The organism is Pseudomonas sp. PLB05 (assembly GCF_021106615.1).
GTDB lineage: Bacteria > Pseudomonadota > Gammaproteobacteria > Pseudomonadales > Pseudomonadaceae > Chryseomonas > Chryseomonas benzopyrenica.
In genome coordinates this window covers 340,236-396,067 of the sequence record NZ_JAJOHO010000004.1, presented here as the reverse complement: position 1 = coordinate 396,067, position 55,832 = coordinate 340,236, and the positions used below count along the sequence as shown (strand labels likewise).

General features: G+C 60.1%; 54 protein-coding genes, 1 tRNA gene and 1 pseudogene (2 of these 56 cut by a window edge). 24 read left to right on the top strand and 32 right to left on the bottom strand.

Translation table 11 applies throughout. The features are described from left to right. A protein-coding gene (locus LRS53_RS19700) for an AmpG family muropeptide MFS transporter (protein WP_231357040.1) crosses the window boundary here: on the top strand, positions 1–1,034 show its 3' portion. It extends 688 nt beyond the left edge of the window; only the last 1,034 of its 1,722 coding nucleotides appear in the window; its start codon lies beyond the left edge, outside the window; it ends in the stop codon at positions 1,032–1,034. A gap of 27 nt (positions 1,035–1,061) precedes the next feature. Here LRS53_RS19700 and LRS53_RS19695 read toward each other — a convergent pair whose 3' ends face one another. Together LRS53_RS19695 and LRS53_RS19690 are read right to left on the bottom strand one after the other, a co-directional pair. Continuing rightward, positions 1,062–1,934: a mechanosensitive ion channel family protein gene (locus LRS53_RS19695; RefSeq protein ID WP_017640081.1), complete on the bottom strand. Its 873-nt coding sequence runs from the start codon at positions 1,932–1,934 to the stop codon at positions 1,062–1,064. A gap of 97 nt (positions 1,935–2,031) precedes the next feature. Next, a complete protein-coding gene (locus LRS53_RS19690) occupies positions 2,032–2,511 on the bottom strand; it encodes a YajQ family cyclic di-GMP-binding protein (RefSeq protein WP_017640080.1) in 480 nt (159 codons plus the stop codon). A gap of 123 nt (positions 2,512–2,634) precedes the next feature. Between LRS53_RS19690 and LRS53_RS19685 the strand changes: the two genes are divergently transcribed. The 4 genes from LRS53_RS19685 to LRS53_RS19670 are packed head-to-tail and all read left to right on the top strand — an operon-like array spanning position 2,635 to position 7,257. Continuing rightward, on the top strand, positions 2,635–3,549 hold the full coding sequence (locus LRS53_RS19685; RefSeq protein WP_231357039.1) for a putative 2-dehydropantoate 2-reductase: 915 nt from the start codon (positions 2,635–2,637) through the stop codon (positions 3,547–3,549). A 43-nt stretch (positions 3,550–3,592) separates the two neighbouring features. Further along, complete coding sequence (locus tag LRS53_RS19680) at positions 3,593–5,614, top strand: sensor histidine kinase (protein WP_064307382.1); 2,022 nt, start codon at positions 3,593–3,595, stop codon at positions 5,612–5,614. A gap of 21 nt (positions 5,615–5,635) precedes the next feature. Next, a complete protein-coding gene (locus tag LRS53_RS19675) occupies positions 5,636–6,196 on the top strand; it encodes a cob(I)yrinic acid a,c-diamide adenosyltransferase (RefSeq protein WP_231357038.1) in 561 nt (186 codons plus the stop codon). Beyond that, a complete protein-coding gene (locus LRS53_RS19670; RefSeq protein ID WP_231357037.1) occupies positions 6,193–7,257 on the top strand; it encodes an ion transporter in 1,065 nt (354 codons plus the stop codon). The genes LRS53_RS19675 and LRS53_RS19670 overlap by 4 nt, the downstream gene beginning before the upstream one ends. Here the strand turns inward: LRS53_RS19670 and LRS53_RS19665 are convergent. Next, positions 7,238–8,092 (bottom strand): ATPase, encoded by an 855-nt coding sequence (locus LRS53_RS19665; protein WP_231357036.1) that lies wholly within the window; start codon positions 8,090–8,092, stop codon positions 7,238–7,240. The two genes, LRS53_RS19670 and LRS53_RS19665, sit on opposite strands and share 20 nt — an antisense overlap. Before the next feature lie 252 nt (positions 8,093–8,344). Between LRS53_RS19665 and LRS53_RS19660 the strand changes: the two genes are divergently transcribed. Continuing rightward, positions 8,345–8,641, top strand: coding sequence for a hypothetical protein (locus LRS53_RS19660; RefSeq protein WP_231357035.1), 297 nt, complete (start codon positions 8,345–8,347; stop codon positions 8,639–8,641). Here LRS53_RS19660 and LRS53_RS19655 read toward each other — a convergent pair. Together LRS53_RS19655 and LRS53_RS19650 are read right to left on the bottom strand one after the other, a co-directional pair. Beyond that, complete coding sequence (locus tag LRS53_RS19655; protein WP_231357034.1) at positions 8,617–9,561, bottom strand: NAD-dependent epimerase/dehydratase family protein; 945 nt, start codon at positions 9,559–9,561, stop codon at positions 8,617–8,619. The two genes, LRS53_RS19660 and LRS53_RS19655, sit on opposite strands and share 25 nt — an antisense overlap. An 81-nt stretch (positions 9,562–9,642) precedes the next feature. Then, a complete protein-coding gene (locus tag LRS53_RS19650; RefSeq protein ID WP_231357033.1) occupies positions 9,643–10,530 on the bottom strand; it encodes a LysR family transcriptional regulator ArgP in 888 nt (295 codons plus the stop codon). A 97-nt stretch (positions 10,531–10,627) separates the two neighbouring features. On the opposite strand from LRS53_RS19650, the gene LRS53_RS19645 reads away from it, so the two are divergent. Continuing rightward, positions 10,628–11,227 (top strand): LysE/ArgO family amino acid transporter, encoded by a 600-nt coding sequence (locus tag LRS53_RS19645; RefSeq protein WP_231357032.1) that lies wholly within the window; start codon positions 10,628–10,630, stop codon positions 11,225–11,227. Positions 11,228–11,289: 62 nt separating this feature from the next. Further along, positions 11,290–12,255, top strand: a complete 966-nt coding sequence (locus tag LRS53_RS19640; RefSeq protein ID WP_231357031.1) for a hypothetical protein — start codon at positions 11,290–11,292, stop codon at positions 12,253–12,255. A 9-nt stretch (positions 12,256–12,264) separates the two neighbouring features. Here LRS53_RS19640 and LRS53_RS19635 read toward each other — a convergent pair whose 3' ends face one another. Continuing rightward, a complete protein-coding gene (locus LRS53_RS19635) occupies positions 12,265–12,879 on the bottom strand; it encodes a pseudouridine synthase (protein WP_231357030.1) in 615 nt (204 codons plus the stop codon). Positions 12,880–13,100: 221 nt separating this feature from the next. On the opposite strand from LRS53_RS19635, the gene LRS53_RS19630 reads away from it, so the two are divergent. Then, positions 13,101–14,132, top strand: coding sequence for an MBL fold metallo-hydrolase (locus LRS53_RS19630; protein WP_231357029.1), 1,032 nt, complete (start codon positions 13,101–13,103; stop codon positions 14,130–14,132). A gap of 2 nt (positions 14,133–14,134) precedes the next feature. Here LRS53_RS19630 and LRS53_RS19625 read toward each other — a convergent pair whose 3' ends face one another. The 4 genes from LRS53_RS19625 to LRS53_RS19610 all read right to left on the bottom strand — a co-directional run bounded on the left by LRS53_RS19625 (position 14,135) and on the right by LRS53_RS19610 (position 16,841). Then, a complete protein-coding gene (locus LRS53_RS19625; protein WP_231357028.1) occupies positions 14,135–14,596 on the bottom strand; it encodes a hypothetical protein in 462 nt (153 codons plus the stop codon). Then, a complete protein-coding gene (locus LRS53_RS19620) occupies positions 14,593–15,222 on the bottom strand; it encodes a SatD family protein (RefSeq protein WP_231357027.1) in 630 nt (209 codons plus the stop codon). The genes LRS53_RS19625 and LRS53_RS19620 overlap by 4 nt, the downstream gene beginning before the upstream one ends. Positions 15,223–15,431: 209 nt before the next feature. Then, positions 15,432–15,767 carry a protealysin inhibitor emfourin gene (locus LRS53_RS19615; protein WP_017640065.1) on the bottom strand — a complete coding sequence of 112 codons (336 nt, stop codon included), beginning with the start codon at positions 15,765–15,767 and terminating at the stop codon, positions 15,432–15,434. 12 nt (positions 15,768–15,779) lie between these two features. Next, positions 15,780–16,841 (bottom strand): M4 family metallopeptidase, encoded by a 1,062-nt coding sequence (locus LRS53_RS19610; RefSeq protein WP_231357026.1) that lies wholly within the window; start codon positions 16,839–16,841, stop codon positions 15,780–15,782. A 134-nt stretch (positions 16,842–16,975) separates the two neighbouring features. On the opposite strand from LRS53_RS19610, the gene LRS53_RS19605 reads away from it, so the two are divergent. Beyond that, positions 16,976–17,049, top strand: a tRNA-Gly gene (locus LRS53_RS19605). 101 nt (positions 17,050–17,150) lie between these two features. On the opposite strand, the gene LRS53_RS19600 is transcribed toward LRS53_RS19605, so the two are convergent. Further along, positions 17,151–19,220, bottom strand: a complete 2,070-nt coding sequence (locus tag LRS53_RS19600) for an ATP-binding protein (RefSeq protein ID WP_442968539.1) — start codon at positions 19,218–19,220, stop codon at positions 17,151–17,153. Between the two features lie 358 nt (positions 19,221–19,578). Here LRS53_RS19600 and cycA point away from each other — a divergent pair, with 358 nt between their 5' ends. Beyond that, entirely contained in the window at positions 19,579–20,958 is a 1,380-nt protein-coding gene (cycA, locus tag LRS53_RS19590) for a D-serine/D-alanine/glycine transporter (RefSeq protein WP_064307395.1), read from the top strand. A gap of 15 nt (positions 20,959–20,973) precedes the next feature. Here cycA and LRS53_RS24050 read toward each other — a convergent pair whose 3' ends face one another. From LRS53_RS24050 to LRS53_RS19580, 3 genes and pseudogenes are all read right to left on the bottom strand, one after another. Beyond that, positions 20,974–21,717 (bottom strand): DUF4113 domain-containing protein, encoded by a 744-nt coding sequence (locus LRS53_RS24050; protein ID WP_442968538.1) that lies wholly within the window; start codon positions 21,715–21,717, stop codon positions 20,974–20,976. 84 nt (positions 21,718–21,801) lie between these two features. Continuing rightward, positions 21,802–21,921: pseudogene (locus LRS53_RS24045) on the bottom strand (Y-family DNA polymerase); the annotation flags it as partial. 155 nt (positions 21,922–22,076) lie between these two features. Further along, on the bottom strand, positions 22,077–22,313 hold the full coding sequence (locus LRS53_RS19580) for a helix-turn-helix domain-containing protein (RefSeq protein ID WP_231357025.1): 237 nt from the start codon (positions 22,311–22,313) through the stop codon (positions 22,077–22,079). A 187-nt stretch (positions 22,314–22,500) separates the two neighbouring features. Between LRS53_RS19580 and LRS53_RS19575 the strand changes: the two genes are divergently transcribed. The 4 genes from LRS53_RS19575 (at position 22,501) to LRS53_RS19565 (ending at position 25,117) form a co-directional block, all read left to right on the top strand. Then, complete coding sequence (locus LRS53_RS19575) at positions 22,501–22,986, top strand: hypothetical protein (RefSeq protein WP_231357024.1); 486 nt, start codon at positions 22,501–22,503, stop codon at positions 22,984–22,986. Beyond that, positions 22,983–24,362, top strand: a complete 1,380-nt coding sequence (locus LRS53_RS19570; RefSeq protein ID WP_231357023.1) for a DEAD/DEAH box helicase — start codon at positions 22,983–22,985, stop codon at positions 24,360–24,362. The genes LRS53_RS19575 and LRS53_RS19570 overlap by 4 nt, the downstream gene beginning before the upstream one ends. A 227-nt stretch (positions 24,363–24,589) precedes the next feature. Beyond that, entirely contained in the window at positions 24,590–24,829 is a 240-nt protein-coding gene (locus LRS53_RS24040) for an antitoxin Xre/MbcA/ParS toxin-binding domain-containing protein (protein WP_442968537.1), read from the top strand. 87 nt (positions 24,830–24,916) lie between these two features. Next, positions 24,917–25,117: a hypothetical protein gene (locus LRS53_RS19565; RefSeq protein WP_231357022.1), complete on the top strand. Its 201-nt coding sequence runs from the start codon at positions 24,917–24,919 to the stop codon at positions 25,115–25,117. 84 nt (positions 25,118–25,201) lie between these two features. Here the strand turns inward: LRS53_RS19565 and LRS53_RS19560 are convergent, their stop codons facing one another. After that, a complete protein-coding gene (locus LRS53_RS19560) occupies positions 25,202–27,640 on the bottom strand; it encodes an AAA family ATPase (RefSeq protein WP_231357021.1) in 2,439 nt (812 codons plus the stop codon). Positions 27,641–28,380: 740 nt separating this feature from the next. Between LRS53_RS19560 and LRS53_RS19555 the strand changes: the two genes are divergently transcribed. Beyond that, positions 28,381–29,496 carry an SH3 domain-containing protein gene (locus LRS53_RS19555; RefSeq protein WP_231357020.1) on the top strand — a complete coding sequence of 372 codons (1,116 nt, stop codon included), beginning with the start codon at positions 28,381–28,383 and terminating at the stop codon, positions 29,494–29,496. A gap of 99 nt (positions 29,497–29,595) precedes the next feature. On the opposite strand, the gene LRS53_RS19550 is transcribed toward LRS53_RS19555, so the two are convergent. Next, positions 29,596–30,864 (bottom strand): Y-family DNA polymerase, encoded by a 1,269-nt coding sequence (locus LRS53_RS19550; RefSeq protein ID WP_231357019.1) that lies wholly within the window; start codon positions 30,862–30,864, stop codon positions 29,596–29,598. Further along, positions 30,857–31,291 (bottom strand): LexA family protein, encoded by a 435-nt coding sequence (locus LRS53_RS19545; protein ID WP_058772456.1) that lies wholly within the window; start codon positions 31,289–31,291, stop codon positions 30,857–30,859. Before LRS53_RS19545 ends, LRS53_RS19550 begins: the two co-directional genes overlap by 8 nt. A 430-nt stretch (positions 31,292–31,721) precedes the next feature. On the opposite strand from LRS53_RS19545, the gene LRS53_RS19540 reads away from it, so the two are divergent. From LRS53_RS19540 to arsH, 5 genes are all read left to right on the top strand, one after another. Further along, complete coding sequence (locus LRS53_RS19540) at positions 31,722–31,934, top strand: DUF7740 domain-containing protein (protein WP_231357018.1); 213 nt, start codon at positions 31,722–31,724, stop codon at positions 31,932–31,934. Positions 31,935–32,019: 85 nt separating this feature from the next. Then, on the top strand, positions 32,020–32,412 hold the full coding sequence (locus tag LRS53_RS19535; RefSeq protein ID WP_442968536.1) for a metalloregulator ArsR/SmtB family transcription factor: 393 nt from the start codon (positions 32,020–32,022) through the stop codon (positions 32,410–32,412). After that, positions 32,406–33,695, top strand: coding sequence for an arsenic transporter (locus LRS53_RS19530; protein WP_231357017.1), 1,290 nt, complete (start codon positions 32,406–32,408; stop codon positions 33,693–33,695). The genes LRS53_RS19535 and LRS53_RS19530 overlap by 7 nt, the downstream gene beginning before the upstream one ends. 8 nt (positions 33,696–33,703) lie before the next feature. After that, the gene (locus LRS53_RS19525; RefSeq protein ID WP_231357016.1) at positions 33,704–34,177 is read left to right on the top strand and encodes an arsenate reductase ArsC; all 474 of its coding nucleotides are present in this window, start codon (positions 33,704–33,706) and stop codon (positions 34,175–34,177) included. Beyond that, the gene (arsH, locus tag LRS53_RS19520) at positions 34,174–34,896 is read left to right on the top strand and encodes an arsenical resistance protein ArsH (RefSeq protein ID WP_231357015.1); all 723 of its coding nucleotides are present in this window, start codon (positions 34,174–34,176) and stop codon (positions 34,894–34,896) included. Before LRS53_RS19525 ends, arsH begins: the two co-directional genes overlap by 4 nt. Before the next feature lie 265 nt (positions 34,897–35,161). Here arsH and LRS53_RS19515 read toward each other — a convergent pair whose 3' ends face one another. After that, positions 35,162–35,626, bottom strand: coding sequence for a DUF411 domain-containing protein (locus tag LRS53_RS19515; protein WP_231357014.1), 465 nt, complete (start codon positions 35,624–35,626; stop codon positions 35,162–35,164). A 235-nt stretch (positions 35,627–35,861) separates the two neighbouring features. Further along, positions 35,862–36,641, bottom strand: coding sequence for a cation diffusion facilitator family transporter (locus tag LRS53_RS19510; RefSeq protein ID WP_231357013.1), 780 nt, complete (start codon positions 36,639–36,641; stop codon positions 35,862–35,864). A 68-nt stretch (positions 36,642–36,709) separates the two neighbouring features. On the opposite strand from LRS53_RS19510, the gene LRS53_RS19505 reads away from it, so the two are divergent. Next, entirely contained in the window at positions 36,710–37,144 is a 435-nt protein-coding gene (locus tag LRS53_RS19505; protein ID WP_231357012.1) for a MerR family transcriptional regulator, read from the top strand. A gap of 168 nt (positions 37,145–37,312) precedes the next feature. Here LRS53_RS19505 and LRS53_RS19500 read toward each other — a convergent pair whose 3' ends face one another. The 4 genes from LRS53_RS19500 to LRS53_RS19485 form a co-directional block, all read right to left on the bottom strand. Then, positions 37,313–37,522, bottom strand: coding sequence for a hypothetical protein (locus LRS53_RS19500; protein WP_231357011.1), 210 nt, complete (start codon positions 37,520–37,522; stop codon positions 37,313–37,315). 91 nt (positions 37,523–37,613) lie between these two features. Then, positions 37,614–40,751, bottom strand: coding sequence for an efflux RND transporter permease subunit (locus LRS53_RS19495; RefSeq protein WP_231357010.1), 3,138 nt, complete (start codon positions 40,749–40,751; stop codon positions 37,614–37,616). 9 nt (positions 40,752–40,760) lie between these two features. Beyond that, positions 40,761–42,032, bottom strand: coding sequence for an efflux RND transporter periplasmic adaptor subunit (locus LRS53_RS19490; RefSeq protein ID WP_231357009.1), 1,272 nt, complete (start codon positions 42,030–42,032; stop codon positions 40,761–40,763). Between the two features lie 41 nt (positions 42,033–42,073). Then, the gene (locus LRS53_RS19485) at positions 42,074–43,297 is read right to left on the bottom strand and encodes a TolC family protein (protein WP_231357008.1); all 1,224 of its coding nucleotides are present in this window, start codon (positions 43,295–43,297) and stop codon (positions 42,074–42,076) included. Between the two features lie 252 nt (positions 43,298–43,549). On the opposite strand from LRS53_RS19485, the gene LRS53_RS19480 reads away from it, so the two are divergent. Together LRS53_RS19480 and LRS53_RS19475 are read left to right on the top strand one after the other, a co-directional pair. Next, the gene (locus LRS53_RS19480; protein ID WP_027597896.1) at positions 43,550–44,224 is read left to right on the top strand and encodes a heavy metal response regulator transcription factor; all 675 of its coding nucleotides are present in this window, start codon (positions 43,550–43,552) and stop codon (positions 44,222–44,224) included. Between the two features lie 5 nt (positions 44,225–44,229). Further along, entirely contained in the window at positions 44,230–45,594 is a 1,365-nt protein-coding gene (locus tag LRS53_RS19475) for a heavy metal sensor histidine kinase (RefSeq protein WP_231357007.1), read from the top strand. A 278-nt stretch (positions 45,595–45,872) separates the two neighbouring features. Here LRS53_RS19475 and LRS53_RS19470 read toward each other — a convergent pair whose 3' ends face one another. The 9 genes from LRS53_RS19470 to LRS53_RS19430 form a co-directional block, all read right to left on the bottom strand. Beyond that, positions 45,873–47,279: a heavy metal sensor histidine kinase gene (locus LRS53_RS19470; protein ID WP_231357006.1), complete on the bottom strand. Its 1,407-nt coding sequence runs from the start codon at positions 47,277–47,279 to the stop codon at positions 45,873–45,875. Continuing rightward, positions 47,276–47,962 carry a heavy metal response regulator transcription factor gene (locus tag LRS53_RS19465; RefSeq protein WP_231357005.1) on the bottom strand — a complete coding sequence of 229 codons (687 nt, stop codon included), beginning with the start codon at positions 47,960–47,962 and terminating at the stop codon, positions 47,276–47,278. The genes LRS53_RS19470 and LRS53_RS19465 overlap by 4 nt, the downstream gene beginning before the upstream one ends. Positions 47,963–48,017: 55 nt before the next feature. Next, positions 48,018–48,950 carry a copper homeostasis membrane protein CopD gene (gene copD / locus LRS53_RS19460; protein ID WP_231357004.1) on the bottom strand — a complete coding sequence of 311 codons (933 nt, stop codon included), beginning with the start codon at positions 48,948–48,950 and terminating at the stop codon, positions 48,018–48,020. 2 nt (positions 48,951–48,952) lie between these two features. Further along, the gene (gene copC, locus LRS53_RS19455) at positions 48,953–49,330 is read right to left on the bottom strand and encodes a copper resistance system chaperone CopC (RefSeq protein WP_231357003.1); all 378 of its coding nucleotides are present in this window, start codon (positions 49,328–49,330) and stop codon (positions 48,953–48,955) included. Between the two features lie 53 nt (positions 49,331–49,383). Further along, positions 49,384–50,253 (bottom strand): copper resistance protein B, encoded by an 870-nt coding sequence (locus tag LRS53_RS19450; protein WP_312730790.1) that lies wholly within the window; start codon positions 50,251–50,253, stop codon positions 49,384–49,386. Positions 50,254–50,543: 290 nt separating this feature from the next. Then, positions 50,544–52,388 carry a copper resistance system multicopper oxidase gene (locus LRS53_RS19445; protein WP_231357002.1) on the bottom strand — a complete coding sequence of 615 codons (1,845 nt, stop codon included), beginning with the start codon at positions 52,386–52,388 and terminating at the stop codon, positions 50,544–50,546. A gap of 486 nt (positions 52,389–52,874) precedes the next feature. Further along, a complete protein-coding gene (locus tag LRS53_RS19440) occupies positions 52,875–53,339 on the bottom strand; it encodes a hypothetical protein (RefSeq protein WP_231357001.1) in 465 nt (154 codons plus the stop codon). Further along, positions 53,311–55,332, bottom strand: coding sequence for a hypothetical protein (locus LRS53_RS19435; RefSeq protein WP_231357000.1), 2,022 nt, complete (start codon positions 55,330–55,332; stop codon positions 53,311–53,313). Before LRS53_RS19435 ends, LRS53_RS19440 begins: the two co-directional genes overlap by 29 nt. Next, positions 55,322–55,832, bottom strand: partial view of a hypothetical protein gene (locus LRS53_RS19430; RefSeq protein ID WP_231356999.1) — the 3' portion only. The gene runs 458 nt beyond the window's last position; the window shows 511 of its 969 coding nt (coding positions 459–969); its start codon lies beyond the right edge, outside the window — the gene reads right to left on this strand; the stop codon is at positions 55,322–55,324. Before LRS53_RS19430 ends, LRS53_RS19435 begins: the two co-directional genes overlap by 11 nt.

Below are 55,832 nucleotides of genomic sequence, written 5' to 3'. Positions count from 1 at the left end.
ACCAGCTGGTGGCGGTCGCCCTGCTGCTGGTGATGCTGATCTCCATCCCCGCCGCCATCAATGCCGCCATCGCCCAGGCCTGGCCGCGCGCCTTGCTCTACAGCCTGTTCATCGTCGGTTGCCTGTCGCCCTGGGGCCGCTATTGCTCCAAGCCGCTGAGCGACCTCATGCGGCGCATGCGCGAACCTCTGCGACTGCGCGACGCGGCCAATGCCGAGGAGCTGCCGCGCTTCGACTTCGTCCACCAGATGGTCTCGGTGATCCTGCTGATCGTGCTGATCGTGGCCGCCACCGGCGGCCTGTCGGCCCTGGCCGGCGGCTACTGGCCGCGCGGTCTGATGTACGGCCTGATCGTCTGGCTGTGCCTCACCGCGCCGGGCCGCCGGCTGATGGCACCGGTGCTCACGCCCATCACCGAATTCATCCAGCGCTACCAGTGGCAGGCGCTGCTGCTGCTCGGCCTGATCTCCACCTATCGGCTGTCCGATACGGTGATGGGGGTGATGGCCAGCGTCTTCTATATCGACGTGGGCTACAGCAAGGAAACCATCGCCGGGGTCAGCAAGATCTTCGGGGTGTTCATGACCCTGTTCGGTGCCGGTCTGGGTGGCGTGCTGATCACCCGGGTGGGGATCCTGCCGATCCTCTTCCTCGGCGGCGCCGCCTCGGCGCTGACCAACCTGCTGTTCGTGGTGATCGCCTCCACCGGCGCCAACGTGCCGCTGCTGATCGCCACCATCTGCGCCGACAACGTCAGTGGCGGCATGGCCACCTCGGCCTTTGTCGCCTATCTGTCGAGCCTGACCAACCTCAGATTCTCGGCCACCCAGTACGCCATGCTCAGCTCGCTGATGCTGCTGTTGCCACGCCTGCTGGGTGGCTATTCGGGCGCCATGGTGGAGCACGTCGGCTACAGCTCGTTCTTCTCGCTGACCGCGCTGATGGGGGTGCCGACGCTGCTGCTGATCGCGGTGCTCTGGCTGCGCCAGCGGCGGACCGCGGTGCCGAGCGGTTCCTCCAGCGGCGGTCACTGAGGCGGCCGGCGGCCGCCTCATCCCGCTTCAGGCTTCGCCGCGCGCTGCGGCCGCGGCGCGTTCGTCACCTTTGTCGTCGAGCACCTTGACCACCCGGCTGGGCAGCGCGATGTCGATGCCCTCGGCACGCAGCCGATCGCGGATCTGCTCGTTGAAGGTGAACTGGGTGCCCCAGAAGTCACTGTTGGCGGTCCAGCAGCGCAGCGACACGGTGATGAAGGTGTCGCCCAGCCCGGCCACCACGATGGCGGGCGGTGGCGTTTCCAGCACCCGCGGATCCTTGGCCATATCGGCCAGCACCTGCTTGGCCTTCTGCAGATCGGCGTCGTAGCCGACCTTGACGTCGAAGACGATCTGCCGGGTCGGCTGGCGCGACTGGTTGGTGATGATGCCGTTGGACAGGTTGCCGTTGGGCACGGTGATGGTGCGGTTGTCGCCGGTACGCAGCACGGTGTGAAAGATCTGGATCGAATCCACGGTGCCCTGCACGCCCTGGGCCTCGATGTAGTCGCCGATCTTGAACGGCCGGAACAGCAGGATCAGCACCCCGCCGGCGAAGTTGGCCAGGCTGCCCTGCAGCGACAGGCCGATGGCCAGGCTGGCCGCGCCGAGGGCGGCGACGAAGGAGGTGGTGGCGATGCCGATCATGGAGGCGACGCTGATCACCAGCATGACCTTCAGACCGATGTTGACCAGGGTCACCACGAAGGTTTCCAGGGCCTGGTCCATGTGCCGCGCGGTGAACAGCGCGGCCAGGCGCCCGGTCAGGCGATTGATGACCCACCAGCCGATCCACAGGGTGATCAGGGCCAGCACCACGTTGCCGCAATACTGCAGAATGACCGGTAGCCAGGCCATGAAGGCCGTCAGCAGGTGATCGGTCTGGGCACTCAAATCCATCGTCTACCTCTCCACGCACAAGAAAAAGTCGGGCGCGACCTGAATGGCGGCGCCCTATGTGCGACGGACGGTAGACCGAGAGGTTCCGAAGACGGGCTCAGTCGCGGAAGTTGTCGAACTGCAGCGGCATGCCCAGGGATTGGCCGCGCAGCAGGGCGATGACCTCCTGCAATTCGTCGCGCTTCTTGCCGGTGACGCGCACCTGCTCGCCCTGGATGGCGGCCTGGACCTTGATCTTGCTGTCCTTGATCAGGGCGACGATCTTCTTCGCCAGCTCCTTGTCGATGCCCTCGCGCAGGGTGGTTTCCTGTTTCACGGTCTTGCCGGAGGCGTAGGCATCCTTGACCTCCAGGCACTGGACGTCGATCTTGCGCTTGGCCAGGTTGACCTTGAGGATCTCCAGCATCTGTTCGAGCTGGAAATCGGCATCGGCGGTCAGGGTGACGGTAAGGTCCTTGGCCTCGAAGCTGCCCTTGCCGCGCAGGTCGTACCGGCGCTCGAGCTCCTTCATGGCGTTGTCCACGGCGTTGGTGACTTCGTGCTTGTCCAGCTCCGATACGACGTCGAAGGAAGGCATGGATTTTCTCCTCGGTTGCGATGGGGCAGCCTTGACGCTGCAGCCTGACCGACCATTATAACGACTGGCCCTCTTCCTCAGGAATCCGACCATGCGCAAGGAATCGACACCGGAGTCACAGCTGTGAGCTGGCACGTACTGGGCGCCGGCAGTCTCGGCGGACTCTGGGCGGCGCGGTTGTTTCGCGGGGGCGAGCCGGTCCGGCTGATCCTGCGCGATCGCACGCGCCTGGCGCAGTACCGCGCGGGCGGCGGACTGCGCCTCAGCGAAGGCGACACCACCAGTCTCTATCCGCTGCCCGCCGAGACACCCGAAGCCGGCAATCCGATCCGCCGGCTGATCCTGGCCTGCAAGAGCTACGACGCCGAAGAGGCCATCGCCAGCGTCGCCGCGCGCCTGGAGCCGGAAGCCGAGATCCTGCTGCTGCAGAACGGCCTGGGCAGCCAGGACGCGGTGGCCGCCCGGGTACCGCGAGCGCGCTGCCTGAGAGCCAGCACCACCGAAGGTGCCTATCGCGAGACCGACTTCCATGTGGTGGCGGCCGGCGCTGGGCAGATCTGGATCGGCGACCAGCTCGGCAGCCATAACCCGCCGGCCTGGCTGAATACCCTCACCGAGCTGGGCTTTCCGGTGCGCTGGACCGACGACATCGACGCGCGGCTATGGCGCAAGCTGGCGATCAACTGCGCCATCAATCCGTTGACCGTGCTGCATGGCTGCCGCAACGGCGAACTGCGCCAGCATCTGTCGGAGGTGGCGGCGCTCTGCGACGAACTCACCGCCCTGCTGGAAGCCATGGGGCTCGCCCCGGTGGCCCAGGGACTGCAGCAGGAGGTCGAGGCGGTAATCACCGCCACCGCCCACAACCGCTCCTCGATGCTGCAGGACGTGGAGCGCGGCCAGCGTACCGAGGTGAGTTACCTGCTCGGCCATGCCCTGCCGATCGCCGGACGGCTGCGCTTGCCGGTGCCGCACCTGACCGAGCTGCAGCAGCGCCTGCAGACCCGGCTCGCGGAGCGCGGATTGCCCGAGGACTAGCTGCGGGCTACCCTGCCCGCTTCCCTGTTGCCACGGCTGCGCCATGATCCTCGCCAAACGCCTGAAGAATCTCCCGGTCGGCCGCAAGTTGCTGGCCGCCCTGCTGGTGATGATGGTCGCGGTGCTGGTGGTGGCCAATGTGACCTTTATCAGCGCCGCCTACTGGATCTCCCAGGAAAGCGTGGCGCCCCAGGCGCTGCAGACCCTGGGCCGGCTGTTCGCCAGTCCGGTGCTCAGCCGTGAGGTGCTGGCCTCGCCAGCGGCGGCCGAGGTGCAGTTGCGGCAACTGGACGGCTATGCGCCGCTGCGCCTGGCTGCGGTCTACGACAGCCAGGGTCAGCGCCTGGCCGAGTTGCACAACGGCGATCGGCTGCAGGTGCCGGCGCGCTTCGAAGAGCTGCAGACCTGGCGCCTGCGGGAATTCCGCACCAACCTGCTGGTGGAGCTGCCGCGCCCCGAGGGCGCGCCCGGACACCTGCTGCTGGTGGCCAGCAGCGAACTGCCAGGGGCCTTCTATCGCGGTACCCTGACCGCCAGCCTGGCGATCCTGACCTTCAGCATCCTGCTCTGGCTGGTGGTGGCCCGGCAGATCAAGCGACTCATCACCCTGCCGATCCGCGAATTGGAAGAACTCTCGCGCCAGGTAACCCGCGAGGAAAACTATTCGCTACGCGCCAGCAAGGGTAGCGAGGACGAGCTGGGCCGTCTGGCGGAGTCCCTCAACACCATGCTCGGCCGCATCCAGGGTCGCGAGCAACAGCTCAAGCGCGCTCGCGACGATGCCCAGTACGCGGTGCTGCAGGCCCAGAGTCTGGCCGAGGAAACCCGCCGCTCCAACCGCAAGCTGGAACTGGAGGTGCAGGTCCGCGGCAAGATCGAGAAGAAGCTCACCGGCTTCCAGAACTACCTCAACAGCATCATCGACTCCATGCCCTCGGCGCTGATCGCGGTGGACGAGCAGTTCTACGTCACCCAGTGGAACCAGGAAGCCACCCACCTCTCCGGCACCCAGCTGGACGAAGCCCTGAACCAGCCGGTGTTTCTCGCCTTTCCCTCGCTCAAGCCCTTCCTGCCGCAACTGAGTCGTACCGCCGAATTGCTGCGGGTGGAAAAGGTGGAGCGAGTGACCTGGGCGCTGACCGACACCCCACGTCACTACACCCTGACCTTCTACCCGCTGATGGGTGGCGCCGGGCGCGGCGTGGTGATCCGTATCGACGACATCACCCAGCGCCTGAACATGGAAGAGATGATGGTGCAGTCGGAAAAGATGCTCTCGGTGGGTGGCCTGGCGGCCGGCATGGCCCACGAGATCAACAATCCCTTGGGCGCCATCCTGCACAATGTGCAGAACATCCGCCGGCGCCTGTCGCCGGAGTTGCCGAAGAATCTCGAGCAGGCGGCCGAATCCGGCGTCGAGCTCAATGCGGTGAATTGCTACCTGGAGAGTCGGCAGATCCCGCGCCTGCTGGACGGCATCCACCAGGCCGGCAGTCGCGCGGCCAAGATCGTCAGCCACATGCTCGCCTTCAGCCGCCGCAGCAATCGCAAGATGGAAGCCAGCGAGCTGCCGCCGCTGATCGACCAGGCCATCGAGATCGCCGGCAACGACTTCGACCTGGCCGAGGGCTTCGACTTCCGCACCCTGTCGATCCTCCGCGAATTCGACCCGGCCCTGGGACCGGTGCCGGTGATCGCCAACGAGCTGGAACAGGTGCTGCTCAATCTGCTGAAGAACGCCGCCCAGGCCATCCATCTGCGCGACGACGAGGAAGAAGGCGAATACGGTCGCATCACCTTGCGCACCAAGCTACGCGGCGGCTGGGCGGAGATCCAGGTGGAAGACAATGGCATCGGCATCCCCGAAGACATCTGCAAACGCATCTTCGAGCCCTTCTTCACCACCAAGGAGGTGGGCCAGGGCACCGGCCTGGGCCTGTCGGTGTCGTACTTCATCATCACCAATAACCACAAGGGGCAGATGGAGGTGCACTCCACGCCTGGCGTAGGGACCTGCTTCACCCTACGCCTGCCCCTCGTCCAGGCCGATTTCGAATCCGTCTAGGACCCAGCCAGGAGCCACGCCATGGGTTTTCGCCTCACCGAGATCTACACCCGCCAGGGCGACGCCGGCGATACCGGGCTCGCCGACGGCAGCCGGGTGCCCAAGGACCATCCGCGCATCGAGGCCATCGGTGCGGTGGACGAACTCAACAGCGCCCTGGGCCTGTTGCTCGCCGAGCTGGCGGAGGACGCTCGCCTGGTCGAGGTGAGCGAGGCTCTGGCGCCCTGCCAGCACCGGTTGTTCGACCTTGGCGGCGAACTGGCCATGCCCAGCTATCGCGCCCTGCAGCCGGTGGAGATCCAACGCCTGGAAGGCGCCATCGATCGCTGGAACGCCGAGCTGGGGCCGCTGGAGAATTTCATCCTGCCCGGCGGTTCCCGCGCCGTGGCCCAGGCCCATGTCTGCCGCACCCTGGCCCGTAGCGCCGAGCGGCGCTGCCGTAGCCTGCATGCGGTGGAACCCCTGGAAGGCCAGGGCCTGCCCTATCTCAATCGCCTGTCCGACCTGCTGTTCGTCGCCGCGCGCATCGTCGCCCGGCGCCAGGGGGTGAGCGAGGTGCTCTGGCAGGCCGCGCGGCCATGAGCGCGCCGGCCACGCCCGCCGCGCCACCCGCGCGTCGCCACGAGGGGCTGCTGGCCCTCTGGGACGGCCTCATCCTGATCCTGGTCTGCGTGAACCTGGCGCTGATCCTGTTCGACAGCCTCTATGCCCTGGGGCCGCTCAACCAGGCCCTGGCCGCCGTGCTGCCCGGTTTCCACGCCTTCTATGGCGAACGCATCCACGCCCACTTCACCCGCATCGACCTGGTGTTCGTCGCCTTCTTCATCGCCGACGTACTGCTGGGCTGGCTGGTGGCGGTGGTCGAGCGCCGCCATGCGCGCTGGTACCACTATCCCTTCATCCACTGGTACGACGTGCTCGGCTGCATTCCCCTGGGTGGCTTCCGGCTGCTGCGGGCGCTACGCATCGTCTCGCTGCTCCTGCGCCTGCAACGCCTGGGACTGATCGACATGCGCGGCTGGCGGCCCTATCGGCTGTTCAACCACTACTACCAGCTGCTTATGGAGGACCTGTCGGATCGGGTGATGATCAAGATCTGCGGTGAACTGCAGGACGAGCTGAATACCCGCGACGACTTCTCCCAGAGCGTCATCGACCGCGTCATCCGCCCGCGCAAGCAGCGGCTGATCGACGGCATGGCGCTGCGCATCCAGGCGATGGTGGAACAGGGCTACAGCCAGAATCGCGCCACCCTGGAACGGCTGGTAGGCGACGTGGTGCAACGTGCCCTGGACGAGAACCCCGACCTGGCCCGCCTCAAGCGGCTGCCCATGGGCGAGCGCCTGGCCGACACCCTGGACGGGGTGCTCACCGATATCGTCAACGGCCTGGTACGGGAGGCGGCGGCCAGTCTGCGCACCCGCGACTTCCGCGCCCTGGCCAGTCGCCTGGCCGATCACGGCTTCGATCAGAGTCTGCCCAGCGGCGCCCAGGACAATGCCCTGGACGAGGTGCTGGTGGAGATCCTCGAAGTGTTCAAGCAGAAGGTCCTGCAGCGCCGGCTCGCCCAACTCGATGGCGAGCTCTGGCCGCAGGAATGGCAGCGTAGCGAGATCGATCCGATCAACGCGCCCCGGCGCTGATCTGCTGCTGCAGATTCTGCACCTGGGTCTGCAGGGTGGTGATGTTGCGGGTGGTCTGCAGGCGGAAGGCGTCGAATTCCTTGCTGTCCGGTCCGACCGGGCGGGCGTCCAGCTCGCTGCGCAGCACCAGCAGGTCCTGCTGCATCACGCCCAGGGCCTGACTCTGGGCACTGGGTTTCTTCAAGGCGGCGATGTCCGCCTGCAGCGCCTTGTTCTGCGCGGTCAGGCTGGCGACCTGCTCGGCCAGGCTGCCGGTCTGCGCCAGGCCATTCTTCAGCGCCGCCTGTTCCTCGGCCAGGGCCTTCAGCCGGGTGTCCACCTCGCCACTGCCGGTCTGTACCGTCTGCACGGCGGTGGACAGATTCTGCAGGCGATTGTCCTGGGCCTGCTGGTTGTCGCTCACCCCCTGCTGCTGACGCGTGAGTTCGGCGACCTTGGTCTGCAGCGTCTTGACCTGCAGCAGCAAGGCTTCGCGGCTGGTGGTGCCGGAGGATTCGCTTTCCACCAGCTTGCCGGAGATGTCACGCAGCCGGCCTTGGGCATCCTCGCTGATGCGCGCGAAGTTCTCCTGGGTGGCCACCACCTGCTCCTGCATCAGCACCAGTTGCTGGTGACTCCACCAGGCGACGCCGGCCAGGGCCAGGGTCAGGGCGGCGACCAGTACCCACAGCGGCGCCGTGGAGGGGCCGCGCCGGACCGGGCGGGCATGAACGGCGGCAGGCTCGTGATAGACCTCGTCGGCCTCGACCGGCCGGCGACCAACGGGGCGACGGTCGTCGCGCTCCGGTGTCAGGCTCGGGACGTTGTCCATTTCATCGAGAAGATCGTTGCGCATGGCAGACCTGTGAGCAGAGGCGAAAAGACGGAATGGCGGCCAGTATAACGGTCGTCACGGCCGACGCGGGGCAGTCGGCCGAGGCTTTCGTTGCGGGATCGTGCACCGAAACGCAGTCTGCGTCGACATCACTGCGCCATCACGACGCAGAAGCAGCCGCGGTAGCCCTACCAAGCCCCGCTGTTCCTGGCGCCAGCGCTCCTGGTACGTGATTTGCGTCACGACCAACCTCAAGCCAAACGGGAGGTGAGCATGGAATACAACAAGGCGTTCTTCGATTGCCTCGGCGCACTGCGTCGTCGACTGCGGCAGGAGCAAGGCATGGTGATTCGCTTCGACGAAGCCGAGGCGGTTCCGCGAATGCTGGCGGCCAGCCAGGCCTCGGACGATCCTGAAACCCGTGAACTCGGCGAGCGCCTGGCGAGGCTGAGCGGCTTGATGCCGGTGGTGACCCCTCTGCCGTCCATGGCGGAGATGGCAGGCTCGACCTATGTCAGCCAGGAATTTCTCGCGGCCACTCGCCGCTACACCGGCCCGCTGCGCGGCTGACGCCGAGCTGGACGATATTCCTCCAATGCTGTCCAGGAGGCGGCCTCCGGACGAAAGCCGAAGGCCTCCTGGGCGGCGCGGATGTCGAGGGTGAAGGGACTGTCGAGCAAGTCGGGCCAGCGAGCTTCCTGGCGCAGGGTACGCAGCCGCGCATAGAGCGCGCGTGGACTCAGGGTCTTCGCCTCGGTCACCGCAGGCAGCTCGAAGCGCCGCAGCAGGAAGTTGACCGCATCCCAGCACACCAGCGGCTGGCCGTCGCTGAGGTTGAACACCTTGCCGCTAGCCGCCGCCGGCTGCTCCAGCAGCAGCGTCACCAGCGCCTGGCGCAGATTGCCGGCACTGGTGAAGTCCCAGCGATTGAGGCCGTTGCCGCGGCGCCCCAGTTGTTTGGCCTTGGCCTGCTCCAGCAGCCCGCGCGCCCAGTCGCGATCGGCCAGGCCGAGCACCTGGGCCGGCCGCAACACCGTGACCTGAGGGCCGAATTCACCGGCGGCCAGGGCCAGGCGCTCCAGTTGCAGACGGCGCTGGGCCTCACGGCCCTTGGGCTTGGCCGGCACCTGGTCTTCCTTGAGCGCCTCGCCACCCCGTTCATAGACACGGGCGGACGACACATAGACGAATTGCGCGACCTGCTGCTGCAGGGCGGCTTCGATCAGCACCTGGCCGTGGTCCAGATCGGCCGCGCTCGGCACGCCGGCCACGTCGGTGCAGTGGGCGATGGCGTCGATGTCGTCGCACAGCGCCAGCACCTGCGCGGACTGGTCGAGCAAGGCGGGATGATAATCGGCGCCACGCTCGACCAGGGCATCCAGGGTCGCACCGGGACGGCCGTGCACCCGCACCAGTTGGCCGCGGTCGAGCAGATCGCAGGCCAGGCCCGCACCGAGCGCCTCGCTGGCGCCCGTGATCAAGATACGCATCTCGCTAGGATTCCCGAAGCTATCCGCGGTCGCCCGCGGCGACCCATCGGCCAGTGTAACCAAAGCTTTCGACAGCCGCCGCTAGTCGCGCACCAGCCACTGACCGGCAACCTGTTCAAGGTGCCGGGTCAGGGCCTGCAAGGCGGCGCCACCGTTGCGCCAGCGGTGCCAGAACAGGGGGACGTCCACCCATTGGCCGGGCGCCAGATCCACCAGCTCGCCGCGCGCCTGGGCGGCCGCGCTCTGGATATCTGGCAGGAGCCCCCAGCCGATACCGCCCAGGGTCATCTGCAGGAAGCCCTCGGCGGAAGGACAGAGATGGTAGTCGAAGGGCTGGGTGACGCCGAGCTGCTCCAGATAGCGATGCTGTAAGCGGTCATCCGGGCCGAAGACGATGGCGGGCGCCCGCGCCAGGGCCTGAGGATCAGGCAACCCGGCCAATTGCCGCGTGCGGAATTCCGGGCTGGCCAGGGCCCGGTAGCGCATGGCACCCAGGGCGCTGACCCGCGCCCCGGCCAATGGCTGGCCGTTGGCGCAGAGACAGGCGGCCACTTCGCCAGCGCGCATGCGCCTGAGCACTACATCCTGATCCTCCACCACCAGATCCAGCAGTACGCCCTGCGCCCTGACCCAGGGACCGACCGCCAGCGGCCACCAGTTGGCCAGGCTGTCGGCATTGAGGGCGATGCGCAGTCGCTGTGGCGCCTCCTCGGCCAACCCCGGCACCTCGCTGCCCAGATCGGCCTCCAGCAGCCGCACCTGCTGGATATGGCGCAGCAGGCGCAGACCCGGCGCCGTCGGCTGGGGCGGCGTTTCCCGGACCAGCACCGCCTGGCCGACCCGGGCTTCGAGCAGCTTGATGCGTTGGGACACCGCCGATTGCGACAGGCCCAAACGCCGCGCCGCCCGCTCGAAGCCGCCCTCTTCCACCACCACCGCCAGGGCTTCCAGCAATTTGTAGTCGATCATCGATCTGGCTAATGCTGCATAAGGAATATTGGTTTTTCTTATACACCCAGTCCCGGCAAGGTGGCAGCCATTCCAGGATGACAAGGCAAGCTCCGCAATGAACAGCTACTTCACCGGCCTCTTGACCATGGCCAGTCTCATCATGGCGCTGGGCGCCCAGAACACCTATCTGCTGGCCCAGGGATTGCGCCGCGAGCACCATCTGGCCATTGCCGCCTTCTGCCTGACCTGCGATGTCATCCTGGTGGCCGCTGGCGTGCTGGGGCTGGCCGCGCTGATCCAGCACAGCCCGCTGCTGGTGGTCATCCTGCGCTGGGGCGGCGCGGCCTTTCTCATCTGGTATGGCGCCCAGGCGCTACGGCGGGCCTGGAAGCCGGCGGCAATGGGCAGTCTGGAGACCACGAGTCCGCGCAGCCGGCGCCAGGCGCTGCTCGCCGCCGCCGCCGTCTCCCTGCTCAACCCCCATGTCTATCTGGACACGGTGCTGCTGGTAGGCTCCCTGGGCAGCCAGCAGGCCGCGCCCCTGGCCTATGTCTTCGGCGCGGCCACGGCCTCCATGCTGTGGTTCTTCGGTCTCGCCCTGGGCGCTGCCTGGGCCGCGCCCTATCTGGCCCGCCCGGGGGTGTGGCGGCTGATCGATCTGCTGGTGGCGCTGGTGATGTTCGCCGTCGCGGTGCAGTTGCTGGTCTCGACCTGAGGCTGGTCTTCGCCGGGCGAGCGCCCTAAGCTGCGGCTCTGCGTTTTCTGTCGAGAGTCCACATGCCCTTCGCCCGCTCGCTCCGTAGTCAGAGCCTGCTCCTGTTTGGCGGCAGTCTGCTGCTGATGCTGCTGATCGCCCTGGCCGGCTTCGGCCTGCTCTCCCGCGAGCTGCACCGCTACCAGCACCTGATCGAAGGGCCGCTGGAGCGGCTGGTGGAGATCGACGACACCCACCTGACCTTCAAGATCCAGGTGCAGGAGTGGAAGAACTTTCTCTTGCGCGGTGGCGATGCCGCGACCGCCGAACGCTACTGGCAGGCCTTTCTGACCCGCGAAGCGGAGGTCGACCAGCGCCTGCAACAGCTGGCCACCCACGTCGACCCCGAACTGCAACCACGACTCCAGGCCTTGCGTGCCCAGCACGTACGCCTGGGCGAGCGCTATCGCGCCGGCCATGCCGCCTATCTGGCCCATGACCGCGATCCGCGCCGCGGCGATGCCGAGGTCCGTGGTATCGACCGGGAGACCGCCGAGGGCTTCGCCGCCCTAGTCGACGACCTACATGGACGCACCGCCGCGCAGATCGCCGCCATCCGCGCCGAGGCCCAGCGCGACATCCTGCTCGCTGGCCTGGCCCTGCTGCTCTGTGGCGGCGGCCTGCTGTTCCTCGGGGTACGGCTGGTGGAGCGTCGACTGGTGGATCCGCTAGTGGCCTGCGCCCGGCAACTGGGGCTGCTGGCCCGCGGACGCTTCGGCGAGCGCCTACCCGGCGGGCGCGATGACGAACTGGGCCGCCTGACCCTCAGCACCAATCTCCTGCGCGAGGCCGCCGTGCAGCACACCCACGACCTGCGCCACCAGGCCAACGAAATCGGCGCCCTCAGCGCCCTGCTGGCCAGTCAGTTGCTGACCGAACCAGGTCAGCCAGCGCGCGACATCGATCCGCAGGTACTCAAGGACGTCAGCCGCCGCCTCGCCGACATCGCCGGCGATCTGCAGGAGGCCGCCAGCCAGCGGCAGGACTGAGGTGCGGCGCTAGAGCTGCGCCGGTACCTCGCGCCATTGCCCCGGTGCCAGGTCGTCCAGCGCCCAGGGACCGATGCGTACCCGCACCAGGCGCAGGGTCGGCAGGCCGACAGCAGCGGTCATGCGGCGCACCTGGCGATTGCGGCCTTCGCGGATGGTCAGCTCGATCCAGGCGGTTGGCACGCTCTTGCGAAAGCGCACCGGCGGATCGCGCTCCCAGAGCACCGGCGGCTCGCCCAGCAGGCGGGCTTCGGCCGGCAGCGTGGGGCCGTCATTGAGTTCGACGCCCTGGCGCAGGCGCTGCAACTGCTCGTCACTGGGAGTGCCCTCCACCTGGGCCAGGTAGGTCTTGGGCAGCTTGTGCCGGGGATCGGCGATGCGCGCCTGCAACTGGCCATCGTTGGTCAGCAGGAGCAGGCCTTCGCTGTCGCGATCCAGACGGCCGGCGGGATAGACCCCTGGCACCGCAACGAAGGCCTTCAGGGTCGCGCGGCCGTCAGCGTCGGCGAATTGGGTGAGCACATCGAAGGGCTTGTTGAGCAGCAGCAGCCGCGGCGTGACCGGCGGTGCCTTGGCCTGGCGACGGGGCCGCTGACCGGGGGTGGAACGGGTATTTCGCGACATGGGGATCGATGGCGGTTAGTAAGAGCCTGTACAAAGGCTCGCGAGCTAGAGCCAAACAAGGCGAAAATGTCTGAGGAAGCGGAGTTTACAAAGAGTAAATGAGCATTCCGACCGGGCTGGCGATCCAGGACATTTTCAACGCCGTTTGGCCGACGCGCAGCAGACTTTGAATAGGCTCTTAAAGGTAATCTGGATCGCCCAGTCTATTCCTCCGAGGTCCCATGCGCATCTTTCGTCCGCTGTGGCTGATCCACCTGCTCACCCTGGCCGGTTGCGCTTCGTCCGCCTACGAGGGTCCGCGCTCCGATCATTTCGACGGCGCGCGCTTCCACAACCTGGCGCCACGCGAGGACAAGAGTCTCTGGACGCTGCTGAAATGGCAGTTCACCCGCACCCGTCCCGAGTGGACCTGGCAGGACGGCCCAGCCGTGCCGACACGACCGGCGACGCGGGTCGAGGGCGGTGAGTTGCGGGTGACCTTCGTCAACCACGCCACCCTGCTGATCCAGCACCAGGGCCTCAACATCCTCGCCGATCCGGTGTGGTCGGCGCGGGTCAGTCCCTTCAGCTTCATCGGGCCCCGGCGCTATCACGCCCCCGGCGTGGCCCTGGATGACCTGCCGCCGCTGGACCTGATCTTCGTCAGCCACAGCCACTACGACCATATGGATCTGGCGACCCTGCGGCGCCTGGCCGAGCGCGCGCCCCTGACACCGGTGGTGACGCCCCTGGGCAATGCCGAGCTGATCCGCCGCGAGACCGGCTTCGTCACGGTCAGCGAACTGGACTGGTGGCAGAGTCTGCCGCTCAAGGACGGCATACGCCTGCACCTGGTGCCTGGCCAGCACTGGTCGGCGCGCAGTCGCTTCGACACCAATCGGCGGCTGTGGGGTGGCTTCGTGCTGGAAGCGCCGACCGGGCCGGTCTATTTCGCCGGCGATACCGGCTGGGGTCCGCACTTCGCGCAGATCCGCGAACGCCTCGGCGCACCGCGCTTCGCCGCGTTGCCCATTGGCGCCTATGAACCCCGCTGGTTCATGCAGGACAGCCACCTGAACCCGGACGATGCCGTACGCGCCCATCAGGCGCTGGGCGCTGCCAGCAGTCTGGGCATCCACTTCGGCACCTTTCCCCTGAGCGACGAAGGGCAGTTCGCACCGCCCCGCGATCTGGCCCATGCCCGGACACTGCATGGGCTGGCGGACGAGGCATTCAGGACGCTGGCACCGGGTGAGGTCTGGTCGGTGCCCTGAGGTCAGCCGCCGACCTTTGCTGTTTCGATCAAAGGCGGTAGAGAGGAAGCGCTGAGCCAATCCATGAGGGTGGCTCTCATACCGATTCCCCAATGCTGGTCATAGAGCATCCAGGCCCCGGTGACCACGATGGCCCAGAGAATGCTGAACAGCGAACCGACCAGAAAGTATTCGGCAAAGTCCCGCTGATCCAGCTCCTTGAAGCAAGCGACGGTCTTGAGCGCTATCACCGCCGCGAGGATTTCCCAGCTGTTGCTCAGCAGTCCCGCAGCCAACACCAGGCGCTCGAGCCAACCGATGAGGCGTCCCGCGGAAAAGGCGCCATCGACGGCTGAGTCTGGCACCCCTGGCCGCTGCATGCGGATGAGCATCCTGCGACACAAGGCATTGCCGAGCTCGGTCAACAGGACCAAGGCAAAGAGCGTATAGGCCAGTGCATGCAATCCCTGCAGCAACCCGTTCACTGTTCAGCCTCCCTGCGATCCAGATCTGCCAGTACCTCCAGCACGGCGTTCCACTGTTGGCTATAGGCGTCGAAGTGACCGGAGGTACGTACCTTGTAGATGCTATGGACCGATACCTGACGCTGCTCTGCCAGCTCCGCTGGCGACTGTCCGTTCAAGAGTGCCGCGATATCGCTCAACTGACGTTGCGTCCAACCCTTCTCGATAACCGTCAAGCCAACCCCTAGCGCATCGAGGGCGATCTCCAGCAGTGGCTCCTGTGGCAGCGAGAAACCATAGCGGCAGAGCGCACGCTTTTCATTGAGCTTGTGCCGACTGCGGCTAAGGCCCGGCCCCATCATGTTCCAGGCCTGTTGCGGATTCACCGCCGTTTCTATCCGGGCCAGCCCCAGGACGAAGCGGCAGTCGATATCGCGCTGCAGGAGATCCAGCCTGATGTCACGCAACAGCCGAGCGCCGGCATTCAAGGAGGTCACCAGACCCTGAAATTCGTCTCCAAGGGTGATGGTCAGCGGTGATGCCAAGACGTCGGCATAACGCCTGTTGTGCTGCACTACCGCTTCATTGAAGGCCTTGTGTAACTGCGCAATATCGGCGGCGTGCTCGCTGTGCACCAAGTCGCCCATTACCACTGCGAGCGTTCTGGCGGTTTTTACCTGCTTTGGGGTCATTTTCGTGATGTAACTAAAAAAGGGTCAACAAGCACTTTTTACCCAAAAATGGTATGACTCGCCTAGTGTTAGCTATCACCAGTAACCAGCAGGCAAGAGACAAAGGCCGCCAGAGCTTTTGAGGACACCCTCAACGCCTCGCCGCTTCCGCCCGTTGATTCTGGTTACTCTACCAGCCCCTTATCCCAAAGCCGCACCAGTTCGCTGGGCGCCCGGTCCTCGGGGATCAGCAGGGTCAGTTCGTCTTCCTGCTCGGCGGGTTGCGGGCGAAAGCGCAGCTCCACCTTGAAATAGCGCTGATCGCCACGCCCGACCTGGGTCGGTTCGCCGGATTCCGGCAGACAGCGTTCCAACACCGAGCAGATGCGCCCGCGCTGGGCGCTGTCGTATTGGCCGAATTCGATCTCCCGCGGTTTGCTCAGCGCATGCAGGGGCGCGAAGCCGCCCTGGCGCGAGAGCCGTACCACGGTGTCCTTGCCCAGCGGGGGAAGTTCGCGCATTGCCCTGTTCCTCTAGCTAAGGGTGACGCCTACACCGGCCCAGGCTTCCTCGACGGCCTGGACCTCGGCCGACTCGGCACCGAAGCGGCGACCGGCGTTGGAGACGGTCAAGCGGGCGAAGGCGGCGAAATCCGCATCGTTGGCCAGGCGGCTGTCGCAGAGGGTGTCGTACCAGATCGGTCCGGCCTTTTCCCAGGCATGACCACCCAGGGCCAGCGCCGCCAGGTAGAAGGCCCGATTGGGAATGCCCGAGTTAAGGTGGACGCCGCCGTTGTCTTCGCGGGTCTCGATGTAGTCGCGCATATGCCCGGGCTGGGGGTCCTTGCCCAGGGTCGGATCGTCGTAGGCGGTGCCCGGTTCGGCCATGGACCTCAGGCCCTTGCCGTTGATCTTTTGGGTGAGCAGCCCGGCGCCGATGATCCAGTCCGCCTCGGCAGCGGTCTGCTTGAGTTCATACTGCTTGACCAGGATGCCGAAGACATCGGACACCGACTCGTTGAGCGCACCGGACTGGTTGAAGTACACCAGCCCCGCCTCGCTCTCGGTGACGCCATGCACCAGTTCGTGAGCGATGACATCCAGGGCGATGGTGAAACGGTTGAAGATCTCGCCATCACCGTCGCCGAATACCATCTGTTCGCCGTTCCAGAAGGCGTTCTGGTACTCCTGGCCATAGTGGACGGTGCCGGCGAGCGGCAGGCCCTGGCCATCGATGGAATTGCGGCCGAAGACTTCGTTGAAGAATTTGAAGGTGGCGCCCAGGTAGTCATAGGCCTCGTCCACCGCTACGTCGCTCAGCGGCGGCTGCCCCTCCTGGCGCACCAGCCGCCCGGGCAGCTGCATGGCATTGCCGGCATCGAAGATGCTGCGCTGCGGACTGGCGTCATCGGTGCGCGGCAGAGCCCCGACCGGGGCCTGGCGCACCCCGGGACGACCGGGATTGTGCAGCAGACTCTGGACGTGACTCAGGGTGGTCAGGGCGCAGGAACGCTGGTGTTCGTCGCCATGATCGATGATGCGACCAAGAATGTAGGGGGGAATCACCCCCTGGTAGGTGCCCGGGTTACGAGACATGCGCGCCCTCCTCCTCTGGGGGACAAAGGTCCCCGATCACCGCAGCGTGCGGTCCTGCTGATTGGACCACGAAACGACCAGACGACTCCCGCCTCTTCACCCGGAGGCAGGCTTCTGGTACAAAGGCACCCCACGCGGGCGTCGTATAATGGCATTACCTGAGCTTCCCAAGCTCATGACGAGGGTTCGATTCCCTTCGCCCGCTCCAGATCCAGACGGCCTCCAATCAGTCCTTGCGGACCAGCTGATTGGGGGCCGTTGCGTTTCCGGCCCTCATTTCCGTGCGGTTCAGCCTGGACGACATGGGGCTTACCCTACGTCCACCAACCCCTTCACCCGCTGCGCCAGAGCCTCCACCGCGAAGGGCTTGGTCAGGATCGCCATGCCGGGTTCCAGATGGCCGTCGCTGAGCAGCGAGGTTTCGGCGAAGCCGGTGATGAACAGGACCTTGAGCGCCGGGCGGTGGACGCGGGCGGCGTCGGCCAGTTGGCGGCCGTTCATGCCGCCGGGCAGGCCGACGTCGGTCACCAGCAGGTCGATACGGGCATCGGAGTGCAGCACTTCCAGGCCGCCGGCGCCGTCGGCGGCCTCGATGATGACGTAGCCCAGCTCGCGCAGCAGATCGGTCACCAGCATGCGCACCGTGGGTTCGTCGTCGACCACCAGCACCGTGGCATTGGCGCCTTCCAGCGGACAGGGTCGCCCGTCCGCCAGAGGCGTCTCGCCTGGCTGCTCTACCGGCCGCAGTGGCAAGTAAAGGCAGACGGTGGTGCCCTCCTCCGGCGTCGAGCGCAGCCGCAGCTGACCGCCGGACTGGCGGGCGAAGCCATAGATCATCGACAACCCCAGGCCCGTGCCCTGGCCCATGGGCTTGGTGGTGAAGAAGGGCTCGAAGGCCTTGGCGGCGACCTCCGCTGTCATGCCGCTGCCGGTATCGGTCACGCTCAGGTGTAGATAGCGTCCAGGTGGCAGCTCGAAATCGCGGGTATCTCCGTCACCGAGGGTGCGATAGCTGGCGGCGATGAGGATGCGCCCACCGTTGGGCATGGCATCGCGGGCGTTGATGCACAGATTGAGCAGGGCATTCTCCAGCTGGGACTGATCCACCAACAGCGGCTGGTCGTCCGGCAGACTGGTGAACTGCACCTGGATGGCGGGCCCCACGGTGCGCTGCACCAGATCGAGCATGCCGCCCACCAGCTGGTTGACCACCGTGGCCTCCGGGGCCAGGGTCTGGCGGCGAGCGAAGGCCAGCAGGCGATGGGTCAGGGCGGCGGCGCGCTTGGCGCTGCCCTGGGCGGCCAGCAGGTATTTTTCCAGCTCAGTGAAGCGCCCCTGGCCGATGCGCAGGCCCATGAGGTCGAGGCTGCCGGAGATTCCGGCGAGCAGGTTGTTGAAGTCGTGGGCCAGGCCACCGGTGAGCTGGCCGACCGCTTCCATTTTTTGCGACTGGCGCAGGGCTTCTTCCGAGCGGCGGAGGTCTGCGGTGCGCTCTTCGACGCGCTGCTCCAGGGTGGCGGTCAGGTCGCGCAGCTCCGCCAGGGCACGGTCACGCTCGTCGGCCAGGGCCCGGCGGGCGTCCACGTCCAGCAGCACGCCGGGAAAGCGCAGCGGGGTGCCGTCCGCTGCCAGCTCGACATGGCCGTTGGCCTCCAGCCAGTAGTAGCGACCGTCCCTGCGGCGCACCCGGTACTGGTGGGCATAGCGCCCGCCGCGTCCGAGCACGTCGGCGATGGCCGCGGCCAGGCCCGCCTGGTCGTCCGGATGCACGTTGGCGACCACCTGCGCCAGGCTCAGCCCATCACGGCCCAGCGCCGGGTCCAGGCCGAAGTGGCTGGCGAAGGCTTCGTCGACGGTGAATCTGTCGGTGGGTAGATCCCAGTACCAGGTGCCGATGATGGCGCCGGCGGCCAGGGCCAGCTGCACCCGTTCGGCCGCCGCCAGCACGCTGCTCTTCGCGGCACGGGCGCTGTCGCGTTCGTCGATGCGCGCCGAGAGCTCCTGTTCGAGGGTCAGGTTGTGTCGGCGCAGCGCGGCTTCGGCGATGTCGCGCTGGCGATGGGCCTGGACGCTGGCGGTGGTCTCGGTGGTGATGTTGAGCATGCCGACGATGCGCCCGCCGTCACGCAGCGGACTATAGGAAAAGCTCCAGTAGGTGTCCTCGGGATAGCCGTTGCGGGTCATCACGAAGTGCTTGTCGACGAAGTGCAGCGCCTCGCCGGCGCGTGCCCGGTCGATCAGCGGGGCGATCTCGTCCCACAGCTCCACCCAGACCTCGTGGATCGGCTGCCCCAGTGCCGCGGGATGCCGCGCACCGAGAAAGGGGGCGTAGGCGTGGTTGTAGATCAGCGTCTGCTCGGCGCCCCAGGTGGCGCACATGGCGAAGGGCGAGGCCATCAGCAGATCGTAGGTGGTCCGTAGCGCGACGGGCCAGCCAGCACGGCCAACCAGCGGCGTGGATTCCCAGGCGAAGGTTTCTAGGTAGGACAAGGAACGACTCACTGGCAGAGGCACTGAGGGATCTCGTGGCCGTCCGGACCCTCTGCAAGGCGTCCGGATGCCCATGATAGGCAGGTACGGGAGTCCCTGCCAGAGTTCCAGGTGACCGACGGCGCAGCCCTGCCCATCGATGGTCGGGCCGGCCCTGCGGCATGCTGTCCCGGTGAAACGACTGGCACCGGCGACGTGCATCTCTTACCGTGTGGCCCCCGCTGTCGCTGTCAGGTATCCGCTCGTCATGTCCGCGTCTTCCACCCCGCCCGAGGGGCTGCAACGCAGCCTGTCCAATCGCCATCTGCAACTGATCGCCATCGGCGGCGCCATCGGCACCGGCCTGTTCATGGGCTCGGGCAAGACCATCGCCCTGGCCGGTCCCTCGATCCTGCTGGTCTATCTGATCATCGGCAGCGCGCTGTTCTTTGTCATGCGCGCCCTGGGCGAACTGCTGCTGTCGGATCTGGAGTACAAGTCCTTCATCGACTTCTGCACCGACCTGCTCGGGCCCTGGGCCGGCTTCTTCTGCGGTTGGACCTACTGGTTCTGCTGGATAGTCACCGCCATCGCCGATGTCATCGCCATCGCCGCCTATGCCCAGTTCTGGTTTCCCAGCCTCGCGCCCTGGATCCCAGCGCTGCTCTGCGTGCTGCTCCTGCTGGGCCTCAACCTGGTCACGGTGCGACTCTTCGGCGAACTGGAATTCTGGTTCGCGCTGATCAAGATCGTCGCCATCTGCGCCCTGATCGTCACCGGCTTCGGCCTGGTGCTCTGGGGTTTCCAGTCGCCCTCGGGCAACGTGGCGAGCCTGAGCAATCTGTGGAACGACGGCGGCTTCTTCCCCATGGGGCTGGGCGGCTTCTTCGCCGGTTTCCAGATCGCCGTGTTCGCCTTTGTCGGCATCGAGCTGGTGGGCACCACCGCCGCCGAGACCGCCGATCCCCGGCGCAACCTGCCCCGCGCCATCAACTCCATTCCGGTGCGCATCCTGGTGTTCTATGTGTTGGCGCTGGTGGTGATCATGGCGGTGACGCCCTGGCGCCAGGTGGTGCCGGACAAGAGTCCCTTCGTCGAACTCTTCGTGCTGGCCGGCGTGCCCATGGCCGCCAGCCTGATCAACTTCGTGGTGCTGACCTCGGCCACCTCCTCGGCCAACAGCGGCATCTTCTCCACCAGCCGCATGCTCTATGGCCTGGCCCGCGAAGGCCACGCGCCCCGCGGCCTCACCCAGCTTTCGCGAGCGGCGGTACCGGCGCGCGGACTGGTACTGTCCTGCCTGTGCCTGCTGCTGGGCACGGTGCTGATCTACCTGATCCCCAACCTGGTTACCGCCTTCACCCTGGTCACCACCCTGGCGGCGGTGCTGTTCATGTTCGTCTGGTCGCTGATCCTGCTGGCCTGGCTGGCGTACCGCCGCAACCGCCCAGAACGCCATGCCGCCTCGGCCTTTCGCCTGCCCGGCGGGCGCTGGGTGTGCTACGGGGTGCTGGCCTTCTTCGCCGCGGTGCTGGTCTTGCTGACCCTGCAGGACGACACCCGCCAGGCGCTGCTGGCCAGTCCGCTGTGGTTCCTGCTGCTGGGGGTGGGCTACTGGTGGCGCGGGCGGACGCTACGCGGCGGCTAGACCGGCGCTGCCCGCTCAACCCACCGACCAGAGTTCATCGAGGCGGGTGGTGTAGCGCGGGCTGAGCAGGTCGCGACGCATCTGCCAGGCGGGATCCCGGGGAATCCGGGCTGGACGCAGGGTTTCGCGACCGAACTTGCCGTTGATGGCGTCCAGCGTCGCCATCAGCCGGGTAGCGGCCGGATCCGGTGCGGAAGCGAAGAGATCCGCGGCCACCTCGCTACGGCCGTAGAGATCGAGCAGCAACACCTCGGCCTTGGCATAGCCGAAGCCGTCGCGAAAGATCTCGCGCAGGCCGGACTGGGCATAATCGTTGAGTACCCGGGTGTCGTCGCTGGGCACCGGCAGATTGAGCAGGGCGGCATTGGCATAGCGAGCCTCGTCGGCGCCGTGCATGCCGGTCTGGATGCTGACCCTCAGGGTGCGACAGAGCGAACCCTGGGCGCGCAGCTTTTCCGCGGCGCGGGCAGTGTAGCTGGCCACCGCCTCGGCCAGGGCGCCGAACTGGTACTGGCGACGACCGAACATGCGGCTGCTGCAGATGGTCTGCCGCGGCGCTTCCAGTTCTTCCAAGCTCAGGCAGGCCAGCCCGCGCAATTCCCGCGCGGTCTTTTCCAGCACCACGCTGTAGCGCTGGCGCAAGGACCAGGCATCCTGCGCCGCCAATTCCCAGGCAGTGGTGATGCCCTGCCCCCGCAGCCGCTCGGCCAGGCGCCGGCCGACACCCCAGACATCTTCGATCGGCGAATGCTTCAGCACCCAGTCATGCACCACCGGATCGCGCAGATCCAGCACGCCACCGGTGCGCTCCGGCCAGCGCTTGGCGGCGGCATTGGCCAGCTTGGCCAGGGTCTTGGTGCCGGCGATGCCGACGCTGACCGGGATGCCCGTCCATTTCTGCACCCGCGCCTGCAGGCGGTGGCCGAGGGCGTCCAGGGGCTCGGGCAGGCCGGCCAGATCGGCGAATACCTCGTCGCGCTAAAGGTAAGTTAGTGCACTATGGACACACTCAATCACGCGTCACAGCTGTGCTCGCGAGACGCGCAAAGCGTCCACAGGTAACAGCGAACCTGATTGCAGCTCGCGGTGCAATGTCCATACCTGCGCACGTGGCACCACTACTCAACTGATGTAGGCTGACGCTGCAGGCGAGGCAGTAGGGTATGCGGCTGACATCTGAGCTGAATGGCTATGCGATACAGTTTCTCGATCGTGATATTGACCTCGCCCCTTTCCACTCGGCCCATATAGCTGCGATCTATCCCGCAAGCGAAGGCGAGCGCGTCTTGAGACATCCCTACAGATAACCTCTTCTCTCGAATTCTTTCCCCGAGATCCTTCGCCAGCGCCTGCATATCCGCCTCTTGTGACCAAGGCGGGACTATCAGTCGTTTCCAAGAACGCACGCGACGGATTATAATCCGCATTTCGCTAGCTTCAGCGATACTGGGCGCTCGTATGAAATCCGCAATATTCAGGCTGGACAGGCAGCTTTATGAGCTGCTCACGGATGAGCGGTGCCGACAATTTACGATTCGGTCATTGAGCGATTCGTACGCCATTCGCTCACGCGGACTGGCCGAAGGTTTGGATCTTTGGCGCTACATCTATGATCAGGTCCGGCGTCTCGTGCGTATGGGGTGGGTGGGCCAAGACTCAATCAAGCGCAGGCGTAATCAAATCTTTCATGTGATGACCATGCCGCCAGACATCACTTTGGTCCTTATTGATGCTAAAGCCACTACTACAGATACAGACGCAGTTTCCGATCAATCAATAGTTAGAGCAAGTAACCATCAGTGTCATTGGAGTCCAACAGAGCACTTAGAGTCGCTGGCTAAGGAAATTCGTTTAGACATGCTTACTGCGATGGGCGAAGCAGAGAGATACAAGCAATTGTTTACTGAGATACCAGTACTTAGAACCCAAATTGAAGGCGACTACTTGGAAGCCAGAGATCGCAGCTCAAAGCTCTTGGGTCACCTCCGCGCTATTGAAAACACACTTAAGATATTAGTTGTGCAATGAAAGAACTGCGTGAATGGCAACAAGCTTGTATTACAGCCGCCATGGAGCATTACCGCTCTTCTGCTCATTTTTTCTGCCAAGCCACCCCCGGATCAGGGAAAAGCAGGATGGCAGCAGAACTAGCGAAAGAAATGTTGAAGGCCGGCTTAATTGATCTTGTTCTCTGCTTCGCCCCTTCTTGTCAGGTGGTGGATGGATTAGAAAAGACCTTTTCCAAAGTACTCGGTCTACCCTTTAATGGGCAGCTGGGATCCGCAGGTGTTGCGTCGACATATCAAGCCATGGACTACCGATCGGCTGCATTTTGGAAATTGGTGGAAGATTACCGTGTGTTAGCAATCTTTGATGAAATCCATCATTGCGCAGGTCATGACCCCCTTCTCAGTAACGCGTGGGGCCAGACAATTCTACAAAGATTGCAGGACAAAGCCACGTTTACGCTTGCTCTATCCGGAACTCCTTGGCGCTCCGACGAGCGGGCCATTGTTTTGGCTAGGTACTCGAATCCTGAAGGCCGTCTAGTCTGCGACTTCACTTATGGACTTAGGGAAGCCGTATCCGACAGAGTTTGCCGCACACCCCGCATCGTGGTCTTGGATAATAACTCCATACGCCTCACTGAGCAGTCAGATAGCGCTCCAATTGTCACTACTCATCGCAGTATCGCCCAGCTTCTAAATGAGAGCCCGATTTCATTCGAAAAACTCCTCAGTCACCCAGAACTGATAGAAAAGATTCTCTCCCTTGGGCAAAGCCGGCTTGAAGAGGTACGCAAGACCGTTCCTAATGCGGGAGGATTGATAGTGGCGACAAACATTCGCCATGCCAACCAGATCGCTGCAGCTTTGAGGCAGAGTGGTGAAGATTGCGTTGTTGTGACAAACCGGACGCCAAACGCGCACCAAGTCATTGAAGGCTTTAGAAACGGGACAGGTAGATGGATTATTGCAGTAGGGATGATCAGCGAGGGAACTGACATACCTCGCTTACAGGTTTGTTGCTACCTAAGTCGAATACGCACTGAACTACACTATCGCCAGGTATTAGGGCGGATTCTTCGACGCATTGGAGATGAGGATAACCGCGCTTGGCTGTACATCTTAGCCGAACCCTCTTTGCTTGAATTTTCACAACGTATTTCTCAAGACCTTCCTGACGACGTCACCGTCTTGGAAAATGTGCAGATTTCAAAACGTAGCGATGAAAATCTTCGCGCACCATGCAATGATGAATGGGAATTAAGCTCTGATCACCTCGACGTAAAAATAGGACGACTCAGCGCCGTAGAGGATTTCGACGTCACGGTCAGTGAGGATATTTTATTTCACGTAGAGCTTTCAAAGGACTTCAGAACCGAGATACTTTCTTTGTACTGAACCGGTCAACTCGCAATGAATGAATTTCAAAAGAGTCTTGGCAAGAGGGAAAACCGGAGGGGGAGGCAACAAGATGAGCCATTGCCAACGAAGTCCTCCGGCACCCAATTCATCATATCACCTTAAAAGCTCTGCGTTACAGAAACGAAGTGCAAACGAATAAACCAGTAACTGAGCAGCGATTTTCTGTGCACTCCATAGAAAATAATAGCGTGATTTTTATAAAGATGCCGCCAATTTCACACGCTTGCTGGAGCCTAAAGCAAAGAAACTATTTGATTCAGCAGACCCACATTTTATATAAGGCAATCGAAATTCTAGGTAGTTATAAATCCGCGCTGCGATGGTTTGAGTCGCCAGCACGGGGCCTCAATGGCGCCTCTCCCTGCCAGGCGCTTAATCAAAAATCCGGATACCTTGAAATTCAGCTTTTATTAACAAGAATAGATTACGGAGTATACATATAAAAACGACCATCATCATGTTAAAGCCGAACATTTGAAATATTTCTGATGTCAGGTGGAATTTTTTGAAGAAGATAGCAGGGGCTATGCATGACCAAACACCGTTCAAAATACCGAACCACTGAGAGTACCGTTACCATTGAAGCTGCCCTGCAAAAAATTGCGGCCAGCGGGCTTAAGGAGCGCTTCATGCAACAGGATCGCACTGGCGCTTACGAAGCCGAACTAGACATGGAACATAGTAACTTTGCCCGCAGCAAAAAAACCGCCGGTGAAGATGATACAGAATAAGATCATCTATCAAACTACTGGCCGTAATGCAACGCTACTGTTTAAGACGGCGCACCGTTAAGCACACCGCAGCATGATCAAACTCTAAAACACATTATCAGAATCTAAACCTGACGCCTCTTCGGCAATTGGCATAGTAGCCTGCGCAGCAGGAGACTCCATCGAATCAAAAAAGGACCTCAATGGAGCAAAAGCTTTTTGATTACCAACCTCATCTATATTAATCACAACCTCAGCGGCGCCAGCAGTAGTGCCGACTGCCTCGCCTATCGAATCATCTTCATCCGCAACCTCTTCCACAGGATCTAAATCTACAAAGTCCTGCCACATCATCATCTTATAATGCGGCATATGATCCAGTACCTTAAAGACCTTATAGAAAATCCTCATATAGCTTTGCGCCATTGCATCGCTGATCGCTACATACAATTCATCAGGCGAATAGTGGGAGCCATCGTTGACCCAGCTGATCAAAGACTGACATTGAATCTTTTCGTGCCCTTCAAACTTATCAATAATCGCGTGAATATTAATATTACCTAGAATTTTAAAATAATTCTCCAAGATTCTGCGCATAGTGTTTTGTATAGTCAGTGTTGGCAAAGGATTTTTCGTCAACTCCGCCCATAGCAACTGATACGATGTTTTAATAGGATTGCATTCAAAGCCCTCGACTTTAGAAAAATGACCAGGCTTACGTACCACCCAGAACGTCTCATCGTTGATAGAGTTGTCTGCAGCCCGCTGAGGATTGAAGCTAATCTCTTTGTGGAAGTGCACATTATGGGTCAATACAAAAATCTGTTTTAGATTATTTCCCTTTTGACGGACCTCCTGAAAAAGCTTCTTGATTAAGCTACTAACAATGAACAGAACATCGCTATCCAAACTTGAAACGGGGTCATCAATGACAACTATGCGATCAGTACTGATCCCCGATGCCGTCACACTTCCCTTAAGCAAATGGTAAAAATATAAGAAAGTGACAAAAGTCTTTTCGCCTTCGCTAAGGGTGGCCTTGGCCTCTGCCCCATCTTTTCTTATAAGTCGATAAGCGTTATCGGTACATGCAGCGTCCAAGGAGAAGCTGCTGAATCCGAAGTCTCTCAAAATCTTATTGATGGCATTTACAGTTGGTTTCACACTGGTCAGAGCGTTCTCAATGCTCGCAATTTCCGCTTCAGCCATAGCTATATCAATGTTTGCCCTCTCTATACTTGCACTGATCCCATCGATTGCCTTACTAATACGCGTAGCATCTCTGGAATAATCAGCGAGCGTATCCTTAAGTTCAACATCAAGAAGATAGCGCCATACCGCATCAGTTAAATTTTCTTGCTCAACCGAGAAACCTGACACAAGGCGATTATGCTCAAAAACCTCACGGTTCGCGGCATTTATCAATTCCGAAATTCTATTTGGAACTTCACCAATACGTTCCAAAGTCACTTCAGCGCTTGGGCTTCTTACCTTCAATTCAATACGCTGATTATTCACTAGCATAATTGCGTTCAGCGCCTGCAACTCAAGATCAAGCGTTGACTTATCCAAATGGGCACATTCTGAGGCCAGAACCATTTGAGCACGAACTATTACGTTTTCCACTACTGAGCGATATAAACTCTGAAACTGGGACAGCGCTTTGGTTTCAGCCTCGAACGTCGCATCAAAGTAGTCCGAAAGGCTCTTTTCAAATTCATGGGGAAGCTTCTGCTGGCAGAAAGGGCACCCATCGTCTGTCTGGTCCAAAAATGTCATACCTTGCCTAACCCAGTCGCTGTTTCCCAAAAACTGGATCATTGCAGAGACATTTACGTCTTTTTTTCCCACTATTTTCTTGATCAGAATAGGATTCTGTTCAAGTGATACCAATTGAGACAGGTCCAAGTCGGCGACACTAGCCATCCGTGGCGGAGTGTCTTTATAAAGCACTTCTGCTCGCTTCCTGAGATTCTCTATGTCGCACAGTTCGGAGGAATTACTTTTGCTTTCCTTTAACACCCTGCCTTTAAAGGCCTCGCGATTGTTCCTCAGCCCTTTAAATGCCCCATGAAATTCATTATCGTATTTCTGTTTCTGCTCCCAGCATCGAGCGACTAGCTTCGCATCCAGCGCCTGCTTCTCTGCGATTTTCCCGCTCTTACCGTCTAGACCGTTCAAATTCTCTTGCGCCCTAGCTTTGAGCAGCGCATAACGATCCCTTTCTTTTTTCAGTTCGTCTAGACGGTCGAGCTGTGCTTGCTCAGCCTGCCCGAGCGTAAATACCCCTCTAAAATGTTTCGAATCGGTGAAATTTGTAGATATGAAGTCGCTATTGTAGACCATCGGTGAAACTGGACTACCCTTTGCCCAAACAATCTTGGAAGCAGCTGATAGATGGGGATTGCTTATCAGCCTACTGATCGTCGTCTTGCCTGCTCCATTTGCACCGTAGAAATAGTTTACGGCTTTCAATCCATCAATGGTTTCGGAGGAGGTATCGCAGTAGGTCGCTATGCCTGAAAGGGAGATTGACTCAATCATTTCTCGCATCCATGGAGATATAAGAGCAGGACAAGCTGACGGCAGCTTTGAATAGTAAGCAGCACATTTGCAAAGCGGAGGCTTGCTTCCTGCTGCTACGCGTTGGTCACTACACCATTTTGTGCAAGCAACGGCAACACTGGGGCCAACGCGAATTAGCTGCCTTCGTCGATCTGACGTTGCTATAGAAGCTGTAAAAGAGAGCTCTAGCACGCCGTATAGGTCTCATTACGTGAGGTAAACAGCATCACCTGTGCAAAAATGCGCGCTATTCGCTTTGTTACGAGCGGACTGCTACGTCCGACGAATAGCACAGTGATGATCACCCTGTATCGACGTATCGCAGCGACGTTGGCTAGTCGAAATGGGCCTACGACCTAGCGTCGTGGCTTTGAGATACAGACCGGTGGATACCTCGATGCGCTTGGTCTCATGAGTGAAATAGCGAAGAGAGGCTAGTTCCTCCACTCGGATCTGATGCGTGTTACTACTAACTGGCGCACCGATGGAGAAGGGCTTAGGTTAAAAAACGCATTTGGAGCACGGATAGTTTATGGTCAAAGCAAGGATCGGTTGGGCGGATGGGTGGACGGGGCATTGAGCTAGGATCCGACGGCAACCGGTCCTAGGTGTGCAAGCGTTCAGGTCCTATAGGTGAGGATGATGACGCCGCATTACACTAGCAGTTGCATCCAAAACTCTACGCGCCCTTAGGCGCCTAAATGCAGTGCCGGTGACGTATGGAAAAAAGACTGGATAGCTCTGGGAATGCAACGAAAGCCTCGGAGGAGCTACAGCGTGCGTTCGCGTCGACGCCTCAAATGGAGCTGGCAAAAGCGGCTGCGCTGAATGCGATGCCCAACCTGGAGCACGTCAAAGCGGCAGCCCTACATTCGACGCCCCATATGGAATGGGCAAGGGCCGCAGCACTGAATCACATGCCTTACCTTGAGCAGCTTCAGGCAATACTCAAGCCAACTCCCCAAATGGAGATACTCCAGGCCACATTGCAGAAGCAAAGTCACCACTATGAAGCACTCCGAGCATCACTGACGTCGGTGCCTAATCTGGACGCACTTCAAGCCATGGGGATCAATCTCAGCCCGCAGTTTGAAGCAGCCAAGGCGCTATTGAAGCCAGTGCCAGGACTTGAAGTGCTTATGGCCAAGCTGAAACCGCTTGTGCTCGACACGTCGAAATTGCTGCCAGCGTTGTCCGCGCTGAACCTCACGAAACTGGATGGGGACCTTTTAAAAGCAGCGGAGCCCTCTAAGGCGCTTCTCGACGCCGTCTCTTATGCAGGACATCTATTTCAGGACGACAGTGGGAGGCATAGGCAGCTCTCTCGTTTAATCACCCAATACCTTCCAGCCGACGGTCCGCAGAGAGGTGACATAAGCGACACCAGTCGCGTTGGCCAAGAGTTGTCTGCGGCCGCAGAGGCAGGGGACCTGTCACGGCTAAGTCCAAAGGCTTTACTGTCCTTTTTGATGCTCTTAGCCTGCCTTGTATCTTTAGTCGCCAACTTTGGCGGCGCACGGCAAGAGCTATGCTTCTGGCAGCCTACACTGCTTCCCGAGATGACTTCAGGTCAGAAGGGAAAAGCCATTCGCCGCTTAGCTTGTGACGCCCCTTCTGACGTGTTGAAGAACATGCGGTTTGTTAGGGGCACTGGCGTGCAGCTTCGAGAGTCCCCAAGCATGAAAGGCCGAGTGCTTTCTGTTTCGCTTTCGGATGGTGATCTGCTGGACATTATCAGCTCAGAGAACCGCGACTGGCTGCTTGTCTCAGTGGTGGGACAAGACGGTGTTGAAGGCTGGATATCCCGAAGGTACGCAATACAAATAAAGCGCTAGTCTAGTGCATATCATTGACATGCCTGTTGGTGCATTCACAGGGCGTGGTTGGTCCCTTTAGCCAGCGGGCATACACGTATACAACAACGGCCGGGATATCTAGATCTTCCATACTTGGTCAACTCTAGTGGTGTACTCCTGGCTGAGCAGCTCTCGCCTCATCGACCAGCCAGGGGTTTCCCGAATCCGCGCTGCGCGTAAGGTGCCACGGCCATACTTGCGATTCACCGCATCTAAGGTGGCCATCAGCTGGTCAGCGATGGCAGACTGTGCCGGCATGAACAGGTCGCCAGTGATCTCGCCGCGCTGGCAGATCTCGGCCAGTAGGATTTCAGCCTTGGAATAGGCGTATCCCTCTCGGTAAATCCGGGCCAAGCCGAATTGGGCGTACTGAATCAGCACCCGAGTATCGTCAGTCGGATAAGGCAGCTGCAGGGTCACGCTATTGGCATAGCGTGGCTGTTCGGGATTGAACATGCCGGTCTGAATTCCAACACGGAGAACCTGGCACAGGGATTTCTGGGCTCTGAGCTTTTCTGCAGCCCGAGACGTGTAGCTAGCCACCGCCTCAGCCAGCGCCGAGAGCTGGTACTGCCGGGTACCGAACATGCGGCTGCTGCAAATAATCTGCTTCGGCGGTTCGACCTCCTCAAGGTCGAGGCAGCATACGCCCCGGAGTTCCCGGGCGGTCTTTTCCAGGACGACGCTGAATTGCTTGCGCAGTGACCAGGCATCGTACTGGGCGAGGTCCCAAGCCGTTTGGATGCCCATGGCCTTGAGCTTCACCTTGAGCCGATGGCCCACACCCCACACCTCATCGACGGGCAGCTTGCGCAGCACCTTGTCTCGCAGGTTCTGGTCGCGGAGATCCACCACTCCGCCGGTGCGATCAATCCAGCGCTTGGCAACGTGATTGGCGAGCTTGGCCAGCGTCTTGGTGTTGGCTATTCCGACCCCTACTGGGATTCGTGTCCATTGAAAGACTTTCTTCTGGACCGTCCGCCCGAGCTCAGTGAGAGGCTCTGGCATCCCTGTAAGGTCAGCAAAAACTTCATCAATACTGTAGATCTCATAAGCCGGCACTAGGCTGCCGATTGTACGCATCACCCGGTCGCTCATGTCGCCATACAGCGCGTAGTTGGAGCTGAAGGCCACTACTCCCTGCTGTCGCGCAAACTCACGCAACTGGAACCATGGTGCCCCCATCTTGATCCCCAACTGCTTCGCTTCGGCGCTGCGCGCGATGACACAGCCATCGTTGTTGCTGAGGACCACCACTGGCACGCCGTTGAGGTCGGGCCTGAACACTCGCTCGCAGCTGCAGTAGAAGCTGTTGCAATCGATCAGCGCATAAACTTGGTCAGGCATGACCGAGGCGCCGCAGGCAATCGGTAGCGATGCCCCAGACCTCGAATTCGTCCTCTTCCCGCACCGGGATCGGTTTGTAGTGGCGATTGGCCGAATGCAGTTCGTACTGGCCATTGGCATTGCGCTGCAGCGTCTTGATTAGCGGCTCGCGATTTAGCGCAGCGACCACCACGTCACCCGGTACCGCCTCACGCGCCCGGGTGATGATCAACAAGTCGTTCGGGAAGATGCCCAAGCCCATCATGCTGTCCCCGGTGGCCCTGACGATGTAGGTGTGTGGAGCTTTGATGTTCAGGAGGTCATCGAGCGAGATGACCGATTCGAGGTGATCCTGCGCCGGTGACGGAAATCCGCAAGGGACACGGAAGAGAAAGACAGGTAACGCCGTTTCAGACGGAGCCAGATTGGCGACAAATTCGATAGACATAGCAAAGCGAGCCTCCTTTCGTCAGACTGTGTATTTATACAGTTAGCAAAAGGCTAGCCTCTCTGTCCATTAAGCATCACTCGTCGCCGACGACCGGAAATTTCTAGGTGTGGCCGTTTCGCTCACTACCGTGCTGCGATTGAATTTCTGCGGGCGTATGTCTCGGACCTTCAGACTGGCCTTGAGACTTAGGCTATCGACTGCCGCAGCATCCACGAGCGCCAGCTTTTCGGTCTCTGCAACCAGACATCGCCCGCGAATAATTTGATCTAGAGCTTCCAGAAGATCGTGCAGCCAAGGTCGACGTCGAGGAGGCACCCCGCACGGTTAAGGCTTTCGAGTAGTACACCGTAAGCAAGGCGGTTTGCAGCGTTGAGAACGACAGACCTGATCTTTTTAGCCTTATCGACAATCCCCTACAGTGAGCACAATGTCCCACGCCATCCTGCAACGCGATTTGTCTTATTGCATGCTTGCTCTACTGCTGAGTGCCCGTATCCACGGCACCGATGAAGCAGTCCGTGCCACTGCTAAGCGTTGTATTAAGCAGCTTCCAAAACGCCAGCGAGACCTGATGTTCAATGTGATCCAGAGTCATCAGCCGCTGCGGATGGTAAGAACCATGGCCCGCAATCTGGACTGAAATGCAAAGCATCGATCCGAAGGTTTTTGAGTCAAGCTAGACCGCCAGCCAATATATATGTATTTTCGTATATACGAATTTTCATATGTTCAAGGTTCTGGCTATGTCCCCTACCGGCTTCTTCAAGTGTCTCGCTGACGACACGCGCGGACGCATCATGCTCATGCTTTGCGCTGAGGCAGAACTGTGCGTGTGCGAACTCATCCACGCGCTCGACGACAGCCAGCCGAAAGTCTCACGCCACCTCGCACAGCTGCGCGCCTGCAGATTGCTCGAGGATCGGCGCCAAGGACAGTGGATCTACTACCGCCTGCATCCCCAACTTCCTGCCTGGGCCCGGGAGGTCCTGGAGCTGACGCTCAGGGCCAACCTGCCGTGGGTACAGGCTCAGATGGATCGCCTCGCCTCAATGGACAGCAGGCCTACCAGGCAGGCTGCTTGCTGCCCGCCTGGCGCGGTGGAGACCGCATCATGCTGATTGCTGTATCGATCTTCGTTCTGACCTTGGTTCTGGTGATCTGGCAACCAAGAGGGCTTGGCGTGGGCTGGAGCGCAGCGGGAGGTGCGGTACTGGCGCTCCTGACGGGCACCGTCAGCCTGGCCGACGTTCCTGTGGTCTGGAACATCGTTTGGAATGCGACTGCGACCTTCATCGCCGTGATCATCATCAGCCTGGTGCTGGATGAAGCGGGCTTTTTCGAGTGGACAGCGCTCCATGTCGCCCGCTGGGGACGCGGCAGATCAGGCAGGCTGTTCGCCTACATGATCCTGCTGGGCGCGGTCGTGTCCGCCCTGTTCGCCAACGACGGCGCAGCCCTCATCCTGACACCCATCGTGATCGCCATGCTGGTAGCGCTACGCTTCAGTCCAGCCTCGACGCTTGCCTTTGTCATGGCCGCCGGCTTCATCGCCGATACGGCCAGCCTCCCACTGGTGGTGTCCAACCTGGTCAACATCGTCTCCGCTGACTTCTTCCAGATCGGCTTCGGCGAATACGCCTCAGTTATGTGGCCGGTCAATATCGTCAGCGTCGCCGCGACGCTGTTCATGCTGTGGCTGTTCTACCGCAAGGACATCCCGGCGTCTTACGACCCTCAAGCGCTCGAACGCCCGCAGAACGCCATTCGCGATCGCGCTACCTTCCGGGCGGGATGGTGGATCCTGGGTGTCCTCCTGGTCGGGCTATTCGCCCTAGAGCCGCTCGGGATTCCGATCAGCGCAGTAGCAGCGGTCTGTGCAGCTGTGCTGCTCGTCATCGCCGGCAAGGGGTCGGTCATCTCCACCCGGCAGGTGCTCGCCAACGCCCCCTGGCAGGTCGTGCTCTTCTCGCTGGGTATGTACCTGGTGATCTACGGCCTGCGCAATGCGGGGCTCACCGAGGCCCTTTCCTCCCTGCTCAACGCCTTCGCCAGTCATGGCCTGTGGTCAGCCACCCTGGGCACTGGCCTCACCGCTGCGCTGCTCTCCTCGATCATGAACAACATGCCCAGTGTCCTGATCGGCGCTCTATCTATCCAGGGCAGTGAGGCCAGCGGGGTCATCCAGCAGGCCATGATCTACGCCAACGTCATCGGGTGCGATCTGGGTCCGAAGATCACGCCGATCGGCAGTCTGGCAACCCTGCTCTGGCTCCATGTCCTGGCCCAGAAAGGCATCCGGATCACCTGGGGCTACTACTTCCGAGTGGGATGTGTGCTCACCTTTCCCATCCTGATCGCAACCCTCGCCGCCCTGGCCGTGCGCCTCAGCATTCATCCGTAGGAGAAGCCATGAAAGTCCTCTTTATGTGCACGGCCAATAGCTGCCGCAGCGTTCTGTCTGAAGGTCTCTTCAACCACCTCGCACCCGCAGGCTTCTCTGCCGTGAGCTCAGGGAGCTTTCCCAGCGGACGGCTGAACCCTATCGCGGTCCAGACGCTTGAGGGCCTGGACATCGATACCTCCGGCCTCTACAGCAAAGGCTCCGAGACCTTTGCAAGCAACCCGCCAGACATCGTCATCACAGTCTGTGACAAGGCAAGCGGTGAGCCCTGCCCGGTCTTCTTTGGCCCTTCGATAAAAAGCCACTGGGGCTTGGCGGATCCTTCTGACGTGGTCGGCAGCGCCGACCACGTCCAGGCCGCGTTTGACGCAACGGTGGCTCAGATCCGCAGAAGACTGGACGCCTTTTTCCGTCTCGAGCCGAACGCCCTGAGCCCAGCGCAACTGAAGCAGGCGCTCGACCAGATCGGAGAGATCCAATGAGTGACACGCTCGAAACCAACCCCAACCTGGACGAATCGCTATTCGACGTCCCCACCGTCGATAAACTCTCCGAACCGGCACAGCTTCAGCACAAGCCGCGCATCCTGCTGCTGTACGGATCGAATCGCGAGCGCTCCTTCAGCCGGCTGCTGGTTGAGGAAGCAGCCCGAATCCTGCAACTCATGGGCGCCGAGACGGCGGTCTTCAATCCATCCGGCCTGCCTCTGCCTGACGACGCGCCGGTAGAGCATCCCAAGGTTCAGGAGCTTCGCGACCTGGTGCTCTGGTCCGAAGGGCAAGTGTGGTGCTCCCCCGAACGCCATGGCTCGATGTCAGCGGTATTCAAGGCGCAGATAGACTGGATTCCGCTCACGCTGGGCGCGGTGCGTCCTACCCAAGGCAAGACACTCGCTGTCATGCAGGTCAGTGGCGGGTCCCAGTCGTTCAACACCGTGAACCAGCTGCGGGTCCTCGGCCGGTGGATGCGCATGGTGACCATCCCCAACCAGTCATCGGTCCCCAAGGCGTTCCTGGAGTTCGACGAAGCGGGACGCATGAAACCCTCGGCCTACTACGACCGGGTGGTGGATGTCATGGAGGAACTGATGAAGTTCACCCTCCTTACCAGAGGCCGGGACGCCTACCTGGTTGATCGCTACTCCGAGCGCAAGGAGAGCGCCGAAGCACTCTCCGCAAGGGTCAATCAGCGGTCGATCTGATCGATGCCCTCTTGCGGGGCTTACGTCGTGCTCTCCAGTGCGTCATACGTATCCGCATGAGTGCTACTACCGCAAGGTATTGGCTGACACGACCGGTATGGGGAGTATGGCGCGGCTTCCTTTTTAGGCTCTTACTTCCTACTGTCGCGGGCATAGCAGGTGAATAAGGGTAGAGCCTTAGCAGCGGGGTGGGGACAGCGGGTTGGTTTGAGCATCATGTGAGGTTGGTATTTTTCTGTCTGTGGCGATGCTCTGACCCCAGACATTACTGCGCTGGATAGTCAGCTATAACCTCTTGTTTTCCGCTCTTACTCAGCCCAATGATCTGATACGCGCTTCTCCGATCCCCGTATTCCATACCCGGCGATCCCATGGGCATGCCCGGCGCGGCTACGCCTGCGAGGTCCTCTCGTTTCGCTAGCTCATTGATTTGCTCCACCGGAACATGGCCTTCTACGAATTTTCCGTTTACCACTCCGGTATGGCACGACATCAATTTCTCAGGTACTCCCAGCTTGGCCTTTAGCGGACTCATGTTGGCTTCCAAATGGTCGTTCACCGTAAAGCCGTGATCTCGAAGATAGGCAATCCATTTGGAGCAGCAACCGCAGTTGGGGTCTCGATACACATCAATCAGCTCACCAGCATCAGCTTGCGCTAACGAGGCAGTAGCCAGCGTAGCGAGAAAGGCTAGACGCTGCATAGCTGAGGTAAGGCCTTTAAGTTTCATAATTTTTTAGTCACCTGATTAGTTATTACTGGCGAGGACCGGCCCGTAGTGATTTCCTGCTCGCTAGCTCGTCCTGTTGCATTGCAGCAGGAACATGGACTGGCTATTGGAAGAGACCTCTGTGCATTTGACCAAAGATTGCGGCCTAGATCGTTGCACTGAGCACCGCTGCTATCCCTCTGGGTAGTCCGGGCATGCATTGGCAACAGCCTAGATTCGACACAATCCGTCTCTTCTACTTTGGCTGATTGCCACAGGCGCTACCAGAACAGCATCCCCCGGATGTTTGGGCGCATTGTGCAGGCTTAACGGCCGCCACCTGCGGCGCGCTATCGCAGCACGGTGTGACAACGCTAGTAATGCGTGCGGATACAGGAGTTGCAATTGGCACCGTCCGCTCGGAATCCGCCTGCCAGGCTTTCAAGGCCTCACGAATAACCTGCCAAGCCGAGTGCAGAAAAAGAGCAGCGATAGCCAAGCCGACCAAGACGTCCGGCCAGAGGCTGCCACTCACAGCCACAAGCACGGCGGCCACTACCACGCTTGCATTGGCCATCAGGTCATTCCGTGAGCAAATCCAGGTCGACCTCATGTTCAGATCGTCCGCTCGATGGCTGTACAGCAGATAGAAGCAGTAGGTGTTGGCTAGGAGTGCGGCTAGGCCAACGATACCCATCCAGTCGGCCAGCGGCGCCTCCTGCAGAATCAGCTTACGCACTGCGTCTGCGATCACCACCAAGCCGAACAGCAACATGAAGCAACCTTTCACCAAAGCCGCGCCAGCCCGGGCTCGTTCGCTACGGTTCAGGACGAACAGCGTCAGGGCATAGACCGAGGCGTCCCCAAACATGTCCAGTGAGTCCCCCAGCAGCGCGGTCGAGCCCGCCAACCAACCGGCTGTGAACTCAACCAGGAACATGACGGCGTTGATCACTAGCACAATGTAGAGGACGCGGCTCTGACGACTCCGTAGCTGAGCGAGTTCGCTGGCTTTGTTTTCACAGCAACTATCCATGGCACCCTCTCTGCAGCACTTAAGATTTACCTTAGGCTGAGGGTTATAGTCGCTATAAGGTCAACACCATGAACGTCAGCACCTACACCATCGGTCAGTTAGCCAAGGCCACAGACACCAAGACCGTCACCATCCGCTACTACGAAAAGGAAGGCTTACTGCCTAGCTCAACACGTTCAGTGTCAGGCTATCGGCTGTACGGCCCAGTTGAGCGGGATCGGCTGCGATTCATCAGGCGCGCCCGAGCGCTGGGCTTTAGCCTGGACGAAGTGCGCGAGCTACTCGGCCTGGCAGATCGCCAACAATCACCCTGCGATGCCGTGGATAGCTTGGTTGCGGAACATTTGCGACAGGTACGGTTGAGGCTGGCCGATTTGCAGGCATTGGAGGGCGAATTGCAGCGCCTGTTAGCGTGCTGCCACGGCGGGACGATCTCGGAGTGCAGGATCATCGAAGCGCTTGTCAGCAGTGCCAAATCGCAAAAGGCGGGAACCACTTGCTAGAAGTCAGTCGAGATCGACCCCCACTTAGCAGGAACTTGCATTGTCAGGTCTTGACCGGGAGCGTTATCAACCACCGGTCATGTGTACATCATTCCAAGCAGTTTTTGCTGGTAGAGGCTGCAAGACGTGGCCATAAGCGATGCTACGACCGCTCATGGCCACAGGCTGTCAGTTTGTCGCCTGAACACTGCCTGTTTTGTCTGACTGGCGAGCTTCTTTCGCCAACGTCTCATGCATCTCCCGGTGTTGTTTGAGAGCCGCTTGGCTCTCTCGGAAGTCTTCGTTGTGCGATATGGAGCGCTCGCTGCCATCAGCGGCGTAGCTGATGTTTGCAACGACGAGTACGGCGGCAGCCAGGGCAACTTTAACGAAAGTCATGATGTTTCTCCTTCTAGAGTGGAGTGTGGGTATGAGCGTCACTCTAGAGGAGCGCGGCTAACGCCAGGATGAGCCGCGCATTACAATCCTGTCATCCTGCCGCGGGCTGTTCGCGACGGCGCAGGACGCTGTGGTAGAGCGCGGGCAGGACCAGCAGCGTCAGGGCGGTGGAGGACAGGATGCCGCCGATCACCACGGTCGCCAGCGGGCGTTGTACCTCCGCGCCGGTGCCCGTCGCCAGCGCCATGGGGATGAAGCCCAACGAGGCCACCAGCGCGGTCATCAGCACCGGCCGCAGGCGGACCAGGGCCCCCTCGCGCACGGCGATGTCCAGCGGCTTGCCCTCCTCCAGCAGGCCACGGATGAAGGAGACCATCACCAGGCCATTGAGTACCGCGACGCCCGACAGCGCGATGAAACCCACACCGGCCGAGATCGACAAGGGAATGTCCCGCAACCACAACGCCAGCACTCCGCCCGTCAAGGCGAAGGGAATGCCGGTAAAGACCACGAGGCCGTCGCGCAGATTGCCGAACATCATGAACAGCAGCACGAACACCAACAGCAAGGCCACCGGCACCACGAGTTGCAGGCGGGCGGCGGCGGCCTGCAACTGCTCGAATTGGCCACCCCAGCTGGTCCAGTAGCCTGCGGGAATCCGTACCTGCTCCGTGATGGCGGCAGTGGCATCCGCCACGAAGCTACCCAGGTCCCGATCGCGCACATTGGCACTGACGATCACCAGGCGCTTGCCGTCTTCACGGCTGATCTGATTCGGCCCCAGTACCGTTTCCAGGCGCGCCACATCGGCCAGGGGGATGAACTCGACGCGGCCTTCCACCGCTGGCAATGGAATGGGCAGGCGCGCCAATACCGCCGGATCGCTGCGCAGGGTCTCAGGGAGACGGACCATCATATCGAAGCGACGATCACCCTCGAAGAGCGTGCCGGCCTTGCGTCCGCCGAGCGCCGTTGCGACCACATCCTGGATGTCACCGACATTGAGGCCGTAGCGCGCGGCTCGCTCACGATCGATCTGCACGCTCAGCAGCGGCAGCCCGCCGGTTTGCTCCACCTTCACCTCGGCAGCGCCGGTGACCTTCTGCAACACCCTGGCAATGTCCGCAGCGGTCTTGTTCAGCACCGCCATGTCATCGCCGAAGACCTTGACCGCCACATCGCTGCGCACGCCGGAAATCAGCTCGTTGAACCTCAGCTGGATCGGTTGCGACAACTCGTAGTTGCTACCAGGTACACGCACAGCCGCTGCTTCCAGCTCGGCCATCAGCTGCTCGCGAGACTTGCCTGGATCAGGCCACTGCGCCTGCGGCTTGAGCATCACATAGCTGTCGGAGATGTTCGGCGGCATCGGATCCGCGGCGATCTCGGCAGTGCCGGTCCTCGCGAATACCCGCTCCACCTCGGGTACCTGATCTAGGATGGAGCGCTCCAGGCGTTGCTGCATGTCCACCGATTGCCCCAGGCCGGTACCGGGCACCCTGAGCGCCTGCAGCGCGAAATCACCTTCGCTCAAGCTGGGCACGAATTCACTGCCCAGGCGCAGGGCCAGCAGCACCGTCAGCACCACGCTCAGGCCAGCGCCGGCGAAGACCAGTGGCCGCCGACGCATGGCTGCATCCAGCGCGACGGCATAGCCGCGCCGCGCCGCGCTCATCAGCCGATTGTCCTTTTCCTGCACCCGACCCGTGACGAACAGCGCCACGGCCGCCGGGACGAAGGTGATGGACAGCAGCATGGCGCCCAGCAGGGCGATCACCACGGTGAATGCCATGGGATGGAACATCTTGCCTTCCACACCCGTCAGGGCGAACACCGGCAGATAGACCACCATGATGATCAGTTGCCCGAAGATGAGCGGTCTCCGTGCCTCGCGGGCGGCGGCGAACACTTCCTGGAAGCGCTCCCGGCGATCGAGCACCCGACCGTGCCGCCCCTGGGCATGGGCCAGCCGGCGGATGGCATTCTCCACGATCACCACGGCGCCATCAACGATGATGCCGAAGTCCAGCGCACCCAGGCTCATCAGGTTGGCGCTGACCCGATTCGCCGCCATGCCGCTGAAGGTGAAGAGCATCGACAGCGGAATCACCAGCGCGGTGATCAGCGCTGCGCGCAGATTGCCGAGGAAGACGAAGAGCACGGCGATGACCAGCAGCGCACCTTCCACGAGATTCTTGCGTACCGTGGCGATCGCCTTGTCCACCAGCGTGGTGCGATCGTACACGGCGACCGCCTGCACGCCTTCCGGCAGGTTGCGATTGAGCTGCGCCAGGCGCTCGGCCACTGCCAGGGCCACCTCGCGGCTGTTCTCGCCCACCCGCATGAAGACGGTGCCGAGTACCGCTTCCTCGCCATTCTCGGTAGCCGCCCCGGACCGCAACTCCTGCCCAACCCCGACCGTGGCCACATCCCGGACCCGTACCGGGGTACCGTCCACGGTAGCGAGCACGATGGTGGCGATATCCTCGACGGAACCGAGCTGCCCCGGTACCCGGATCACCAGCTGCTCCCCGGCGCGCTCGATGAAACCGGCGCCGACATTGGCGTTGTTTCGCTCGAGCGCCACCGCCAGTTGTTCCAGGGTGATGCGATAGCCGGCCAGGCGCTTGGGATCGGGCGCGATCTGATACTCCTTGGCATAGCCGCCAATGGTGTTGACTTCCGCCACCCCGGGTACGGTGCGCAACTGAGGTTTGACGATCCAGTCCTGGATCTCCCGCAGATCGGTGAGGGTATAGGCTTCGCCGTCAGCCCGGCGCGCCTGGGGCGCCGCCTTCACCGTCCAGAGGAAGATTTCCCCAAGCCCCGTGGACAGCGGCCCCAGGTTGACCTCCACACCCTCTGGCAGGGCTTCGCGCGCCCCCTGGAGGCGCTCGCTCACCTGCTGGCGAGCGAAGAACAGATCCGTCCCATCGGCGAAAATGACGCTGATCTGGGCAAAGCCCGAACGCGACAACGACCGCGTCCGCTCTAGCCCAGGTAGACCGGCCATGGCCGTTTCCAGCGGATAGGTGACCCGCTGTTCGACCTCCAGCGGCGAAGCGCCCGGTACTTCCGCGTTGATCTGTACCTGGACGTTGGTGATGTCCGGCACCGCATCGATGGGCAGGTGGCGATAGCTGTAGATCCCCAGGGCAGCGATGCCGAGCGTGGCGAGCAGCACCAGCCAGCGCTGCTCGATGGCGAAGCGAAGAATACGTTCGAACATGATGCGCCCTTAGTGGGAGTGCTCGGCCGAGCCCTTGCCCAGTTCCGACTTGAGAATGAAGCTGCCGCGGTCAGCCACTACCTGGCCGGCGCTCAAGCCCTGACGAATCTCGGTGCGCTCACCGTCACGCACCCCGGTGACCACGGGTGTCGCCTGGAATCCGTCCGCTGTCCGGACGAACACCACGGGGCGATCCTCCACGACATGCACGGCGCCACTGGGTACGCCCAGTACCTTGGCCCCTCGCTCGTCATCGAGCCGCACCGTGACGAACAGACCAGGGCGCCAGGCGCCGGCTGGATTGGCCAAGGTGACGCGGGCGGTCGCCGCCCGGGTCTGCTCGCCCAGCAGATTGCCGACATGTGCCACGGTGCCCTCGGTGCGGCTGTCCAGCTCTCCTGCGATTACTTCCACCGTTCGGCCAACGGTCACTCGATCGAGGTCGCGTGCGGGAACGGCGAATGTGGCCCAGACGCGGGACAGGTCGGTGAGCGTGAAGAGATTGCTGGCTTCGTCCACTCGCTCACCCAGGACCAGGTGCTTCTCCACCACCACGCCGTCGAAGGGCGCGCGCAGCTCGTAGCGACTGCCGCCCAGAGCGGAAGCCGCTCCACCCAGGGCCTGGGCTTTCTGGCGGGCGTTGCGGACGGCGATCTCGGCTTCCTGCAGGGTCTGCCGCGCCTGCAGCAGATCCTGCTCGGCACTGATCCGCTCCTGCCAGAGGCTCTGCTCGCGGGTATAGAGGGTGCGCGCCAGCTGCAGACGCTGCTGTGCGGTCGCCAATTCACTGCGCACCTCGGACAGCTGCTCGCTGGCAATGACTGCCAGCACCTGCCCCTTGCGCACCCGGTCCCCGAGATTGACCTTCACCTCCTCGACGATGCCGGGGGTTCGCGACACGACATGCGCGGTGCGATCCTCATCGAAGCGAATCTCGCCGGGGAGACTCAAGGAGGCGCCGACGCTCACCGGCGTGACCACCTGGGTCTCGATGCCGGCCGCGCGAATCTGCTCGGCGCTCAGCTCGATCGCCCCTTCGGCATGGCCCTCCTCCCCATCGGCATGTGCGCCCTCATCTGCCTCATGGTCCTCTTTGCTTTCGGCAGGATCCGTGCGGGGTTGGGTCGTACCAGCATTGGCGTCTGCCACCTTTGCCGCTACTGGCGCAGAAGATTCTGGATGGTCATGGCCGGCACCCGCCTGAACCCTGGCAAAGGGCAGCCCGATACCAAGTACCGTGATTAGCAGCAACAATCTCGGCCTCAATGAAATCATGGTCATGCAAGAACTCCGCACCCGGTTTAGTCCCGGGATTTGTAGCGTCATGGGGAAGTGAAGAGCGGGCCGTGAAGGCGTTCAAGGCGGGTCCATGCCTCAATCTGCGCACGCTGGGAGAGCAGGTACTGCCCCCTGGCCGAAATCAGGGCGCGCTGGGCTTCGAGCACGTCTAGCTGGGCAAAACGGCCCAGCGAGAATCCACGCGTAAGGTCGTCGACGGTGCGTTGGCCAGCCGGCAATATTCGGTTGCGCAGGTCATCAACGTCTGCTGATGCGCTGCGCCAGTCACGCAGCGCTTGAAGGGTCTCGGCCTGAATTTGCAGCTCGGTCGCTCGCTGTAGATCGCGGGCCTGGTCGGCGCGACTGGAGGCCGCGAGCAGGTTGCCCTGGTTACGATCGAAGAGCGGTAGCGGGAGTGAGAAGCCCACCAGATTGACTCGCTCCCCCTCGAGCTCGTCGTATTGGCTGCCCAGGCTCAACCGCACGTCCGGATAGCGCTGGCTGCGCTGCAGATCGACGTCGGCATCCCCGGCGGCTACCTGCCGCCGCGCCTTGAGCATTGCCGGTGTCTGGCGGATGGCCTGCAGCAGCCGGGCCTCGCCGGGAGGTGCGGGCAGACGATCCAGGTCACCGACCGGCTCACCGAGCTCGGTCACGGAGATACCCAGTTGGCGGGCAAGACTCACCCGCGCATTGTCACGCTGCTGCAGTGCGCGTCTCAGCTCTAGCCGCTGGGTGACTTGCTCTACTTCAGCGCGGGTGCCTGATACCGGCGAGATCTTGCCGGCACGTATCTGCGCTGCTGAGCTGTCTAGGCTACGCAGGGCCAACGCCTGCGACTGCTCGGCGAGACGTACTCCCTCTTCGGCGAGTAACAGTTCGTAAAAGCTTTGGATAATGTCCGCCCGTAGCGCATAACTTCGCGCCGTGAGTTCGGCGTCGACGACAGCGGCGTTAGCCTCCGCCAACGCAACCCGCGCGGCGCGCTTGCCACCCAGTTCGAAGGGCTGGGTAAGGGTTACGCTGCGGGTCTGACTTGAAGAGCGGGTATCTTCTACCTCGAAGGCCAGCTCTGGATTTGGTATGAGACCGGCCTGCTGGCGTGCCCCCACCGCTGCGGCGGTCTCTTGGCGGGCGGCCAGGTAGTCGGGACTGTCGCGAAGGGCTTGAGCGAGCGCCTGCTCCAAGGTGAGCGGTGCAGCCTGGATGGGGCCACCAACCAGAAGGAGACCTAGCCCGAAGAGCAGGCCCGTCAGGCGAGCGGACATGGAGTGTCGACAGCGATGGTGTAACGGCACGACGGCGGCTCCTGTGCGGAAGGCGCGACGTCCGAAGGGATCGTCGCTCGATAGCGGAAGCCGACTCTAGGGAGCCCTACCTATCGCTCCGGTGACGCCAACATTACAAAGTTGCAAGGAAGTTGCTGTCGTGCAGGTATACCGGCACGCTTGCTCGCTTGACCCTCTAGCGACTACAGGCTTCAGCCTGCGCCACATTCTCTACACGACCGACAAAAAACGATGCGCTTACTGATAGTGGAAGACGAAGCTCGGGCCGCGGACTACCTGCAGCAGGGTCTCACGGAGAATGGCTATGTGGTCGATCGCGCCGCGAACGGGATCGATGGTTTGCATCTCGCCCTGCAGCAGGACTACGACCTGATCCTGCTGGACATCAATCTGCCGACGATGGATGGCCTGGAGGTCCTGGAACTACTTCGGCGACGCAAGCAAACCCGGGTGATGCTGCTAACGGGCCAAAGCCGAACCAGCGAACGCGTCCGAGGACTGGACGCTGGTGCTGACGACTACTTGACTAAACCGTTCGAATTTCCAGAGTTGCTTGCCCGTATTCGCGCACTGCTACGGCGCGGGGATACGCGGCAGGTCAGCGATACGCTACAACTGGCCGATCTTGAGCTGCATCCGTTTCGCCATCGTGCCTTCCGCGGTGACCAGCGGATTGACCTGACCAGTAAGGAATTCGCTCTGCTTCAGCTGCTCATGCAGCGCCAAGGCGAGGTGCTCTCGCGCACTGAAATCATCTCAAGAGTCTGGGACATGAATTTCGACTGCGACACCAACGTGGTCGAAGTCGCTGTCCGACGCCTGCGGATGAAGGTCGATGAGCCTTTTGGTGAGCCGCTTATCCATACCGTACGGGGTGTTGGCTACGTGATGGAGCGGCGGTCATGAGACCTATGAGCCTGGCCTTGCGCCTGGGACTGATTGTTACAGGCGTGGGCTTGCTCCTGGCAACCGTTTTGGTGGTTCTGGTGTACGGCGTTCTGGCCCGCGAGTTGGATAAGCGCGCAGTTGACCAGCTGCAATCTAAATTGGGACAAATCCAGCACAGCTTGGAAGAGCGCCCCACCGATCCGGGAGCACCTTGGCAGCACATGCTGGCTGACGCGCTGCTCGGTCACGACGAGCTGTCTGTGACGGTGCTGTCTTCCGACGATGGCACTCCCCTGTATGGTCTCGGCTCACACGCCTATGCTGAGGAGCTGCGACAAGGAAATTGGCCAAATGGCCAGACAATGGCCTGGCATGCCGACGACGGTCACGATTTGCTAACCGTTCGGGCAGACTTGGCGATCCCAGGCTTGCCCGCGCAGCGGCTGCTGCTAAGCCAGGACCGCAGTAGCGATAATTTTCTTCTTGATGCTTTCCTGCGCGCGGCTCTGATAAGCCTACCAATTCTACTGCTGCTAATCGGCGCCGCAGCTTGGTGGACAGGTTACCAAGGCCTGGCACCATTACGACGCTTTCGCCGTACTGCACGCGCCATTACCACTCGGCAGCTATCACTGCGGCTTGACGACACCAACCTGCCTGCGGAAGTGGCTGATCTAGCAGCCGCGCTGAACACTATGCTGGAGCGGCTCAATGCCGGCGTGCAGCAGCTTGATCGCTTCGCAGACGACGTCGCGCATGAGTTACGTGCCCCTCTAGGTACGTTGGTAGGTCGTACACAGATGGTATTGAGCCGAAAGCGAGATGAGGCGACATACCGGCAGGCGTTAGAGGAATCGTTGGATGAGCTGGACCGCTTGGGTCGGATCGTCGAGGACATGCTGCTACTGGCTCGACTGGATAGCCAGGAGCCCCTGCGCTCACCGACTCGAGTGAACGTTGATCAGGAAGCGCTCAAAGTCTGTAGCCTGTTTGAAGCCTATGCCGAGGCGCACGAAATCGAGCTGGTGGTCAAAGGTCACCTTGCAGTTGAAGGTGACAAGCTGATGATTCAACGTGCGCTTTCAAATTTGCTATCGAATGCGATTCGTCACGCGAATCCTAGAACACCGGTGTATATAGAGCTGGTAGCTCAAGAACACGGCACTGGTGGCCATGTAGCTGTGATCAACCAAGGCAAGACGATTGATCCGCAGGACCTTCCCAAACTCTTCGAGCGCTTTTACCGATCGGGTAACCGGCAAACTGGCGGCAATGGACTAGGGTTGGCAATCGTCCGCGCAATCATGGCTTATCATCAAGGGCGAGCTCATGCGGAATGCCCGGAAGGAGAGACACGCTTTATACTGACCTTTCCCCCACTTGCTTGATCCGCTCGCGTCCTCAAGAGCTAAGGCAGTGTTCGCTAGCTCTCGTGGACGATATTGGCCATGTGAAGGTATTCCCTATAGTAGAGATAACTTCTTAGACTCAAAGAAGTCCTACCGACCTTACCGCAAGCCATATAAGGAACGTCTCTTTAAACCCTATTTTCGTTTCGTCTTATGTCAAACATGGCACGGGGCACTGGAGTCGAGCTTAGGCATAGGTGATGTGGGAATCAAAGGAGGAGGGATATTCAGGGATTGTATATATTGCTAGGCCGTTATTAGGAGTGTTTACTGGTAGCTGCGCGGTCAGGCCTATCCATAATCGACTTTGTGAACGACAACGTAAATGTCGTACGACTATTCTCGGAGGTACATAAGATCATGCCTCCATGCGCGTGCATTAGGGACCGTGCGATCGCCAGTCCCAGACCCGTGTTTCCGTCACCTTCTCGACGCGCAGGATCTACCCGATAGAACCGGTCAAAAATCTTCGCCAAATGCTCCGGTGGAATCTCGGGGCCAGGGTTTTCGACCCGAACTTCGACACGGCGGCCATGGTCTTGGATGTTGACCTCAATCGTCTCCCCGGGCGGGGTATAGCGCAGGGCGTTAGATAGCAAGTTCGACACGACACGGTCGATCATCACGCTATCCGCGAAGATCAAAGCGCTTCCCGATGCCTTGAGCTGGACTCCCTTGTCCTCAGCCAGAAGCTCGTAATACCCAAACAGCTTGCTGATGACCTTATCCAGGTCTAGCTCTACCGGCTCGGGCACGATGAGCCCGTTGTCGGACTTGGCCAGGAACAGCATGCCGTCGATGATTCCAGACAGACGATTGAGCTCTTCCAGGTTAGAGGTCAGGTTCTCCTCGTACACATCCGCATCCCGTTTCTTGGCCAGAATTACCTCGGTATGGGTCCGCAGATTGCTAATCGGGGTGCGAAGCTCGTGCGCGATGTCGGCGGAGAAATTCGATAGACGCATGAACGAGTCGTCCAAGCGACCGAGCATGGAATTGAAGGCAGTGATGAGTTCGCGCAACTCATCGGGCACGGGTTCCAGAGGAATACGTTCCTTCAAGGAGCCTGCGGACATCGAAGCAGCTGTCTGAGTTACCTTTGCCACCGGACGCAGCCCATTCTTGGCGACCAGCCAACCAAGTGCGGCACTCAACACGGTGCTGGCTATCAGAACGCTCCAGAACCAGCGTTCGAGCATGGCGAAGAAGTGCATATGGGTAGTAACGTCCAGGACCAGCCACGCGGCCAACGGAGCGCTGATTTCTGGCAACGCGACTTGCGCCTTCAAAGCCCTAAACATGTGTCCGTCGCTTTCCCACTCCCATACGGCATTGTGCTCAGTAGCCTGAGCAAGGGAAGGCACTGATGCCTGGGGAGGCTCCGCAAAAAATAGGCTTCCGTCCGCTTTAAGAAATACCGCGCTGAGATCAGGATGTGCTCCCAGCAGCGTATGCCAGCGAGTCTTGATCTGTTCCGTGTTTGCGCCAGGCTCCTGGGCGATCTGAATGATCGCTTCCATCTTTTCTTCCAGCGCTTGGGCATCCAGAGCACGAAAGTGGTGGCGGCTCAGCTCGTTGAAAGCGATGCCCACGATGATGAGGACAGCAACGACCGCGACCACAAACATGAGGCTCAAGCGGAAGGTGAGTGAACCCGTCTTCATCCTTCGCCCTGCACGTCTAGCCTGTAGCCCATTCCACGGCAGGTATGGAGCAGCTTCGTCCCAAAGTCATCGTCGATCTTGGCACGCAATCGTCGGATCGCTACCTCGATGACATTGGTGTCGCTATCGAAGTGCATGTCCCACACCTGGGCGGCAATTAGGGATTTGGAAAGAACCTCGCCGCGCCGGCGCATCAGCAACTCCAGCAAGGCAAACTCCTTGGTTGTAAGGTCGATTCGCGTACCACTACGCGTGACGCGGCGTGTGAGCAGATCGACCTGCAGGTCTCCGATCTGCAAGTTCGTCTGAACCGGCAAGCTGCCACTTCTACGGCGTAGCAGCGTTCGAACTCGCGCGAGCAGCTCTGAAAAGGCAAACGGCTTGACCAGGTAGTCGTCAGCGCCGAGCTCCAACCCTTTAACTCGGTCATCTACCCCATCCCGTGCCGTCAGGAACAGTACCGGTACGGAGAGACCCGCAGCACGCAGGCGCCTGACCACCTCCCAGCCATCAAGACCGGGCATCATCACGTCGAGAATCAGCAGGTCATAGGCTTCGGTCTGCACCTGGTCCAGGGCATCCGCCCCGGTCACCACGCGATCCACCATGAAGCCTGCCTCTCGGAGACCCTGCTGTAGATAGATACCGGTCTTGGGCTCGTCTTCGGCTACCAGCAGTTTCATGCTCCATCCTCGGCTACGCGATCTTTTCGGGGCAGCACTAAGGGATCAGGCGGCATCACATTCCCGCTTCCATCTCAGGGGATAGCGTACCGAGCCAAGCAATCAGTCCTAGCACCAAAACGGCTGAGCCTAGCTCCAGGGCCATGCTGTGCCGAATAAACCGTGCCGCACGAGTGTAATCGCCTTGGTGGACTACTCGCTCCAATGCCGGGCTCAAGAGAAAGCGATTGGCCGAGGCAAGCCCGATCATTACGGCGAAAAGCCCCAGCTTAGCCAGCAGCAGCACACCATAGGTGCTTTGTACCAGGCCCCTAATTTGGGGTCCGACGATGAGCAGATAGTTCATCACACCCGTGAAGATGATCAGCACTACGATCACGGCACCGGCCCGTTCAAAGCCTGCAAGCGTGCGCGATAGGATCTGGACTGACGCCCGTGTTTCCACTTTGCTAGGCCGTAACAGCAGGGCAAAAGCCACCAGCGCGCCGAACCAGCTACTAGAAGCCCAAAGGTGAAGAATGTCTGCACTGAAGTGCCAGAAGCGGCGGCCCCCCTCGTCCATAGCGCCGTGCCCGGCCCATGCCAGTGTGGCCAGCGCCACGCCTGCCAGCAGCGAAACTGCGAGTAGGCTTGCCATTGGCCAACGAGGGTTGAAACCGATGGCCGTAGCAGCGGCAGCGAGCGCGGCCATACGAATGAGCCAGGCGGTGCCAAGCTCTGTCTCGGCGACCATCATCTCAACGTGCGGCATGGCCTCACTCCATTCCGCTGCTCCACTCATAGCCTTGGCCATTTGCACGATGGATACGATCGAGAGTAAGAGGCCCACCACCGCTGTTGTAGCCAGCAACGGCAGGAAGGGCAACACAATGCCCGAGCGGCGTTCAGGGCCACGCAAACTATAGAGACCAAAGAGCGCCAGCCCGAACAGCATCATCAAATCGGCATACAGCGCGAAGCGAAGTCCGATGCTGAACGGATCTTCCATGTTTATTTGACCTTGAACGTCACGCTGCCGGTAATGGGGTGAGTATCTGATGACACTGCCCGCCAATCGGCCTTATAGGTGCCGGCCGTCAAAGGCGAGGCGGGTGTAATGACCATTGTCTTGGGATCACTGCCACCCGAAACAGCTGCTTTGACCGCCATTGGCGAATGCTCCATACCGGGCATCGCCGTCATGACCAGCTTCGCACCGGAAAACTGGGTAACCAGATTTTCCGAAAAGTGCAGCTCGATTTTTGCCGGAGCTGTACCTTCGCTGCCTTCGGCAGGCGTCGAAGACACCAGCTTGGGATGGGCGTGAGCTAAGGCGCTGAACAGCATTCCAGCGCCGAAGAGCGTTAAGAAAGATGCACGATTGAGCATAGGAACTCCTACAGCCCAAAGGCTGTTCGTTGGGAAAGGGATTTATTGTTTGCTTAGAACCACATACGCACACCTAGGACTAGGCGGGCCTCACTACGGTCCTCCCCCTCTTCCCGGGCAAAATCGGCGGTGTTGCCGTAGGAGCGGCTCCAGCTGACGCCAACGTAAGGGGCGAACTCACGATAGATTTCATACCGCAAGCGCACCCCAATTTCCGTTTCGGACAAACCAGAACCGATTCCGCGTTTGGGGTCGTTCTGCCCGTAAAAATTTGCTTCGGCGGTGGGCTGCAAGATCAGGCGATTGGTGAGCAAAATGTCGTAATCGCCTTCCAGCCTCAAAGCAGTTTGGCCGCCCTCTCCAAGGAAGGCGGTCGCTTCGGCCTCGAAGTTGTACAAGGCCAGGCCCTGGAGACCAAACGCGGCCCAGGTCTGCGGCGGGCCTGGTTTGAAGTCCTGCCGTACGCCACCAACCAAATCCCACCAAGGGCCGATCGAGTGGCCCCACAATGCTTGTAGCTCGGCGGATTCGGTTTTTCCGTTGGTGCGCTCGCCCTCGGAGCGAATCCAGAGCCGGTCAATATCACCCCCGACCCAACCGTTGACATCCCAATTCAGCACACTGCCGTTATCAGCGTCCTGCCACTCAAGCTGATCGAACAGCAGGAAGTAGTTGAGCGCATCGTCATGGACGGTATGGCCTTTGCCACTTTGATAGACGGCCGCCCGGTTCGCATCCGTGATGGGTGGAATAGGTGTACGGCTTCGAGTGGGTGCTGCCGGCTTGCTGGGAGCCATGCCAGTCATTCCAGAGTCCATGCCTTGCATCTGGCTGTGGTCCATGCCTTGCATTTTGGAATGATCCATCCCCTGCATCTGGCTGTGGTCCATGCCCTGCATCTTGGAGTGATCCATCCCCTGCATCTGACTGCTGTTCATGCACTGCATCTGGGAATGATCCGTACCCTGCATCTTGCACTTATCCGTGCACTGCATTTTCGAGTGATCCATACCCAGCATTTTGCCGCTGTCCATGCATTGCATTTTGGAGTGGTCCATGCCACGCATTTTGCATTTGTCCAGGCACTGCATCCGGCTATGGTCAGTACCAGCCCTGGTGGTATCTGCAGCGAAGGCAACGATGGGTGCCATGGTGAAGCTGGTGATAGCAAACAGCGAATAAACGTGGAGTCGACTCAAGGCGATCACTGGCTTCACTCCTCTACCCGGACTTCGCGGAACATACCCATCTCCATGTGGTACAGCAGATGGCAGTGGTAGGCCCATCGCCCCAGGGCATCGGCGGTGACGCGATAGCTCCGCTTGGACCCAGGTGGCATGTCGATGGTGTGCTTGCGTACCAGGAAGTTACCTTCCTCGTCCTCTAGGTCACTCCACATTCCGTGCAGGTGAATCGGGTGCGTCATCATCGTGTCGTTCACCAACACGATCCTTACGCGCTCACCGTATTTCAGAACTAGAGGATGAGCTTCGGAGAACTTGATCCCGTCGAAGGACCAGGCGAACTTCTCCATGTGTCCTGTCAGGTGTAGCTCTATGGTACGGCTTGGTTCGCGGCCGTCAGGGTCTTCGAAAGTACTTCTGAGGTCGGCGTAGGTGAGCACCTTACGTCCGTTGTTACGTAGACCCAGGCCGGGGTCATTCAATTTGGCGGTAGGGGTCATCACCTGCATGTCGACCAGCGGGTTGTCTTTCTCACTCGCGGGATGACTTTGCATGGTCGTTCCGGCCATTCCAGACATCGAACCATGGTCCATCCCCGCCATTGCGCCATGATCCATGCCCTGCATAGAGGACATCTTGCTGTGGTCCATGGCTGGCATGGGGTTGCCTCCCGTGCTGCTCATGGTCTGCATATCATCACCGGCCGCCGAATTCATACCCTTCATGCTGCCGTGGTCCATGCCGCCATGGTCCATACCGCCCATACCCATGTCGTCCATCGTGACCAAGGGGCGAGGATCAAGCGGAGGGACTGGAGCCACCAAGCTATCCCGCACGGCAAGGGTGCCGCGGGCATAGCCGGTACGATCCATTGACTGGGCGAAGACCGTGTAAGCCTCGCCTGTGGGCTCGACGATGACATCGTAGGTTTCGGCCACGGCGATACGAAGCTCGTCGACCTCAACCGGGTTCACGTAAAGACCATCAGACGCTACTACGGTCATTTTCAGGCCCGGGATACGGATGTCGAAGTACGTCATGGCAGAGCCATTGATGAATCGAAGCCGTAGCTTCTCGCCAGGACGGAACAGGCCTGTCCAATTCATGTTCGGAGCCTGGCCATTGAGCAGGTAGGTGTAGGTGGCGCCGCTTACATCCGCAAGGTCCGTGGGATTCATCTTCATCTCAGCCCACATCTTGCGATCTGCCAGCGTCGCGGCCCAGCCCTTGTCAGCCACGTCGTTGACGAAGTCGCCAACGGTGCGCTTGTGGAAGTTGTAGTAGTCGGACTGTTTTTTCAGCGTGCGCATCAGCGAAGCCGGATCTTCATCCGTCCAGTCCGTCAGCATCACCACATGCTCACGATCGTATTTGAAAGGTTCGGGCTCCTTCGCCTCGATGACCAGGGGGCCGTAGACCCCTAGCTGTTCCTGGAAGCCTGAGTGGCTGTGATACCAGTAGGTCCCGTTCTGTTGAAGCTTGAATTGATAAACGTACATCCCGCCCGGCTCGATGCCTGCGAAGCTCAGGCCCGGCACCCCATCCATGTTTGGCGGAAGGATGATGCCGTGCCAGTGAATCGAGGTGGCCGCATCAAGCTTGTTGCGCACGCGAAGCGTCACCGTGTCGCCCTCCTTCCATCGCAAAAGGGGCCCTGGCAATCCGCCGTTGATCACCATCGCTGTGCGACGCTTACCGGTGATGTTCACTGGCATCTCGCCAATCGACAGGTCGAACTCCGTGCCCGTCAGAGTGCTGAGCGCCGTTGAGCCAGCTGCCGCCCAACTGGGTGAACGCCACAAGCCCAGTCCACCGAGCATGCCGGCAGCCGCGAGGCCTTTGACGAAGGTACGTCGAGAAGTTCTTGGTTCCATACGAGCATGCCCTAGTAGCGAGGACGGTAGCGACGCCGTCTACAGGAGGTAGAAGATTGGACGGGACGATGTCACAGCACCTTGCGGGATGCGATTACATTTCTGTAAGCATCAAGAACGGCGCCTGCTAGTGAAACCCGCTCCGACCTTTCGCTTCAGAAAGGGAAGCGTCCTGAGTGGTCAGCAGCCCAGCATTGATCGCTAACTGAGTCATGTCGGTCATACAGGCGCTTACCAGGCGACTCCTATTGCAAGCATAAGAAGCCCCCATACGTCGTGGTCGGCTAATTGAGAGCATTAGGCTTTAAACAGTAATATTAGCCTTTGCAGAGCCACCCACATGATTTCAAGTATGTTCTAACGTCGACCATCAAAAGGGGAGGCAACTAGGGAGAACGCCGACCGGACAATCAACTGGCGCTTAAAACCTGAGCTTACAAAAAGGAAAAAAGCGCACTAATCGCTCTAATCAAGATAAATTCTTGATTAGAGTTGCTTAAAATCCTTAGCATCCATGGAAACAACTTTTGAAGGAGGAAGCTGCCGTTCAAGCTCCAAAACTCGGTCGTACAATTCGAGAATTTTTGCGTCGGCTTCGCACAATAAGCTAACCAAGTGATCTCTCTGCTCAACAAGCTGGAGAATTCTGTCGTGAAGCTTCTTATTTTTTGCTCGCGCATGCAAACTAGCTTGTCGAGCAGACAATGGCTGGTTGAGGGATTTTTCCTTAATATAACTTTGAATCTCAGAAATCAGCAATGGAAAACGTGACTTCTTCAGTGAAGACGGATCGGTACCAGCTTCCTTCGCAACATTATTTTGACTTACAAGAGATCCTTTTGGAAGTCGATCTGGCTTGTTAGCTTTCAAACGCTCAAATGCTGCACGATATTGATCAGCAGCAGCCGGCCGAATTGTAGGACTACTCTGTTTTTCTATGTGAGATGACATTGCGATAAGCCTCCAAGCTGCGTTTCTGGGCATCCAAAGATGTTCTCAAAGGACTATTCGATTCGGCTGTAGAAATTAGCTCGTCTAGCAATGCATCAAGGTCGTTTATCTCATCCTGCTTGTCACAGTCATATAGCACGTCAGCGCATGGCTTAGGCCCATTTGGCAAATCCCCACCACCACAGCGAGCAATATTATCAATACCACCATAGGGGCATGGAGATCGACTTGTGCATACCCCGAGCAATACAGGACGAAAAGCTGCGTGCCCCTTTTCTGCCAAATCACTATTTTTCTTATAATCAGAAGTGGAAATTAGCCTAACAATCTCAGACTTTCTCTTGTCCCCATGCGGACTAATGAACCTCTCACTGGTAATAAGTTGCAACTGACGCCCTAAAGATTCGTACATCGCGCGGACATAAAGCGTGCTCGCCTTCTCCTCCAACCTAACTCTAGAATGATTTCGCCCATAATAAAGGCTCATAGCCCTCGTAACATGTTTCAGTTGATATTGCAAAGAAGCATCACTGACAAGACCAGAAGCTTGCATATTAACCGCACCAGTACGGCGCAACTGATGCCAAGCAAGCGGCCAAGGCTTGCCAACGGCATAATCGTTACTAAGAGTAGGCGTCACCAAACGAGCCAGATCATAATCCTGCTGTGTTATCTTCAATTTATCAAAGTCAAATAGCTTCTTGTGCCACTTTGTAATTACGTCCCAATAGGAGGGGATTCCAGGACGTAATCCTGTAGCCCTGCGTTGTTTGTTTACATGCCAAGGGTAAGACTTATAGTCATTTAGATATACGGAGGGTGAAGCGAGATCATCTAGTGCCTCTGGGTGACTGCCTAACTTAAGAAGCGCCACTACCTGCATAGCCTCGACAGCAGATTTAGCTGATGGTGAGGTCACCCAAAGAGCATTGAGATCAACTAAAGTTTTTGTGGTGCAGCCCCGCAACAAATAAATGCTCCCGAAGTCAGGATCCTGCTCAACATGCAAGCAATCACACTTCAAGTTCCATGCCTCTTCAGCACGCATAAGACTGAAGCTCAAAAGGTAGGCGAGACCCGCATGACTAATCAAACTAAAGTAACTTGTAAGATGACGAATATTCGCATCGCCACGCTCCATCACCAACCATTTGCAAAGCAAATCTTCGATTCCAAACTTAGCTAGCGTATCAGAGAACCGACCGAAGAATTTATAGCCTGTCCGCTTTCCACTTGTACAATAGGCGGGTGGACCAAATGGTCGTCGCGGCCTATCTTTTAGTGACCTGACGCCCTCTTGCTGGTGGGCTTTCATACAAAATAAGAAGCAGTTTCTGATTTGACTTTTATGTGCCAAAAAATCGTCGAGACATTCACGCAATCTTGTGACTTGATAGTGCCAAATTCTAGGCGGGATATAAGGTGTTTGTGATGTTTCGTGGTCAGGCACTGAAGCAGCGAGCCGGGCTATACCTCTACGGTCCAACAAAGTGAAACCTAATATATCCCGCCGCTCGAAAAGCTCATGCAATAAGACTAGGAACTCACCTGACCTAGACTTGGGAATGACATGAAAAAGACGATCAACTACATGGGGAAATCGCATCAAATTCGATGCAAGAACGCCTTCACGAGCGCATGCTACAAAAAGCTGACGCATCATGTCGAAGCGGCCCTTCAATGTTCTAACCCCCCTTGCACCGGTTGGGCCATACATCCACCAACCCATTACGACTCTCAATAGATCGGCATTGGCTTTATCAATCGGGGCTACATTCTTTTTTAGAGCACCGTCACCAAAATTTAACGTCAGACTTTTCCCTGCCCAAGGATCTAATCTCCAAATGACATCCCCCCAACGGCTTACAACTTGACCTGATTTGTCGATTACGATTGGCCAATCTGCGCGAGGCGGCCAAATATCAGGACGATAATTTGGAGCACTAGGAGTAACAAGTGGATGATCGATAGCTAAGGCAAGGTCATGAGACATAAATTTCACCCTTTTGCCGGCTTTTTATTTCAGCTAAGCGAATGAAACCATTCCACGCTGGATGGTGGTTTCCTTCATCTATTCGATGTTGCGCTTCGATGAACCAACTATTGCGAACATCGCTGCTTTCTTTAAAAAACGTTAGCTTTTCAGTAATCCGCTCTATCACCAACATAGCCGGATGGATGTCCTCAGCGTCATTTATTGGGGTGGCCTGAGAAAGTTCTAGCGACTTCAAATGCCTCAAACTAAAGAGGGACCAGACATGATCCTGGCTATCGATATCCCTATGTTGTGTACAAAAAAAACACCCTGATGAGTTTATACAATCAGGAACAGGAGCAGCTTTCACAGTACCTTCAACTGGCGAGGGCAAGGTCGAGAGACATCTGCCTGGTGCAGGCGACGCGAATGATGGATCGTATTGATGTTGAAACTGGGTTATTTCAACCTTAGCAATTTGCGGATGCGGATCGATATATGTACGAAGTAGAGTCTCA

Bases quoted from the DNA above. Each gene is read 5' to 3' on its own strand.
- LRS53_RS19695 (WP_017640081.1), bottom strand. From the start codon at position 1,934: ATGGATTTGAGTGCCCAGACCGATCACCTGCTGACGGCCTTCATGGCC.
- LRS53_RS19690 (WP_017640080.1), bottom strand. From the start codon at position 2,511: ATGCCTTCCTTCGACGTCGTATCGGAGCTGGACAAGCACGAAGTCACC.
- LRS53_RS19680 (WP_064307382.1), top strand. From the start codon at position 3,593: ATGATCCTCGCCAAACGCCTGAAGAATCTCCCGGTCGGCCGCAAGTTG.
- LRS53_RS19675 (WP_231357038.1), top strand. From the start codon at position 5,636: ATGGGTTTTCGCCTCACCGAGATCTACACCCGCCAGGGCGACGCCGGC.
- LRS53_RS19670 (WP_231357037.1), top strand. From the start codon at position 6,193: ATGAGCGCGCCGGCCACGCCCGCCGCGCCACCCGCGCGTCGCCACGAG.
- LRS53_RS19665 (WP_231357036.1), bottom strand. From the start codon at position 8,092: ATGCGCAACGATCTTCTCGATGAAATGGACAACGTCCCGAGCCTGACA.
- LRS53_RS19660 (WP_231357035.1), top strand. From the start codon at position 8,345: ATGGAATACAACAAGGCGTTCTTCGATTGCCTCGGCGCACTGCGTCGT.
- LRS53_RS19655 (WP_231357034.1), bottom strand. From the start codon at position 9,561: ATGCGTATCTTGATCACGGGCGCCAGCGAGGCGCTCGGTGCGGGCCTG.
- LRS53_RS19650 (WP_231357033.1), bottom strand. From the start codon at position 10,530: ATGATCGACTACAAATTGCTGGAAGCCCTGGCGGTGGTGGTGGAAGAG.
- LRS53_RS19645 (WP_231357032.1), top strand. From the start codon at position 10,628: ATGAACAGCTACTTCACCGGCCTCTTGACCATGGCCAGTCTCATCATG.
- LRS53_RS19640 (WP_231357031.1), top strand. From the start codon at position 11,290: ATGCCCTTCGCCCGCTCGCTCCGTAGTCAGAGCCTGCTCCTGTTTGGC.
- LRS53_RS19635 (WP_231357030.1), bottom strand. From the start codon at position 12,879: ATGTCGCGAAATACCCGTTCCACCCCCGGTCAGCGGCCCCGTCGCCAG.
- LRS53_RS19630 (WP_231357029.1), top strand. From the start codon at position 13,101: ATGCGCATCTTTCGTCCGCTGTGGCTGATCCACCTGCTCACCCTGGCC.
- LRS53_RS19620 (WP_231357027.1), bottom strand. From the start codon at position 15,222: ATGGGCGACTTGGTGCACAGCGAGCACGCCGCCGATATTGCGCAGTTA.
- LRS53_RS19615 (WP_017640065.1), bottom strand. From the start codon at position 15,767: ATGCGCGAACTTCCCCCGCTGGGCAAGGACACCGTGGTACGGCTCTCG.
- LRS53_RS19610 (WP_231357026.1), bottom strand. From the start codon at position 16,841: ATGTCTCGTAACCCGGGCACCTACCAGGGGGTGATTCCCCCCTACATT.
- LRS53_RS19600 (WP_442968539.1), bottom strand. From the start codon at position 19,220: ATGTGCGCCACCTGGGGCGCCGAGCAGACGCTGATCTACAACCACGCC.
- cycA (WP_064307395.1), top strand. From the start codon at position 19,579: ATGTCCGCGTCTTCCACCCCGCCCGAGGGGCTGCAACGCAGCCTGTCC.
- LRS53_RS19580 (WP_231357025.1), bottom strand. From the start codon at position 22,313: ATGCAGGCGCTGGCGAAGGATCTCGGGGAAAGAATTCGAGAGAAGAGG.
- LRS53_RS19570 (WP_231357023.1), top strand. From the start codon at position 22,983: ATGAAAGAACTGCGTGAATGGCAACAAGCTTGTATTACAGCCGCCATG.
- LRS53_RS24040 (WP_442968537.1), top strand. From the start codon at position 24,590: ATGCCGCCAATTTCACACGCTTGCTGGAGCCTAAAGCAAAGAAACTAT.
- LRS53_RS19565 (WP_231357022.1), top strand. From the start codon at position 24,917: ATGACCAAACACCGTTCAAAATACCGAACCACTGAGAGTACCGTTACC.
- LRS53_RS19560 (WP_231357021.1), bottom strand. From the start codon at position 27,640: ATGATTGAGTCAATCTCCCTTTCAGGCATAGCGACCTACTGCGATACC.
- LRS53_RS19555 (WP_231357020.1), top strand. From the start codon at position 28,381: ATGGAAAAAAGACTGGATAGCTCTGGGAATGCAACGAAAGCCTCGGAG.
- LRS53_RS19550 (WP_231357019.1), bottom strand. From the start codon at position 30,864: ATGCCTGACCAAGTTTATGCGCTGATCGATTGCAACAGCTTCTACTGC.
- LRS53_RS19545 (WP_058772456.1), bottom strand. From the start codon at position 31,291: ATGTCTATCGAATTTGTCGCCAATCTGGCTCCGTCTGAAACGGCGTTA.
- LRS53_RS19540 (WP_231357018.1), top strand. From the start codon at position 31,722: ATGTCCCACGCCATCCTGCAACGCGATTTGTCTTATTGCATGCTTGCT.
- LRS53_RS19535 (WP_442968536.1), top strand. From the start codon at position 32,020: ATGTTCAAGGTTCTGGCTATGTCCCCTACCGGCTTCTTCAAGTGTCTC.
- LRS53_RS19530 (WP_231357017.1), top strand. From the start codon at position 32,406: ATGCTGATTGCTGTATCGATCTTCGTTCTGACCTTGGTTCTGGTGATC.
- LRS53_RS19525 (WP_231357016.1), top strand. From the start codon at position 33,704: ATGAAAGTCCTCTTTATGTGCACGGCCAATAGCTGCCGCAGCGTTCTG.
- arsH (WP_231357015.1), top strand. From the start codon at position 34,174: ATGAGTGACACGCTCGAAACCAACCCCAACCTGGACGAATCGCTATTC.
- LRS53_RS19515 (WP_231357014.1), bottom strand. From the start codon at position 35,626: ATGAAACTTAAAGGCCTTACCTCAGCTATGCAGCGTCTAGCCTTTCTC.
- LRS53_RS19510 (WP_231357013.1), bottom strand. From the start codon at position 36,641: ATGGATAGTTGCTGTGAAAACAAAGCCAGCGAACTCGCTCAGCTACGG.
- LRS53_RS19505 (WP_231357012.1), top strand. From the start codon at position 36,710: ATGAACGTCAGCACCTACACCATCGGTCAGTTAGCCAAGGCCACAGAC.
- LRS53_RS19500 (WP_231357011.1), bottom strand. From the start codon at position 37,522: ATGACTTTCGTTAAAGTTGCCCTGGCTGCCGCCGTACTCGTCGTTGCA.
- LRS53_RS19495 (WP_231357010.1), bottom strand. From the start codon at position 40,751: ATGTTCGAACGTATTCTTCGCTTCGCCATCGAGCAGCGCTGGCTGGTG.
- LRS53_RS19490 (WP_231357009.1), bottom strand. From the start codon at position 42,032: ATGACCATGATTTCATTGAGGCCGAGATTGTTGCTGCTAATCACGGTA.
- LRS53_RS19485 (WP_231357008.1), bottom strand. From the start codon at position 43,297: ATGTCCGCTCGCCTGACGGGCCTGCTCTTCGGGCTAGGTCTCCTTCTG.
- LRS53_RS19480 (WP_027597896.1), top strand. From the start codon at position 43,550: ATGCGCTTACTGATAGTGGAAGACGAAGCTCGGGCCGCGGACTACCTG.
- LRS53_RS19475 (WP_231357007.1), top strand. From the start codon at position 44,230: ATGAGCCTGGCCTTGCGCCTGGGACTGATTGTTACAGGCGTGGGCTTG.
- LRS53_RS19470 (WP_231357006.1), bottom strand. From the start codon at position 47,279: ATGAAGACGGGTTCACTCACCTTCCGCTTGAGCCTCATGTTTGTGGTC.
- LRS53_RS19465 (WP_231357005.1), bottom strand. From the start codon at position 47,962: ATGAAACTGCTGGTAGCCGAAGACGAGCCCAAGACCGGTATCTATCTA.
- copD (WP_231357004.1), bottom strand. From the start codon at position 48,950: ATGGAAGATCCGTTCAGCATCGGACTTCGCTTCGCGCTGTATGCCGAT.
- copC (WP_231357003.1), bottom strand. From the start codon at position 49,330: ATGCTCAATCGTGCATCTTTCTTAACGCTCTTCGGCGCTGGAATGCTG.
- LRS53_RS19450 (WP_312730790.1), bottom strand. From the start codon at position 50,253: ATGCAGGGGATGGATCACTCCAAGATGCAGGGCATGGACCACAGCCAG.
- LRS53_RS19445 (WP_231357002.1), bottom strand. From the start codon at position 52,388: ATGGAACCAAGAACTTCTCGACGTACCTTCGTCAAAGGCCTCGCGGCT.
- LRS53_RS19440 (WP_231357001.1), bottom strand. From the start codon at position 53,339: ATGTCATCTCACATAGAAAAACAGAGTAGTCCTACAATTCGGCCGGCT.
- LRS53_RS19435 (WP_231357000.1), bottom strand. From the start codon at position 55,332: ATGTCTCATGACCTTGCCTTAGCTATCGATCATCCACTTGTTACTCCT.